This is a genomic window from Evansella vedderi, from assembly GCF_030813435.1.
Classification (GTDB): Bacteria; Bacillota; Bacilli; order Bacillales; family Salisediminibacteriaceae; genus Evansella; species Evansella vedderi.
In genome coordinates this window covers 1-57,671 of sequence record NZ_JAUSUG010000015.1, presented here as the reverse complement: position 1 = coordinate 57,671, position 57,671 = coordinate 1, and the positions used below count along the sequence as shown (strand labels likewise).

General features: G+C 38.1%; 54 protein-coding genes, 1 pseudogene and 1 riboswitch (1 of these 56 running past the window's edge). Of the genes and pseudogenes, 30 read left to right on the top strand and 25 right to left on the bottom strand.

What is annotated here, in order from left to right; all coding sequences use genetic code 11:
• The 4 genes from J2S74_RS17650 to J2S74_RS17635 form a co-directional block, all read left to right on the top strand.
• Window positions 1-1,622, top strand: the 3' portion of a protein-coding gene (locus J2S74_RS17650) for a heavy metal translocating P-type ATPase (protein ID WP_307327968.1). 796 nt of this gene lie to the left of the window's left edge; 1,622 of the gene's 2,418 nt are visible here — the last part of the coding sequence; the start codon falls outside the window, past its left edge; its stop codon occupies window positions 1,620-1,622.
• A gap of 13 nt (window positions 1,623-1,635) precedes the next feature.
• The gene (locus J2S74_RS17645) at window positions 1,636-2,457 is read left to right on the top strand and encodes a DUF8832 domain-containing protein (protein WP_307327965.1); all 822 of its coding nucleotides are present in this window, start codon (window positions 1,636-1,638) and stop codon (window positions 2,455-2,457) included.
• Window positions 2,458-2,586: 129 nt separating this feature from the next.
• On the top strand, window positions 2,587-3,495 hold the full coding sequence (locus tag J2S74_RS17640; protein ID WP_307327962.1) for a F510_1955 family glycosylhydrolase: 909 nt from the start codon (window positions 2,587-2,589) through the stop codon (window positions 3,493-3,495).
• 298 nt (window positions 3,496-3,793) lie between these two features.
• Window positions 3,794-6,256, top strand: a complete 2,463-nt coding sequence (locus J2S74_RS17635; RefSeq protein ID WP_307327959.1) for a heavy metal translocating P-type ATPase — start codon at window positions 3,794-3,796, stop codon at window positions 6,254-6,256.
• A 483-nt stretch (window positions 6,257-6,739) separates the two neighbouring features.
• Here the strand turns inward: J2S74_RS17635 and J2S74_RS17630 are convergent, their stop codons facing one another.
• The 8 genes from J2S74_RS17630 to J2S74_RS17595 form a co-directional block, all read right to left on the bottom strand.
• Window positions 6,740-7,012, bottom strand: a complete 273-nt coding sequence (locus J2S74_RS17630; RefSeq protein ID WP_307327957.1) for a CbiX/SirB N-terminal domain-containing protein — start codon at window positions 7,010-7,012, stop codon at window positions 6,740-6,742.
• A 111-nt stretch (window positions 7,013-7,123) separates the two neighbouring features.
• Complete coding sequence (locus tag J2S74_RS17625; protein ID WP_307327955.1) at window positions 7,124-7,324, bottom strand: hypothetical protein; 201 nt, start codon at window positions 7,322-7,324, stop codon at window positions 7,124-7,126.
• A 20-nt stretch (window positions 7,325-7,344) separates the two neighbouring features.
• Entirely contained in the window at window positions 7,345-8,127 is a 783-nt protein-coding gene (gene cobA / locus J2S74_RS17620) for a uroporphyrinogen-III C-methyltransferase (RefSeq protein ID WP_307327952.1), read from the bottom strand.
• 49 nt (window positions 8,128-8,176) lie between these two features.
• Window positions 8,177-9,262 (bottom strand): anthranilate phosphoribosyltransferase, encoded by a 1,086-nt coding sequence (locus tag J2S74_RS17615; RefSeq protein ID WP_307327949.1) that lies wholly within the window; start codon window positions 9,260-9,262, stop codon window positions 8,177-8,179.
• On the bottom strand, window positions 9,246-11,426 hold the full coding sequence (gene nasC, locus J2S74_RS17610) for an assimilatory nitrate reductase catalytic subunit NasC (RefSeq protein WP_442345769.1): 2,181 nt from the start codon (window positions 11,424-11,426) through the stop codon (window positions 9,246-9,248). Before nasC ends, J2S74_RS17615 begins: the two co-directional genes overlap by 17 nt.
• 34 nt (window positions 11,427-11,460) lie before the next feature.
• Window positions 11,461-11,784, bottom strand: coding sequence for a nitrite reductase small subunit NirD (gene nirD, locus J2S74_RS17605; RefSeq protein ID WP_307327946.1), 324 nt, complete (start codon window positions 11,782-11,784; stop codon window positions 11,461-11,463).
• A 17-nt stretch (window positions 11,785-11,801) separates the two neighbouring features.
• Complete coding sequence (nirB, locus tag J2S74_RS17600) at window positions 11,802-14,234, bottom strand: nitrite reductase large subunit NirB (protein WP_307327944.1); 2,433 nt, start codon at window positions 14,232-14,234, stop codon at window positions 11,802-11,804.
• Between the two features lie 47 nt (window positions 14,235-14,281).
• Window positions 14,282-15,799 carry a NarK family nitrate/nitrite MFS transporter gene (locus J2S74_RS17595; RefSeq protein WP_307327941.1) on the bottom strand — a complete coding sequence of 506 codons (1,518 nt, stop codon included), beginning with the start codon at window positions 15,797-15,799 and terminating at the stop codon, window positions 14,282-14,284.
• Window positions 15,800-16,174: 375 nt separating this feature from the next.
• On the opposite strand from J2S74_RS17595, the gene wrbA reads away from it, so the two are divergent.
• Both wrbA and rodA read left to right on the top strand, forming a co-directional pair.
• Entirely contained in the window at window positions 16,175-16,786 is a 612-nt protein-coding gene (gene wrbA, locus J2S74_RS17590) for an NAD(P)H:quinone oxidoreductase (RefSeq protein ID WP_307327938.1), read from the top strand.
• Between the two features lie 389 nt (window positions 16,787-17,175).
• Complete coding sequence (gene rodA / locus J2S74_RS17585) at window positions 17,176-18,369, top strand: rod shape-determining protein RodA (protein ID WP_307327936.1); 1,194 nt, start codon at window positions 17,176-17,178, stop codon at window positions 18,367-18,369.
• A 160-nt stretch (window positions 18,370-18,529) separates the two neighbouring features.
• Here the strand turns inward: rodA and J2S74_RS17580 are convergent, their stop codons facing one another.
• The 3 genes from J2S74_RS17580 to cbpB form a co-directional block, all read right to left on the bottom strand.
• A complete protein-coding gene (locus J2S74_RS17580) occupies window positions 18,530-19,783 on the bottom strand; it encodes a DUF4236 domain-containing protein (RefSeq protein WP_307327933.1) in 1,254 nt (417 codons plus the stop codon).
• A gap of 76 nt (window positions 19,784-19,859) precedes the next feature.
• Window positions 19,860-20,876, bottom strand: a complete 1,017-nt coding sequence (gene namA / locus J2S74_RS17575) for an NADPH dehydrogenase NamA (RefSeq protein ID WP_307328187.1) — start codon at window positions 20,874-20,876, stop codon at window positions 19,860-19,862.
• 156 nt (window positions 20,877-21,032) lie between these two features.
• Complete coding sequence (cbpB, locus tag J2S74_RS17570) at window positions 21,033-21,482, bottom strand: cyclic-di-AMP-binding protein CbpB (protein ID WP_307327930.1); 450 nt, start codon at window positions 21,480-21,482, stop codon at window positions 21,033-21,035.
• 219 nt (window positions 21,483-21,701) lie between these two features.
• Between cbpB and J2S74_RS17565 the strand changes: the two genes are divergently transcribed.
• On the top strand, window positions 21,702-21,938 hold the full coding sequence (locus J2S74_RS17565) for a hypothetical protein (protein WP_307327928.1): 237 nt from the start codon (window positions 21,702-21,704) through the stop codon (window positions 21,936-21,938).
• A 267-nt stretch (window positions 21,939-22,205) separates the two neighbouring features.
• Here J2S74_RS17565 and J2S74_RS17560 read toward each other — a convergent pair whose 3' ends face one another.
• From J2S74_RS17560 to proC, 6 genes are all read right to left on the bottom strand, one after another.
• The gene (locus tag J2S74_RS17560) at window positions 22,206-22,754 is read right to left on the bottom strand and encodes a GNAT family N-acetyltransferase (protein ID WP_307327926.1); all 549 of its coding nucleotides are present in this window, start codon (window positions 22,752-22,754) and stop codon (window positions 22,206-22,208) included.
• Window positions 22,747-23,598, bottom strand: a complete 852-nt coding sequence (locus J2S74_RS17555) for a divergent polysaccharide deacetylase family protein (RefSeq protein ID WP_307327922.1) — start codon at window positions 23,596-23,598, stop codon at window positions 22,747-22,749. Before J2S74_RS17555 ends, J2S74_RS17560 begins: the two co-directional genes overlap by 8 nt.
• A 110-nt stretch (window positions 23,599-23,708) precedes the next feature.
• Entirely contained in the window at window positions 23,709-24,002 is a 294-nt protein-coding gene (locus J2S74_RS17550; protein WP_307327920.1) for a MerR family transcriptional regulator, read from the bottom strand.
• Between the two features lie 160 nt (window positions 24,003-24,162).
• Window positions 24,163-24,957, bottom strand: coding sequence for an ion transporter (locus tag J2S74_RS17545; RefSeq protein WP_307327917.1), 795 nt, complete (start codon window positions 24,955-24,957; stop codon window positions 24,163-24,165).
• A 132-nt stretch (window positions 24,958-25,089) separates the two neighbouring features.
• Window positions 25,090-26,403 (bottom strand): phytoene desaturase family protein, encoded by a 1,314-nt coding sequence (locus tag J2S74_RS17540; RefSeq protein WP_307327914.1) that lies wholly within the window; start codon window positions 26,401-26,403, stop codon window positions 25,090-25,092.
• A 153-nt stretch (window positions 26,404-26,556) separates the two neighbouring features.
• A complete protein-coding gene (gene proC / locus J2S74_RS17535) occupies window positions 26,557-27,414 on the bottom strand; it encodes a pyrroline-5-carboxylate reductase (RefSeq protein WP_307327912.1) in 858 nt (285 codons plus the stop codon).
• A gap of 227 nt (window positions 27,415-27,641) precedes the next feature.
• Here proC and J2S74_RS17530 point away from each other — a divergent pair, with 227 nt between their 5' ends.
• Entirely contained in the window at window positions 27,642-28,418 is a 777-nt protein-coding gene (locus J2S74_RS17530) for an SDR family NAD(P)-dependent oxidoreductase (RefSeq protein ID WP_307327909.1), read from the top strand.
• Between the two features lie 137 nt (window positions 28,419-28,555).
• The gene (locus tag J2S74_RS17525; RefSeq protein WP_307327906.1) at window positions 28,556-29,830 is read left to right on the top strand and encodes a Y-family DNA polymerase; all 1,275 of its coding nucleotides are present in this window, start codon (window positions 28,556-28,558) and stop codon (window positions 29,828-29,830) included.
• A 151-nt stretch (window positions 29,831-29,981) separates the two neighbouring features.
• Here J2S74_RS17525 and J2S74_RS17520 read toward each other — a convergent pair whose 3' ends face one another.
• Window positions 29,982-30,329 (bottom strand): YolD-like family protein, encoded by a 348-nt coding sequence (locus J2S74_RS17520; RefSeq protein WP_307327905.1) that lies wholly within the window; start codon window positions 30,327-30,329, stop codon window positions 29,982-29,984.
• A 234-nt stretch (window positions 30,330-30,563) separates the two neighbouring features.
• On the opposite strand from J2S74_RS17520, the gene J2S74_RS17515 reads away from it, so the two are divergent.
• The 5 genes from J2S74_RS17515 (at window position 30,564) to J2S74_RS17495 (ending at window position 36,118) form a co-directional block, all read left to right on the top strand.
• Window positions 30,564-30,845, top strand: coding sequence for a hypothetical protein (locus J2S74_RS17515; protein WP_307327903.1), 282 nt, complete (start codon window positions 30,564-30,566; stop codon window positions 30,843-30,845).
• Window positions 30,846-31,099: 254 nt separating this feature from the next.
• Entirely contained in the window at window positions 31,100-31,570 is a 471-nt protein-coding gene (locus tag J2S74_RS17510) for a low molecular weight protein-tyrosine-phosphatase (RefSeq protein WP_307328185.1), read from the top strand.
• Window positions 31,571-31,778: 208 nt separating this feature from the next.
• On the top strand, window positions 31,779-33,626 hold the full coding sequence (gene asnB, locus J2S74_RS17505; RefSeq protein ID WP_307327901.1) for an asparagine synthase (glutamine-hydrolyzing): 1,848 nt from the start codon (window positions 31,779-31,781) through the stop codon (window positions 33,624-33,626).
• Between the two features lie 208 nt (window positions 33,627-33,834).
• The gene (locus J2S74_RS17500; RefSeq protein ID WP_307327898.1) at window positions 33,835-35,310 is read left to right on the top strand and encodes a phytoene desaturase family protein; all 1,476 of its coding nucleotides are present in this window, start codon (window positions 33,835-33,837) and stop codon (window positions 35,308-35,310) included.
• A 64-nt stretch (window positions 35,311-35,374) separates the two neighbouring features.
• Window positions 35,375-36,118, top strand: a complete 744-nt coding sequence (locus J2S74_RS17495; RefSeq protein ID WP_307327896.1) for an SDR family NAD(P)-dependent oxidoreductase — start codon at window positions 35,375-35,377, stop codon at window positions 36,116-36,118.
• 187 nt (window positions 36,119-36,305) lie between these two features.
• On the opposite strand, the gene J2S74_RS17490 is transcribed toward J2S74_RS17495, so the two are convergent.
• The 5 genes from J2S74_RS17490 to uppP all read right to left on the bottom strand — a co-directional run bounded on the left by J2S74_RS17490 (window position 36,306) and on the right by uppP (window position 42,119).
• Complete coding sequence (locus J2S74_RS17490; protein WP_307327893.1) at window positions 36,306-37,619, bottom strand: NCS2 family permease; 1,314 nt, start codon at window positions 37,617-37,619, stop codon at window positions 36,306-36,308.
• 290 nt (window positions 37,620-37,909) lie between these two features.
• On the bottom strand, window positions 37,910-38,509 hold the full coding sequence (locus J2S74_RS17485; protein ID WP_307327890.1) for a xanthine phosphoribosyltransferase: 600 nt from the start codon (window positions 38,507-38,509) through the stop codon (window positions 37,910-37,912).
• 156 nt (window positions 38,510-38,665) lie between these two features.
• Window positions 38,666-38,767: riboswitch (purine riboswitch) on the bottom strand.
• Between the two features lie 299 nt (window positions 38,768-39,066).
• Window positions 39,067-40,032 carry a TIGR03943 family putative permease subunit gene (locus J2S74_RS17480; protein ID WP_307327887.1) on the bottom strand — a complete coding sequence of 322 codons (966 nt, stop codon included), beginning with the start codon at window positions 40,030-40,032 and terminating at the stop codon, window positions 39,067-39,069.
• A 16-nt stretch (window positions 40,033-40,048) separates the two neighbouring features.
• Complete coding sequence (locus tag J2S74_RS17475) at window positions 40,049-41,077, bottom strand: permease (RefSeq protein ID WP_307327884.1); 1,029 nt, start codon at window positions 41,075-41,077, stop codon at window positions 40,049-40,051.
• Between the two features lie 208 nt (window positions 41,078-41,285).
• Window positions 41,286-42,119 (bottom strand): undecaprenyl-diphosphatase UppP, encoded by an 834-nt coding sequence (gene uppP, locus J2S74_RS17470; RefSeq protein WP_307328182.1) that lies wholly within the window; start codon window positions 42,117-42,119, stop codon window positions 41,286-41,288.
• Window positions 42,120-42,417: 298 nt separating this feature from the next.
• On the opposite strand from uppP, the gene J2S74_RS17465 reads away from it, so the two are divergent.
• On the top strand, window positions 42,418-43,035 hold the full coding sequence (locus J2S74_RS17465) for a TlpA disulfide reductase family protein (RefSeq protein ID WP_307327881.1): 618 nt from the start codon (window positions 42,418-42,420) through the stop codon (window positions 43,033-43,035).
• A 143-nt stretch (window positions 43,036-43,178) separates the two neighbouring features.
• Here the strand turns inward: J2S74_RS17465 and J2S74_RS17460 are convergent, their stop codons facing one another.
• Window positions 43,179-44,090, bottom strand: a complete 912-nt coding sequence (locus tag J2S74_RS17460) for an aldo/keto reductase (protein ID WP_307327877.1) — start codon at window positions 44,088-44,090, stop codon at window positions 43,179-43,181.
• A gap of 120 nt (window positions 44,091-44,210) precedes the next feature.
• On the opposite strand from J2S74_RS17460, the gene J2S74_RS17455 reads away from it, so the two are divergent.
• The gene (locus J2S74_RS17455; RefSeq protein ID WP_307327874.1) at window positions 44,211-45,308 is read left to right on the top strand and encodes a DUF3866 family protein; all 1,098 of its coding nucleotides are present in this window, start codon (window positions 44,211-44,213) and stop codon (window positions 45,306-45,308) included.
• A gap of 29 nt (window positions 45,309-45,337) precedes the next feature.
• Here J2S74_RS17455 and mciZ read toward each other — a convergent pair.
• A pseudogene (gene mciZ / locus J2S74_RS17450) lies at window positions 45,338-45,397 on the bottom strand (Z-ring formation inhibitor MciZ); the annotation flags it as partial.
• A gap of 88 nt (window positions 45,398-45,485) precedes the next feature.
• Between mciZ and J2S74_RS17445 the strand changes: the two are divergent.
• From J2S74_RS17445 to sigF, 14 genes are all read left to right on the top strand, one after another.
• Window positions 45,486-46,022, top strand: a complete 537-nt coding sequence (locus tag J2S74_RS17445) for an NUDIX hydrolase (protein WP_307327871.1) — start codon at window positions 45,486-45,488, stop codon at window positions 46,020-46,022.
• A gap of 32 nt (window positions 46,023-46,054) precedes the next feature.
• Complete coding sequence (locus J2S74_RS17440; RefSeq protein ID WP_307328180.1) at window positions 46,055-47,224, top strand: endonuclease Q family protein; 1,170 nt, start codon at window positions 46,055-46,057, stop codon at window positions 47,222-47,224.
• Window positions 47,225-47,315: 91 nt separating this feature from the next.
• On the top strand, window positions 47,316-47,954 hold the full coding sequence (gene spoIIM / locus J2S74_RS17435; protein ID WP_307327869.1) for a stage II sporulation protein M: 639 nt from the start codon (window positions 47,316-47,318) through the stop codon (window positions 47,952-47,954).
• 124 nt (window positions 47,955-48,078) lie between these two features.
• Complete coding sequence (fur, locus tag J2S74_RS17430; protein WP_307327866.1) at window positions 48,079-48,531, top strand: ferric iron uptake transcriptional regulator; 453 nt, start codon at window positions 48,079-48,081, stop codon at window positions 48,529-48,531.
• Window positions 48,532-48,737: 206 nt separating this feature from the next.
• Window positions 48,738-48,971: a YqzK family protein gene (locus J2S74_RS17425; protein ID WP_307327863.1), complete on the top strand. Its 234-nt coding sequence runs from the start codon at window positions 48,738-48,740 to the stop codon at window positions 48,969-48,971.
• 24 nt (window positions 48,972-48,995) lie between these two features.
• Window positions 48,996-49,880, top strand: a complete 885-nt coding sequence (gene xerD, locus J2S74_RS17420) for a site-specific tyrosine recombinase XerD (protein WP_307327861.1) — start codon at window positions 48,996-48,998, stop codon at window positions 49,878-49,880.
• A 179-nt stretch (window positions 49,881-50,059) separates the two neighbouring features.
• Complete coding sequence (deoB, locus tag J2S74_RS17415) at window positions 50,060-51,244, top strand: phosphopentomutase (RefSeq protein WP_307327858.1); 1,185 nt, start codon at window positions 50,060-50,062, stop codon at window positions 51,242-51,244.
• A 12-nt stretch (window positions 51,245-51,256) separates the two neighbouring features.
• On the top strand, window positions 51,257-52,114 hold the full coding sequence (locus tag J2S74_RS17410; protein ID WP_307327856.1) for a purine-nucleoside phosphorylase: 858 nt from the start codon (window positions 51,257-51,259) through the stop codon (window positions 52,112-52,114).
• Window positions 52,083-52,910, top strand: coding sequence for a purine-nucleoside phosphorylase (locus tag J2S74_RS17405; protein WP_307327854.1), 828 nt, complete (start codon window positions 52,083-52,085; stop codon window positions 52,908-52,910). Before J2S74_RS17410 ends, J2S74_RS17405 begins: the two co-directional genes overlap by 32 nt.
• A gap of 24 nt (window positions 52,911-52,934) precedes the next feature.
• A complete protein-coding gene (locus J2S74_RS17400) occupies window positions 52,935-54,242 on the top strand; it encodes a pyrimidine-nucleoside phosphorylase (RefSeq protein ID WP_307327852.1) in 1,308 nt (435 codons plus the stop codon).
• Between the two features lie 136 nt (window positions 54,243-54,378).
• Window positions 54,379-55,560: a D-alanyl-D-alanine carboxypeptidase family protein gene (locus tag J2S74_RS17395; protein WP_370876029.1), complete on the top strand. Its 1,182-nt coding sequence runs from the start codon at window positions 54,379-54,381 to the stop codon at window positions 55,558-55,560.
• Between the two features lie 342 nt (window positions 55,561-55,902).
• Entirely contained in the window at window positions 55,903-56,253 is a 351-nt protein-coding gene (gene spoIIAA, locus J2S74_RS17390; RefSeq protein WP_307327849.1) for an anti-sigma F factor antagonist, read from the top strand.
• Entirely contained in the window at window positions 56,254-56,694 is a 441-nt protein-coding gene (spoIIAB, locus tag J2S74_RS17385) for an anti-sigma F factor (RefSeq protein WP_307327847.1), read from the top strand.
• A gap of 14 nt (window positions 56,695-56,708) precedes the next feature.
• Window positions 56,709-57,467 (top strand): RNA polymerase sporulation sigma factor SigF, encoded by a 759-nt coding sequence (gene sigF / locus J2S74_RS17380; RefSeq protein WP_307327844.1) that lies wholly within the window; start codon window positions 56,709-56,711, stop codon window positions 57,465-57,467.
• Window positions 57,468-57,671 lie beyond the last annotated feature (204 nt).

Genomic DNA, 57,671 nt, shown 5'->3' with positions numbered 1-57,671 from the left:
CAGTTATTATAACATTGGTTGTATTAGGTAAGTTATTTGAAGTACGGGCAAAGAGCAGAACAAGTCAAGCTATTCAGAAGTTGTTAGGACTACAAGCAAAGACAGCAAGTGTTATTCGTAACGGAATAGAAATGATAGTTCCAATTGATGAAGTCATTGCTGGAGATGTTGTTATTGTTAAACCAGGAGAGAAAGTACCTGTGGATGGAGAGGTATTGGAAGGGCGTTCGGCAGTAGATGAATCCATGATTACTGGGGAAAGTATTCCAATTGATAAGTCCCAAGGGGACCATGTTATTGGTGCTACCATTAATAAAAACGGATTATTAAAAGTGAAGGCAACAAAGGTAGGTAAAGATACGGCTTTAGCACAAATTGTAAAAATTGTAGAAGAAGCTCAAGGATCCAAAGCGGATATTCAAAGAATGGTAGATAAAGTATCGGGGATCTTTGTTCCAGTGGTGGTTGTTTTTGCTATTTTAACTTTTGCAACCTGGTATTTTATTGTAACACCTGGAGACCTTCGTTCTGCATTAATTCCAATGATTTCGATTTTAGTAATTGCTTGTCCTTGTGCGTTAGGCTTGGCAACTCCAACTTCTATTATGGCAGGGTCAGGTAGAGCCGCAGAAATGGGCCTACTATTTAAAGGTGGGGAGCATTTAGAAAATACTCAATCCATTCAAACTGTTATTTTAGATAAGACTGGAACAGTAACGAAGGGCGAGCCAGAATTAACAGATGTTTCTGTTGCAGACACGTTCTCTGAAGGAGAAATACTTCACTTAGTTGGCTCTGCTGAAAAGAATTCAGAGCATCCGTTAGCCCAGGCTATTGTGGATGGAGTAAAGGCAAAAGGAATTGAACTCGAAGATCCTAGTGATTTTGAAGCAATTCCTGGACATGGTATTCGTGCTATTGTAGCTGGTAAAGAAATTTTGGTTGGTACAAGAAAGTTAATGCGGAAGTATTCTATTTCAATGGAAAATGCTGAGGCTTATATGGAGGATTTAGAAAATCAAGGAAAAACAGCCATGCTAATTGCTGTTGATAATAAATTTGCTGGTGTAGTGGCTGTTGCTGATACAGTAAAAGAGACGTCTAAAGATGCGATTCAGCGGATGCAACAGTTAGGATTAGAGGTAATCATGCTAACTGGAGATAATCAAAGAACTGCTGAAGCGATTGCTAAGGACGTTGGCTTAACAAAAGTGATTGCAGAGGTATTACCTGAGCAAAAAAGTGCAGAAGTGGAAAAACTTCAAAAGCAAGGAAAGAAAGTGGCTATGGTGGGGGATGGAATTAACGATGCTCCAGCATTAGCAGTAGCTGATATTGGAATGGCGATTGGAACAGGAACAGATGTGGCTATTGAAGCTGCTGATATTACTCTCATGCGTGGAGATTTAAATAGTGTGGCCGATGCTATCATCATGAGTCGTAAAACAATGAAAAATATTAAGCAAAACTTATTTTTCGCATTTGTTTATAATACGTCTGCCATCCCAATTGCTGCTATTGGATTATTAGCACCTTGGGTTGCCGGGGCAGCAATGGCCTTTAGCTCCGTTTCTGTTGTTCTAAACGCACTAAGGCTACAAAAAATAAAGCTTGTAAAATAAGGGGGAATAGAATATGACCGGTGTAAAGGCGTGGGTAATCTCTGGTTTTGTTTATCTAGCCCTCGTAATCGCAGGGTATAGTTTAATTACTGGAGCAAATCCACTAGCAAGTGGTGAAATGCATCACGTAGATCATCAAGAAGATAATCACGGTAAAGGTCACGGGCACAATGACCATTCTTATCATCCAAATGATTCCGAAGTATTAACAGAGGTATCTTATAAAGATGGAAAGCTAGTTGTCAGCGTTAAGGATATAGAAGGAACAGTACTTGAACTTCGTGAAACTCACGAGAGATTGATGCATATTATTGTTGTAAGTGACGATTTAGAGGAGTACTACCATTTTCACCCAGTTGAAGTTGGCGAAGGTATATTTGAAGTTGATGCTTCACTTGAAGGTGGCCATTACTTTGTATTCGTTGATATCGTACCTAAGGGGAAAGAATACGTTACTTATCCCATCACCTTAGAGATAGGTGATCACTCCCATGAAGATATGGTATCACCAAACCTAATGGCAGATGACAATTTGCTGCAAACAGTTAATGGAAAAGAAGTGGAGCTTGTTTACTCAAACTTAACTGCAGGAGAGCATGTGACACTTGCTTTTGATTTAAAAGATGATACCCCCCTTCCGTACTTAGGGGCATTAGGACATGTTGTTATCATCGATGAACGTATAGAGCAATTTATTCATGTACACCCAATATCACATGATGAAACCATTTTTGATGCACACTTTCCATCTCCTGGGAAATATAAACTATGGGCAGAATTTAAATTTGAAGAAACTGGTGTACTGGTATTCCCTTTTGTTATAGAAGTAGAATAAGACAATCGGATATTAGGTGAATGGGTGATAACTATTTCGCCCATTCTTTTATTTATGCTGTATTTAAATAGTGGAGATTGATAATAACTTTAAGTAGGGATTGTTTTTGGGAATTGGAGGTATAAACTAGTGGTGAGAAAATATAGTACAATGATTTTATTTATCATATTAATCACATTAAGTGCATGCTCACAAGGAAATAACGAGGTCGATTCGTTTACACATGTTCATGGTCTTTCCTATGACTTAAGTGAGCCTCACGATTTGTATTTAGGAACCCATTACGGTGTATTTTCCATAGATAGTGATTTAAATTGGGTATGGAAAGGAACCGAAGAAACGAGACATGACCTTATGGGCTTTACTTTTATAGAAGAAGGCAGGATGATATCCAGTGGTCACCCAAATGCTCAGTCAGACTTAATGGATCCTGTCGGTATAATAATAAGTGAAGACAAAGGTGAAACATGGGAACCTATTGCATTACATGGTGAAGTGGACTTCCATGTTTTAGAGGTAAATGCCAGTGAGTCGGGAATAATATATGGACTTGATGCTGGTGGAAAAGGGTTACATCTCTCTCAGGATTCTGGTTATAATTGGGATTTAGTAATCAGTGACATTCCAATAAATTATGGTAACACCTTTTCGATAGTATCTGATCCAATATCCCCTAATCGTTTATTAGCGGGGACTCAGTACGGAATATTCAAATCAGAGGACAGCGGAGAGACATGGGAATTAATTCAGGATAGTTCAACTATTTTCAGTGCAAAAGGTGCATATGGGCAATCTGGAACTGTTGTTGCCTATTTTTTAGGAGAAGATGAGGGATTAATGATTACAGAAGATTTTGGCCAATCTTGGCTACCTTTAAATCTTCAATTAATTGATGATGCCGTAGTGCATATAGCTATTCATCCTGTTAAAGAAGGGACTTTTTCTGTGGGGACAGTGGAAGAGGATATTTACCAAACGATAGACAATGGTGCAAACTGGATAAAGATCGCAGACTCCGGAGTGCCAATAACAGACTAAGCAATAATAGATTAAATAGAATAAAAGAGACTTATTTTACAAAACAGCTCCATTTGGAGCTGTTTTTTTAAACGACTAAGTTTTTAATTGAGTAAGTTTTATATAAAAATTATGGAAATAGTAACAAAAGGTTCACAATTATTTCTCTTAACCACATTATTTTTTAATTCAATTTTGTTAAAATATAAATATACCCCCTTGCGGTATGTGATTAGAATGCTTTTGATCCATTAATTTTTAAAGGGGAATTTAAAAATATCTTTTATACCCTATTTATTTATTTTAGGAGGAACAGGAAATGGATAAGCGGACGGAAGTGTTTTCGGTAAACGGCATGACATGTGCCTCTTGTGTAAGGAGAGTAGAAAAAGTAGTTCAAAAGCTTGATGGTATTTATTCTGTTAGTGTAAATTTAGCAACTAATCAAGCTCAAGTGCAATTTGATCCATCTTTAGTTAAGGATAAGGATATTATTGAAAAGATTAATAAAATTGGGTTTGAAGCGAAACTAAAAAGAGAAAGCCCAGCATCGAAATACTTTTTTTCTGTCAAGGGAATGACGTGTGCTTCCTGTGTCAACCGAGTGGAAAAGGTTATTCATAAAATAGATGGAGTTGAAAGTGCAACAGTAAATCTAGCATCTAACCAAGCGCAAGTAGAAACTGCGGATCCATCCTTCGATCCACAAAAAGTCATAGATAACGTTACTAAATTAGGATACGACACTGCATTATTAGAAGAAACTCAAGGGAATGACGAGGATGAACAGGAAAAGGAGACTTCCAAGCTAAAGAGAGATTTTACCTATGGGGCTATCGTTACAACAATCGTCTTAATCGGAAGCATCCCTCATATGATGCATGAATGGGGGACTTGGGTACCAGATTTTTTATCTAATCCATTATTACTATTAATTTTAACAAGTTATGTACAGCTAGTTCCAGGTTGGAGATTCTATAAAAACAGTTTTAAGGTGTTAAGAAATAAATCGGCAGATATGAATGTTTTAGTAGCGATGGGGACGACGTCTGCTTGGGTGTATAGTGGTGCTTTAACCCTTTTCCCTGAATCATTGACTGCCATGGGTTTCCCTAACCAGTTATATTACGATGTTACAACTGTAATTACAACGTTGATTCTTTTAGGTCGATATTTTGAGGCGAAGGCAAAGGGGAAATCTTCTAATGCTATTAAAAAACTAATGAGTTTACAGGCGAAAACAGCGCGAGTTATAAGAAATGGAGAAGAATTAGATATCCCTATGAAAAAAGTGATGGTAGGAGATGAGATCATCGTTCGCCCTGGTGAAAGAATACCTGTAGATGGTGTGGTAGTGAAAGGAAAATCATCCGTAGACGAATCCATGCTTACAGGTGAATCTATTCCAGTTGAAAAGGGAATAGACGATGAGGTTATCGGTGCAACTATCAATAAGTCAGGAAGCTTTACTTTCCGAGCTACGAAAGTTGGAAAGGAAACTGCGCTAGCGCAAATTATTCGACTTGTAAATGAAGCCCAAGGCTCTAAGGCGCCAATTCAACGAATTGTAGATGTTATTTCAGCCTATTTTGTTCCAACTGTCGTAATGATCGCCACCATTTCAGCTATCGTTTGGTACTTTATTGGTCCTGAACCAACTGTTATTTTTGCCTTAACAACCTTTATTGCTGTACTCATTATAGCTTGTCCTTGTGCCTTAGGCTTGGCTACACCTACAGCAATCATGGTGGGGACGGAAAAAGGGGCAGAAAACGGTGTTTTAATTAAGGATGCCTCGAGCCTAGAAAAAGCTCACAAAGTTACAACGGTTGTTTTAGATAAAACTGGAACAATTACGGAAGGTAAACCGAAATTAACAGATATTGTATTAACCTCTTCTATGTCTGAGGAGGAGGTATTGACATTTGCAGCGTCGGTGGAGACGGCTTCGGAGCATCCTTTAGGGGAGGCCATTGTCCATGCTGCTAAAGATAAAGGTTTACAATTAATTGAGCCAAAGAATTTCAGTTCTATTACAGGTCATGGAATCGAAGCTTCTATAGATAATAAAGTAATATTAATAGGAAACATGAAGTTAATGAAAGAAAGAAACATTGATTTAAACGAAGCAGTACCGAAAGTAGAAGGATTAGCAAACCAAGGGAAAACACCGATGTACGTAGCTGTAGATGGTATTTGTGCGGGTATTGTTGCAGTTGCAGATACACTAAAAAAAGATTCTGTCCGTGCCATTAAAGAAATGAAGAAAATGGGTCTTGAAGTGGTTATGATCACTGGAGACCACTTCAAGACCGCGGAGGCAATTGCCAAGGAAACTGGAGTTGATCGCTTTATTGCAGAGGTGTTACCGGAAGATAAGGCAAAAGAAGTGAAAAAGCTTCAAGGAGAAGATAAAGTTGTAGCAATGGTAGGGGATGGAATTAATGACGCTCCTGCCCTTGCCCAAGCAGATGTGGGAATCGCTATTGGTACGGGTACAGATGTAGCAATGGAAACGGCAAATATTACCCTTATGCGAGGGGATATTATGAGTGTTGTAACGGCATTACGTTTATCTAAGTCAACCATGAGGATGATTTGGCAGAACCTCGGTTGGGCATTTGGATATAATATTGTGTTAATTCCTGTTGCTGCAGGGATGCTTTATCCAATGTTTGGTTTATTATTAAATCCAATGCTTGCAGGTGCTGCAATGGCATTTAGTTCTGTATCTGTTGTTCTCAATACACTGCGCTTAAGAAAGTTTAAATCTATTTATTAAAATGCCTAACCTCTTTTTAGAGGGGAGCCCCCCATACAAATACAATTTGCACCATGAAGTATGAAAATATAAGTTTTTATTGCAGTTGGTGTGAGCGGAAGCCCACGAGAAGCCGACTGTCTCTTCCTCTGTAAGTCTATGCTTCGTAGCGGATCCGTCGAGACAACTCGTAGCTTACTCAAGTGGCATTACGCGTGATGCCTCTCTGAAGTAAACGCTTGTTCCTGTGGGATAATTGACCTAGCCGAGACCCCTCAGCGACGAGCATAGCATCATGAATTCGCTGCAAGTTGTCTCGACGGATGCTGCTACGAAGCGATACTAGCAAATATTTTTGCGACGAGTAATCGCAGGAGCAGAGGAAGAGACAGCAGAAGTCGCGAGGAGGCTTGGCAGGTCACCCACGGAAAGTGAGCGGACCGTAGCGAATGACAACCTGATTTGTATTTTTGCGGTAGGGATTTTATAATTCGATAAAGATTTTCATACGTATTGGTTGATCTGACTTTGTAGCCTTAAGGAAAGGAGCGAGTGTGGAAGATAGGCAGTTCCATCGTAAACATAATCCATTCCTTGTAACTTGGCAGGAATTTTCTTGGAAGTATAATAGCCTTCGCTTAAGAATATGGGAACAACAATTAGTTTTCTAAGGCCTTCCCCACTAACAACATTCGCCTTATCCAAAATGGAATCAGGAAGTATTGTACCGTAGTCAGCCTTTATAAACTCAAACCTCTTTTTAAAATAATCGCACATTTCCTGTAGCGTGTTTTGCTAAATTGCTTCATAGTCTGGTTTATCACTACCGTGTGCCACAAGGAGAAGTCCTTCCTCATCAGGTACTAGGGATAATGCTTTAATTCGGTTTTATTCAAGAATAAATGGATGAGAGTCCATTGCCTTTCCCCAGATGATTTGAGATTTAGGGAAGATTCGAGACAGCTTTGTATCTAAAAGAGAATCCTCTGAAAGCCCTAAAGCAAATCGGATATCCGCAAGATGTGTACTACCCGACGATACGAAGAATGGAATGGTAGTTATCTGTTGTTCAGAAGTTTGGCTTAACATATATCATCACCTTCACTTTATTATACTTGCATAAGATTCCACTCTTCAGATGCCTTTTCCGAATACCATGCAAGCTTTTCCCGTAAACGAACTACTTCACCAACGATGATAATGGCTGGAGATTTAAATTGGGCTACGGCTACCTTTTGAACGATATTACCTAAATTTCCGACCAGTGTCTCCTGTTTTTCCATTGTCCCCCAACGTACTAGAGCTACTGGTGTATGAACAGAACGACCATGGCGGATGAGATTCTCTTGAATCATCCCTAAGTTCCCTACACCCATATAAAAGACGAGGGTATCTACAGAAGTGGAAAGTTTCTCCCATTCAATGCCCTTATTGATCTTGTCTGTTCGTTTATGGCCAGTAATAAAAGCACAGGAAGAACTGAAGTCACGATGAGTTAAAGGAATACCAGCATAGGTTGCTGCACCAATTCCAGAGGTGATTCCAGGTACCATTTCAAATGGCACACCATATTCCACACAATATTCTGCTTCTTCACCAACCCTACCAAAAATACTAGGATCACCGCCTTTAAGGCGTACAACTATCTTACCTTTAAGGGCATACTCCACTAAGATTTCATTAATCTTCTCCTGTGGAATAATGTGCCGATCCGGTAATTTACCACAATAGATGAGCTTTGAATTCCGATCAGCATAGCCCAGCAACTCTTTACTTACAAGGCGGTCATATACAATTACATCGGCCTTCATAATGGCTTTCATCCCTTTAATCGTTATTAATTCAGGGTCTCCTGGACCTGCTCCAACTAGAATTACTTTTCCTATCTTCATCGTATAACTCCTTTCTATAATGGCGAACTTTCTATATGCAACTAAACTATTAATAGGCTGACTCTGCTAATTTGCTTGATGATGAGTTTTTTAACCCCTTTATAGATGTACGCCATTTCTCCAGATGGTCTGCTCCTTTACCCCTTCTAAGCTGTTCTAAAGTAAGGGCAACCCCATCCTCAATTGATGGGACGTTACTATATAAGAAATACCGGACGGCCGTATTGAAAATAACTTGGTTACGATAGTAATCTAATTCAGGAAAGGATTCGCCATGTAATATTGCGGAAATAATATAAGTTTGCTCCTGAATGTTAATTATCTCTTTAGCAGGGTCTTTGCGATAATGCAGTCTATACTGTGCAGGGTCTAAATCAAAGGGCCTTACTTCATCTGGGGTAACTTCATACATGAAGCTTTTCCTGTGAATGGGTAGATCTTCAGAACCTTCTGCACCTTGAACGATGTATGCCTTTTGAAAGTTTAATCTTCGTAAGTTGGCTACATTGGTGTCTAGTACGGTTTTGTGGAAAATACCTAACATTATTGCATAGGAATCAGCTAAGTTTAACAGCTTTTCAACGATATTAATAAAGGTTCGTACTTCCATTTCTTCACGAATAGAGCGAAGTAGAGCTAATGGGGGACAGAGATACTCTGTCCACGCAAATCCGATATTGTTGTCTTCAATGGACCTGGCTACCTGCTCCGCAGTTAAATCAACAGGTATTTGTAATTGCTCTATAATCTCCTTTAAGGATGATCCATATTTCGGTGGCAGTGTGTCACTCCCATGGAGGTAGACAGGTATACCACTTTCAGCGAGTAATATAGACACAGGAATGGTTGCAGCAAAGGTTTTCCTTCCGTCATATGGACCAGAAAAATCAATTAATTTATTTGAAACTTTTTTGGACAAAGTGATTTTCCTCGCTGATCCCCTAAAAGAATGGACGAATGCCGCCACCTCATCAGGAGATTCTGTTTTAAGTCGTTCTGCTATTAAAAAGGAGGCAACTTGAACGTCCGTTGCTTCTCCAGCGATAATAGACTTACACGCGAGGGTCGCTTCATCATAGGATAAATCTCTTGCTCTCTTTTTCCCTTTCGCCACTTCTTTAATCCATTGCTTCATATGCCATACCTCCTTGCCCCTGGTGCACTAGCTTTTTTTCCAATAAGGGGAGAATGTTTACTGCGCATACCTTAAATTCTGGCATTTTACAGAAAGGGTCTAGTGTAGGGTCCGTAACTCGATTAATAGATTGGGAATCACCCCAGTGAAAGGGGGCAAATATAGTGTCTCGACGGATTTTATCACTATATTTACTTCTAATAATCATGCTTCCCCTTTCTGACTGAAGCTGCAATAAAGTATTATCTTCTATACCGTATTTTGCAGCTGTTTCTGGGTGAATTTCTAAAAGTGGCTCACTGTACCGTTTCATTAAATCTGGACTTCTTCGGGTTTGTGTACCAGATAAATAATGCTCCATGATTCTCCCGGTTGTTAAATATAAAGGGTACTTATCCGTAACAATTTCCATTAATAATGGTTTCTTAAGTGGATAAAATAAAGCCTTACCATCTTCATGGGCAAAGGTATCATCAAACAAACGTGAAGTTCCAGGATGACTTACCTTTGGACAAGGCCAAAATATGCCCTCTTCTCTTAGGCGATTATAGGTAATACCAGAATAGTCGGCTCTTCCGCCTTTACTTGCAACACGTAACTCATTGAAGATATCTTCAGCCGATTTGTAAGTAAAACCAGTATCACAACCTAGGGCATTGGCCAATTCACATAGAATTTGCCAATCATGTTTAACCTCGTTTGGAGGCTTTCTCTTTGCCTCTCTTAAAATGACACGTCCTTCTAAGTTTGTCATTGTTCCTTCGTTCTCAAGATAGGTAGAGGAGGGGAGGATTAAATCCGCCATCCTAGCAGTCTCTGATACGAACATATCAGCAACTACTAAAAACTGAAGTTTCTGTAATGCTCGCTCAACAAAAATAGAGTTAGGGTTAGAAACAACAGGATTCGAAGCCATAACGAACAAGGAGCTTATTTCCCCAGCATCGATTTTTTCCATCATTTCATACGCAGAAACACCTTTACGAGGAAGTTCTGATTCTTCCATTCCCCAAACCTTGGCAATGTAACTACGATCCTTTTCGTTTTCAATGGAGCGATATCCAGGTAATTGATCGGCCTTTTGACCGTGTTCACGGCCACCTTGACCATTTCCTTGGCCTGTAATAGCCCCATATCCTGAAGCATATTTTCCGATTTTTCCAGTTGCCAAAACTAGATTGATAAATTGCCTAACATTTTCATACCCATGTGCATGTTGCTCCACACCACGGGCTGTAAATATAAATCCGGAAGCGGCTTTTCCATACTGGCGTGCTGCTTCTACGATTTGCTCTACGGAAACCCCAGATTCCTTTGCCGTTTCAAGAAGGTCGATAGAGTCTATTTGCTCCTTTATTTCTTCGAAGTAATTGGTTCGATTTTGAATAAATTCTTTATCTAAATAGCCTTCATCCATAATTACCTTGAGCATACCATTGGAAATATAAGCATCCATTCCTGGCTTTACTTGGAGGTGTAAGTCCGCCAACTTCGATGTGGCGGTTTCTCGTGGATCAATGACAATGATAAATGCTCCATTTTTTTTAGCTTTCCTAAAATAAGGGAGGATCGTTGGCTGGCATTCTGCAATATTCGTTCCAACCAAAATAATGCATTTGGAATCGGGAATTTCCGATAAACTATTGGACAGCCCTCGGTCTATACCGAATGCTGCATTCATTGCGGTGGCAGCAGCACTCATACAAAAACGTCCATTGTAATCAATATATTTTGTTTTTAGGGCTACACGGGCAAACTTCCCAAGCAAGTACGACTCTTCATTCGTTAAAGAGCCTCCACCATACACACCGACTGTATCCGTACCGTACTGTTCCTGTAGCGTTTTAAATTGATGAGCAATAAACTCTAAAGCCAGTTCCCAAGGGATTCTAACAAACTCTCCATCTATTTTTAGGAGGGGGTGAGTAATACGCTCACCATGAAACACATGCTGGTGAGCATTTGCACCCTTGATACACATAAGCCCTTGAGAAGTGGGGTCCTTTTTATTTGGTTTTGCTTTAAACCGTTTCCTTGTTACGATTTTTTCTTCTAATAAATCCATGGAGCATTGGACACTACAATACGGGCACTGTGTTTTCATTACCTTTTCTGTGCCTTCTCCAAGCTGCTTTGACCTAAAATGCTTTAGAAAATCACTCAATTTATCTCACCCTTTAGTAGTAGTACTATTAAAATTAGATTCGTATATAAATCATCTCGTCTACAATTTCAACATCAAAGGTACGAACACAGCCATCATCCGGTTTTTGTACTTGACCATTCTCAAGGTCAATTTTCCAATCGTGTAGAGGACAGAAAACATATTCACCACTAATGATTCCTTGTGACAATGGCCCTTGCTTATGGGGGCATTTATTTTCTACAGCCTTTACTTTTCCGTTTGTTAGCCGAAAAAGGGCAATTTCGTGTTCTCCAATAATTACTTCCTTACCAACTTGAGGGGGAAGATCAGTTATATGGGCAACCTGGACTAGTTTACTATCTAATGTTTTGCTCATCTTCTAATACTCCTTTCCTATTGGGTTACAACCGTTACATCTTTTTTGTTGAATAACTCATCCTTTTGTTTAGCGTTCTTAATTATTTCCTTCCATGGATCCTCCGGTAAGGCCTCTAAGGCAACCTCCATTCGGTTTACAAGTGCTTGCTTCATTTCCAAATCATCTACCACAACGGATTTGATATGATCTAAACCAACTCTCTCTATCCAGTGGGATGTACGCTCTAAATAGCGGGCATTTTCACGATAGTATTGTAGGTAAGCGGCAGTTACTTCAAGGACTTCAACCATTGTTTTTACTTTGCAAAGGAGGTCTGCTTTACGTAATTCCGTTCCACCGTTACCTCCAACGTAGACTTCCCAAGAGCCTTCCACGCCTACAATACCTACGTCTTTTATTCCTGATTCTGCACAGTTTCTTGGACAAGCAGATACACCCATTTTTATTTTATGTGGAGTATTTAACCGCTCAAATTTTTTCTCGAGGGCGATACCCATTCCAATGGCATCTTGTGTACCGAAGCGGCAGAAGTTTTCTCCTACACATGTTTTAACCGTCCGAACGGCCTTGCCATACGCATATCCAGATGGCATATCTAGGTCTTTCCATACATTTGGCAAATCTTCTTTTTTAATCCCTAATAGGTCAATACGTTGACCACCTGTAATTTTAAGTAGAGGTACGTTGTACTTATCTGCAACGTCAGCAATTTTTCGCAAGTCTTTAGCATTCGTAACGCCACCGTACATTCGAGGAACAACAGAATAGGTCCCATTATTTTGAATATTCGCATGCATTCTTTCATTAACAAACCTTGATTCTCTCTCATCCTCGTAATCGGATGGATGAATCATTCCAAGGTAATAGTTAATGGCAGGACGGCATTTTGAGCAACCCTCGTCAGATTTCCAACCCAATACATTCATTACTTCCCGGGTCATGGTTAATCCCTTTGCTCTAATTTCCGAAACCACTTCTTCATGGGATAAATCTGTACATGCACAAATGGTTTCCTTTTCATTTCCACCTTGATATTCATCACCTAGAGTGTGCTCTAATAATTCTGAGACTAACCCTTTACAAGTACCGCAAGATCTAGAGGCATTGGTACAGTTCTTTACTTCCTCCACAGAGCACAAGCCTTCGTTTTGAATGGCAGCAACAATATCCCCTTTGGAGACACCGTTACAACCACAAATCGTTTCACTGTCATCCATATTTGCAACGAGACTCGCAGACCCTTCGGTTGAAGATTGAAGGATACTAACTTTACCTAAATCAGAAATATCCGTTCCGTTGTTGATCATGCTTAGTAACCGAGAGCCTTCTGCTGTATCTCCAAATAACACTGCTCCAATAACTCGGTTGTCCCGGACAACAATTTTTTTGTAAATTCCCTCAAATTCGTCTTGGATCCTTATCGCTTTATTATTTGGGTTATCCATAAATTCCCCAGCGGAAAATACATCCACACCGCTAACCTTTAATTTAGTAGATAGTATAGAACCTTGATATCCTTCTTCGGCATCTTGTTTACATAGTTTTTTGGCTAATACTTTCCCTTGTTCGTAAAGGGGGGCAACAAGACCATATACCATTTCTCGATGCTCGGCACATTCTCCGAGGGCATAAATATTAGGATCACTCGTTTGCATATAATCATCAACAACGATACCCCGATTCGTCTCAATACCACTTGCCTTGGCCACATCCACATTTGGTTTAATACCAACAGCCATAACTACCAAATCTGCCTTTACTACCTTCCCGCCTTTAAATAAGACTTTTTCCACCCGTTTTTTTCCAAGGATTGCTTCCGTTTGGTGACTCATTAAGAAGTTCATTCCTTGCTTTTCCAGTTCTTCCTTTAGCATGGTGGAAGCAGTTGGATCTAGTTGTCTTTCCATTAAATGATCGATAATATGAACGACGTCTACCTCCATACCTAGGTTAAGTAATCCTCTTGCTGCTTCTAAACCTAATAAACCTCCACCAATGACAACTGCCCGTTTATAGTTATTTGAAGCATTAATCATAGATTCACAGTCTTCAATATTTCGAAAGGCGATAACACCTTCCTTTTCAGCTCCAGGTATTGGGAGCATAAAAGGGTGGGATCCTGTGGCGATTATTAAGTCATCATAAGGAACTGTACGATCTTTATTTGTAAAAATAAGTTTCTTTTCTTTGTCAATTTTTTTCACCGTTTCCCCTGTAAAAAGCTGAATATTATTCTTCTCATACCAGTCGTAGCTGTTAAGGACAATGTCATCAACAGTGGTATCACCTTGTAATACGGAAGACAGCATTATTCTGTTGTAGTTAGGGTGAGGTTCTGATCCGAAAACGGTAATTTCAAACCGTTCCGTATCCATCTTTAGTATTTCTTCGAGGCATCTTACACCTGCCATTCCATTACCTACTAGCACTAATTTTCTTTTTGTCATAAGTAGCCCTCCAGTTAAGTTATTGGTACGTAAACAATCTTGGAAAATTATTTGTTTACGGCAACCTTTTTTACAGGTAGTTCAATTTCTTGTGAGTCCAGAGCATTTGCTCTATCAACAGAGGATTCGTAATAATCCGCTGCAAAGGAATTCTCCGGTTCTTCTAACCAAAAGAAGCATATTACAAAGCTAATAAAGGCTCCCCCAGCTAAAATAAAGAAAAACTGCTGAGGAGTAACAAAAGTATATAAGGTTAAGTAAATAGTGGATCCAACATTTCCATAGGCACCTGCCATTCCAGCAACTTGACCGGTGATTCGCTTTTTAATCATTGGGATGATAGCAAATGTAGCCCCCTCAGAACCTTGAACAAAAATAGAAGTTAAAATAGTAAGGGCTACGGCTAAAATGAGCGGCCAACCGGAATCAATAAACCCCATTCCAATCATCCCTAACGTAATCCCAACCATATAAACAAGCATGACATTTTTTCTATTGCCCATTCGATCTGACAAAATACCACCTAGGGGCCTTGCAACTAAATTAATAAAGGCAAAGGAAGCTGCAATCATCCCGGCAGAAGCGGCACTCAAGGAAAAGGTAAGCTGAAAGAACATGGGCAGCATAGAAATGATGGCAAGTTCTGCACCGAAATTAGCAAAGTAAGTGCTATTTAATGCAGCCACATTTTTAAACTTGTATTGATCATCTTTAGGTACACCTTTACGTAAGATTGGAACGTTAACCTGTAATATTTTATAGATTTGATAAACCATAACGATGGCAATGCTAAAGTAGATAAGATAAAGGGTTATGGAAGAAATAAAGCCCATTCCTTCCAATCGCCATGCTAACACACCTAACGCTCCACCGAGAGGAAGTGTCCAGATAATTAATTGGATTAAATCCTTCCAGCTGCTAACTTCCATGGCACCGCTTCTTTTAGGAACTACAAACTCTTTTCCCTTTGGAGTATCCCTTACGGCAAAGTAGTAAATTACACCGTAAATAAGACAGATAACTCCAGTAAGGGCAACGGCGTACCTCCAACCATTGTCCCCACCAAACATCGTTAATGCGAACCAAGGTAATAACATTGCTCCTGCTGCGGAACCAAAATTACCCCATCCACCGTAAAGACCTTCTGCGAATCCAATATCCTTTGGGGGAAACCATTCAGAAACCATTCTGATACCAATTACGAAACTAGCGCCAATACTACTTAAGAGTAGCCTTGAAATCATCAGTTGAGTCCAAGTATCCCCAAAGGCAAACATAAACGTTGGAATAGACATAGTAACTAAAAGACCTGAATATACGACCCTTGGACCAAATCGATCAATTAACATCCCAATAACGATTCTTGCAGGTATGGTTAATGCAACGTTAATAATAGCTAAAGCTGCTATGTGATCATTCGTTAACCAATTACTAGATTCAAGCATCGTGGTAGCTAAAGGTGCCATATTGAACCAAGTAAAAAAAGATACAAAAAAAGCGATCCAAGTTAAGTGCAACACCTTCATTCGTTCATTCTTAAACTTAAAAATGTCCATTACTTTCATTTGCTCGTTACCTCCTTAAAATTCATACGGGTTAGATGTAATATTTCGGATATTTTATATTTTCAGATAATGAACACCGCAAAAATTGAAGTTAGTAGAAATTATTGCATAATATAAGGGAGAAAAAAGGATTCTTGATAGATTACCTTACACTCGTATAGTTTAGTGAAGAGGAGCGGAATGTGAAAAAAATCTGTAATAGAAAGCATGTAAGCGCTATAAAAAATACGCAAAAAAATTATTATTTTTTTGTTACTAATTTAAAAAATAAGGAAATAAATACTTAGGATAAGATCATGCAAATTGGAAACAATAACCTTTGTTAATAATGATGTATAGATATTAAGACAAACTATAACAAAGGAGACAAGCAATATGTCGAATATTAATTTAGCAATTATCTATTACAGTTCAACCGGTACAAACTATCAGTTAGCCCAATGGGCGAAGGAGGGAGGACAAGAAGTAGGGGCTCAATCAAAAATATTTAAGGTACCTGAACTTGCACCTCAAGAAGCGATAAATCAAAATCCCGCTTGGAAAGCACATATAGAAGACACAAAGGATGTTCCTACTGTTTCTTTAGAAGATCTGGAGTGGGCAGATGCCATTATCTTTAGTGTTCCAACGAGATTTGGAAACATGCCAGCACAAATGAAGCAATTTTTAGATCAAACTGGCGGCTTATGGTTTAACGGAAAATTAGTAAATAAAGCTGTCAGTGCAATGTCTTCTGCCTCCAATTTACATGGTGGGCAAGAAGCGACGATTCTTTCCATCTATACAACCATGTATCATTGGGGGGCAATTGTTGCTGCACCTGGGTATTCGGATCCACTTTTATTTGAAGCGGGGGGAAATCCTTATGGTGTAAGTGTGACAGTTGATCAGGATGGGAATATGAAGGAAGATGTGGAACAGGCAGTAAAGTTTCAAGCAAAGCGTACAATTGAAGTTGCTAGCTGGATTCAAAAGGGGATAAAATAAAAAGCTTGGACCAGCGAAAGGCGGTGACATTACGCCTGTAGCGTATCCAACCCACATGATACTCTCCTCAAAACAACATGGTCTTCATGTAACTAGTAGGTAATACGGTTATTAAATCATACCGTATTACCTTTTTTTATTGTTTCTCGAGGACTTCACTCATATTAAATTACCTGCTTATTTTTTTCTTCATTGTAGCTAAGTAATGTCAGAGGAATATCAGACTAAAAGTGAAAATAAAAATTAATTTAAATACAGGAAAATAATGCTAATATAGAAGAGGGGAGCTAAAGTAGGTGAAAACAATTTATACTGGTGCCTCGTCTAATTAAAAGGCTACCCAGAATTATTTGCAGGGTAGCTAATTAAAAAATTAGAAGGTGAGATTCTTGAAGGAGCGCAAAAGCGGATTAGAACAATTGGACGTTACATTGTTGTTTCTTTTATTCCTATTGATGTGCATCAGTTTATTAGCCGTTTACAGTGCAAGTTTACCCTATACTAATAGCAGACCTTGGATGGATTCCTTTTATTTTGTTCAAAGGCAAGTTATTTGGTTTGCTATCGGCACTATTTTAATGATTGGGGCAATGAGTGTCGATTATGAGGTTTTAAAGAAGCTCTCGATACCCCTTTATGTATTAGGTATGATTCTATTATTGTTAGTGCATTTCATAGGGATAGAAGCCAAAGGAGCACAAAGGTGGTTAGGTGTAGAGGGTGTTTTTCAGTTTCAACCTTCAGAATTCGTAAAAGTATTTGTATTAATTGCTCTTGCCCATCTTCTTTACTCCATTTCAATGAAAGGTAGAGTAAAATCCTTTAAAAATGATTGTATTGTTGTGGGAAAAATTCTTTTATTAGGGTTCCCGCCTTTTGCATTTATTCTGATACAGCCAGATTTAGGTACAGCACTTGTTATTGTCTCTATCATGTTTAGTATGATCATAATGTCTGGTATTACGTATCGAATGATAGGGTTACTTATCACGCTTGTTATCATGTCGGTAAGCTTTTTAGTATGGCTCCATAATAACTTTTTTGAACTTTTTGCAAAAATTATTAAGCCGCACCAATTAGATCGGATTTATGCTTGGTTAAATCCAACAGAAGATATTAGTGATGTGGGGTATCAGCTTCACCAAGCTATCCAAGCAATTGGGGTGGGGCAGTTATTTGGCAGTGGTCTGACACAAGGGATTCAATCACAATCGGGCAATATCCCCGAACTTCATACAGATTTCATCTTTGCTGTTATTGGAGAAGAGTTCGGGTTTATGGGAGCAACCACCCTAATTATCATCTATTTTCTTCTCTTATATAGGTTAATTATTATTGCATTAAATTGTAAAAACGTATTTGGTAGTTACTTAGTTGCAGGGGCAATCGGTTTATTTATGTTTCAAATCTTTCAAAATATCGGCATGACAATTGGCTTAATGCCCATCACCGGTCTGGCACTTCCATTTATCAGCTACGGAGGAAGTGCGCTGCTAACGAATATGATTGTGATTGGAATAATACTGAATGTTAACATTAGAACGAAACACTATATGTTCGGTGAAGAAGAATACATCGCTTAAGAAAATCTCCTATATGGAGATTTTTTACCTTAATTAAAATTTTTCTGACTTCTAACCGTTATAGGTATGGTTCAATAAACGGGAACTAGTTGTTGAAAGTAAAAATGCGTTCATAGAACGGATTAATGAACGCATTTATTTAGGTTGTCACCTTTACTTTTTAATTAAAATCCGGTGAGTAAGGTTTAATTTCCTTAAAGATAAATGTTTTAGTGGTATTTACTCTCGGCTCAAAATGTTCAAAGGCTTTAATTGGATGCACGTTTTTCATGTTAAGGGAATAAAGCTTATTTTTGTCTATTTCTAGACTGTAAATATACTGGTCTACATCGTGGCCTGTGGAGTTATCTAATATTTGGTTATAACCAGAAACGTAGACTACCTTTACTGTGGGTAAATATCGGAAGAAAAAGCTAGCCAAATAAAAGGCTGTACCTCCTACAAGTAAGGCATACTCCTCACGATGCTGTCGCTGTGTTTTATCTGCAATCTTAAGTCTGCCTGTTTTTAAAATAGATGCCTTTTTGATAGGGACTTCATCAATAGTTGGTAGATCAATATCAACATAAACTTTCTCTGATGAATAAACTTGAAAATCCACATCCGTTTCCAAAGGGAAATCTAATTCATCGAGAAATAAACTCACCCATTCCTCCATAGCCTCTGTATTCCCCGAGGCGGCCATAGTAGCTAGCCCTTTTCGGTGGGCTAACTCATCATCCAGTTCCTTTTTCTCTTCCTGATAGTTCCTTTGGAGCGCCTCCAGCTTTTTCTCTGTTTCTTTCAAAACCTTTTTGTTAAACTCTTTTTTATAGGGAGGTAGAAAAATTGTTAGCTGCTGAAAAAAATTCAGGTTTTTCTTTTGTTGTTTTGTAACTTCCTTTAATAAAGAATCTTTACTAGGAGGCGGATCAATTTCTTGAATGGAATCATTGGCAATCTCAATTAAATCAGCCTCGGGCTGAAACAGCTGATGGTGCATTTCTAGAAGTCGCTCTGTTTGCTCATTTATTTCCTTCGCTTTATCTTCATACATCCTCTTTAAATCTGTCTTATATGCCCTTCGAACCTGTTTTTCTTCATTATCATTTAATGGTCTCCCGTCCTTTGTCCTAAAGGTAAAGTCCTGTACGTCATCATTCCAATCAACTTGAATTGCGTCTTCATGTGGAGCAGAAGGTTGTACGGATGATATAGTGGAAGTAGTTGATTTTCTACTTCTTCCGGTAGGTTTATCCAATCGCGTACGGTAAGATAGACCAGTTCCAGGTATTCCTGCATTCCCATGAATTCCACGGCGTCCTACTGTAACAGAGGCGCCTCTAGGACCAGCAGAGGCGCTTATTCCCCGTTTACTAAAATTAATACGAACACCAGGTGCCACACGGACTCGTTTCTGAAAACGAAAGCTCATTTTTAAGTCTCCTTTCACTTAGGGGAAGTAGATTGGAGTTTCATATTAATATACGGTGCTTATGCTTTTTTCTTACTTACCATGCTGCGTTATATTGTTTTGCTCCTTCTATGTTTACATTCAATTCTTTTGCTGCTGTACGGGGCCAATAAGGGTCTCTGAGTAATTCGCGGGCTACAAAAATAAGGTCTGCCCGTTCATTTTGTAATATTTCCTCTGCTTGTACACCAGTTGTTATTAACCCTACAGCACCAGTAGCAATTTCAGCTTCTTTACGTAATGTTTCTGCATATTTAACCTGATATCCAGGATAGGGGTTAATTCCCACTGGAATAACACCGCCACTGCTACAGTCAATTAAATCAACCCCAAGTTTTTTCATTTCCTTGGAGTAGTATATAAAATCATCCATATTATTACCCTCTTCATGATATTCATCTGCTGAGATGCGAACAAAAAGCGGACCGTCCCACACCGTCTTCACATTGTCGATTATCTCTCCTAAGAAGCGAAAGCGATTTTCTCTTGAACCGCCATATTGATCTTCCCGCTTATTAGAAAGGGGGGAGAGAAATTCATTAATTAAATAACCATGGGCCCCATGAATTTCGATGATATCAAATCCTGCTTCTTTTGATCGACGTGCCCCCCTTTTAAAGGCTTCAATTGTATCTGAGATATCCCCTAGAGACATTTCTTTAGGTACTTTGCTACTTTCATTAAATGGAACAGCACTTGGGGCAATGATCTCCCCTTCGTGAGTAGATTTTCTACCTGCATGTGCTAACTGGATTGCAGTCTTCGAGCCATACATCTTCATTCCGTCAACTAGCTGTTTTAAACCATCAATATGTTCATCCTCCCAAATCCCTAAATCCTGTGGGGAGATTTGTCCTTGTCTAGTTACGGCTGTGGCTTCAATCATTATTAACCCAACTTGTCCAACAGCCCGACTTATGTAATGAGTTAGGTGCCAGTCGCATACTTTTCCATCTTCCGTATGGGAGGAATACATACACATAGGGGACATGACAATTCGATTTTTTAATGTTACGTCTTTAATTGTATAGGGGGAAAATAGCTTTGAGTTCATCATTACCTTCACTCCTCATTTAGTTTCATTATGTATAAATTAATATATGTAAACACAGCTATTTTAAATTTATCATAAATTGAAATCAATGTCAGAGGTTAGCACGTTCATTTATTGACATTAAAAAAGAAATAAAGGAATCCGTTACGGATTCCTTTATTTTGTCTTCTTATTTGCGTGTAAATATCCATTGACATGAGCTAGTAATTTACTGCGGGTAATTATTCCTAAAAATTCACCGTATTCATTTTCCACACAAATAAATGGATGGTTAATAGAGTAAGATAGAGCACGTTCAAAACGTTCATCGTTTTTCATACGGGCTAGTGAAGTCGTCATCACTTCGGAAACAGTTGTGGTCTGAAGTCTTTCAGGCTCAATTCGTTCAAGTCCCAAAATAGAATCTAATATTTGTGCCTTGCTTATTAGTCCGTGTAATTTAAAATCTGTGTCTAGCACTGGGATCGCAGTGTAACCGGATTTTATTAAAATTAACAGAGCGTGTTCTAATGTATTATTTGGTTGAACATGGGCCACTTTTTCTACAGAGATCAAAAAGGACTGAATAGGTGATTCTAAAATATTAAGGTAATCAAGTTTTTGCATGTAAATGCACACTTTCTTTGTGAGATTTTAAAATGTAAGCATATGGATTTACATTTTAAAGGAAAATACATCCACTATCTATGGTAGTGGGAAGTGGAAAAAATGTCAATGGGAATGATAACGCTTACAATATTGTGTATGTATGAAAATGATAAACAGTGTTTGTCCACTGTTTATCATTTTCATGGATCACCCATACTAGTGGTGAGGTGAGAAAGGATGCACAGCAAACAAACAGTAAAATATATATGTGAAAAATATTCGTCTGGAAATTGTTATTATTTTAAGCAAGAAATGATTACCTTTAATTCATGGGATGATATTAATTCTTTACAATGGGGAAGGAAAAGACCCATAACAAAAGCAACCTTTGAGAAAAGAAAGGAGGAAGGGTACCGTACGGTGGAAGAATACATCGAAAAGCCACCTGCTGTAGTCTTACCCTTTCATAAGTAGACCTCCATGGAAATGATAATTCCCACCATGGAAAATGAAAATTTTAGTCTGTATTGGAATGAGCGAAGGTCCACGACACTCCTGCGGAAGAACGAGCCTGGCAAGACCCCACAGGGCGTAAGCCCGAGGAGGCTTGCGGTTCGCCCGCGGAAAGGGAGTGGGCTGCAGCGAATACCAACACAGTATTTGTATTTTCAGGGTGGCACAAAGTAAATAGAGGCTGCTCCTTAACAGTGTGGGTTTTAAAACAGCCTTTTCAATTATGACCTAATTATAAAAATAGGCCATGAATATTTCGTTATCAAACTCTCCATCAATATAGACTTGCTCCTTCTGAATACCCTCTGTAACAAACCCGAATTTTTCGTACAATCGTTTGGCAACCTTATTGGATTCAAAAACTGTTAAACAAATCTTATGCAAACGATGAATCTTGCCCCACTGTAGTGTATAGTCCATGATGCTATTTCCAAGACCTTTCCCTTGGGCTTCCTTACCGAGCCATGTTCGGAAAAGGGCTGTGTGGCGTTTCATTTTTAATTCTCCCCTTACTAAACGGGCAATCCCCATAACCTGATTATCAATAACAACAGCTGTATACATATTATCCTGTTCAATCATCTCTTGAATAAAGGATTGCTCCTCTTCAATCGTTCTGACCTTTTCCTTTTGAATGTATTTTCCTTCTTGAATAATATCTTCTACATTTGTAATGATGTCAAAAGCATCATCCTTTTCTGCAGGACGAAGAGTTACCTTTGTACCATCTTTAGCATCCACTTCCATAATCAGCTTGCCTTGTTCTGTTTTAATCATCTAAATAGTCTCCTTCTTTATTTTGCCAAAAGGAATCTGGGTTCTCTTCTATTTTTGTTTTGATTAAGTGGGAAGCTGGAACAATCAGTACATTATTTTTTTCAAAATGTGGCAGTGCATCATTGATACCGTTAAAGGTATCCATTCCTTTTACTCCCACATGGCCAATGGCAATAGCTTGTCCCCGTTCCTTAGCTAGATCACAGAGGGCAAGCATTTGCTTATATACATGATCACGGGAAGAGTAACTATCGTCTAAAAAAGTATCCCTGACTGCAAAGGGAATATCTAATTCTTCTGCAATCTTACCTACAACGGAGTCACCGCTTGTGGCACTGTCGATAATGTACAAATTGTGTTCTTTAGCAACTTCTAAAATTGCTCGAACAATTCGCTCATTACCTACAATTTTCGAACCCATATGATTATTTAACCCACGAGCATGGGGGACATCCTCAATGGCTTTCCGCACTCTTCGTTTTACTTCCTCTGTGTCAAGGTCTGAAGTAATAGGTAAAGGACCTAACCAAGATCTTTTCCCTTTCTTTGGTTCTAAGGGCATGTGGATAATTATTTCAAATCCTAATTCGTGGGCAAGCTTTGCTTGCTCTGTTGACCCCTCTAGGAAGGGCATAATTGCTACGGTTATAGGAATATTTGAATGAAGAAATTTCTCCACTCCCCCTGTATAACCGCCGAAATCATCGATCACAATGGCAGCTTTTGATGGTTCCCTTTCATTCGCATTAGCGATAATGGAAGAAGGGATTAGCACAGTTAAAAATAAAATGTTAATGAATAAAAGGGGAAGGATACAAAGTGAAATTCTTTTAAAAAGAGACATAAGGATAGCACCTCCAACTGATCAAGTTTAGTTGCTCCTATTATGCCTCTAAATAAAAAGTAAATAAGTGAAAATAAAAAAAACACCATTATAACGAATGGTGAATTTTTTTACTTCCTCATTTTAAAGGCTGCGTTTAATTGACCACGGAGCATTTTGTTTCGAATATCAGCTTTTTTCATTTCTTCACGACGAATCTCAAATGTTTGCATCCCATCTTCAATTTTGTTTGCGATGTCGACAAGTTTTTCTACATCATGAAAAGAATACTTACGTGTACCACCTTTGCTTCTTTCTGGAAAAATCAATTTTCTCTCTTCATAGTATCGGATTTGCCGTTCAGATAAACCTGTTAATTCACTTATAACTCCTATACTAATTACTTTTTTTTCTTTATAAGACAAAGGAAATCCCTTCCTTCTATAAGTAATTGTTTTTTTATCTATGGATACTATAACATGCACGTTAAACTTTTATGGAGATATTGTAAGGAAATCTAACAAAACTATTTTTTGTTGTAAAAAATCGTCTGATATAAGTAATCAGACGATCAAAAAATAACCACTATTCCTTAAGTTGTTTTTCTAAAAGTGCTTTTAATTCCCGAACTTCTTCTCGCAGTTCTACAACCTCTTTATGGGTATCTTTAATCTCCTCCTCTGTGGCATCGGCTTTATCCACATTATTGACGATAACCCCAATAAACAAGTTGAAAATGACAAAGGTACCAACAAGTACGAAGGCGACAAAATATACCCACGCCCATGGCAGTTGTTCAAAAATAGGGCGCATTACTTCACTAGCCCAGGATTCTAACGTTACTACCTGAAAAAGTGTTAATAAAGAAAGTTGTAAGGAGCCAAAATATTCCGGTGCTGTCTCTCTAAATAGCATTGTACCTGTTACAGCAAATATATAAAAGATAATACTCATTAACAGTAAAATATTTCCTAATGAAGGGATCGTCATTACTAGAGCGTCCACCAATCGACGGAGAGAAGGAATAACAGAGATAGCTCTGAACACGCGAAGTACACGCAAGATACGTAGTACTGTTATGAAGTGGGCTCCCATGAAAATATGACCGGCAGAAACAATAATCACATCAAACCAATTCCAACCACTTTTAAAAAAATCCTTTAAACTTGGAGCAGCAATGATACGAAACACGATTTCTACAGTAAAAATCCAAAGTAGGGCTGCATCTATTTTAAAAAAAAGATTTTTGTTTTCGTAGTAAATATTTGGGTAAGTTTCTATTCCCACAACAATTGCGTTAAATAAAATTAAACTAATAATAATTCTTGAGAAATAACGGTGTTCGACAATTTTGCGTATATTTTTCTTCCAGTTTTTCATTATCCGATGCCTCCAACAGTCTCCATGCTTACAGTCTTCTATAATTCTACTAAAAAGAGAAGGAAGAATAAACAAAAACCCTCTGTCTAGATTTACCAGAATCTTGAAAGAGGGTTTTAAATATTCTTATCGTTAGGCGCTGTTTTGTGCAGCTTGTTCTTTTATGATCCGTTGACAAACGTCGTAAGCACTGGAAAAGGAAAGCTCCGAAAGTTGGCCAGCCCCTTGGCACCAGTCCCCAGCAAAGTAGGAATTAGTTAAATTAGAAAAATGTGTTGGTAATCCTCTTTGGTTCATTGTCCACTTGATGGCCTGAACCACTGCAACCTTTGATACACGGGGAACAACTAGTTCTTTTCTCCAGCCATCGTAATGTTTATCATAAAAGGCTTCAATCCGTTGCTTAATTTTTTCATGGGCATTCGGATCATTTACTTCGTTCTTTTTTAAGTAAGCAACAGCTTGCAGCAATTGACCTCCAGGAGGGGCTGCTTCCATATCATAATAAGAAATATCTGTAATAAATATTTGCCGGTCCCTATCAAAAATATAGGTATAAGATGAGTCAATACGCTTTTTCAGGCCAATATCGTAAAACATAACATAGGTCGGTTCAAAATTTTTATATCTTTCTAACTCAGATTCAATTGGTGAACCTTGAAATAATTCACGTAGTTCCTCTGGTGGAATGGCAAAAATAAAGTCTTTTGCCGTATAGGTGACTTTATTTGTATGAACTTCCGTAACCTTCTTTTGCTCCACCTTAATTCCGTTAGCCTTTGTCTTTGTAATGATTTCTCCACCGTTCTTTTCAATAATTCTAATAAATTCATTAATTAACTTAGCCCAGCCACCCTGGATGTAACTTACGGGAATGTTTGTTTTAAAAAGTCGGCGATAGTATCCAAAAAAGACATCAGACGGGATTCGTTCCGGTTCTCCTGTAAAAAAGTTGGAGGATGCGAGGTTTAACATCATCTCCTTAACAGCAGGACTAACCTTCTTGTTTTCTAACCAGTCGTGAATGGAAATATCAGGGTCACCCTTTTCAAACCCAAGCATCGTAAACATAATATGATAAGCAAAACGAAATTTATCCATTCCCTTAAGTAATTTTGTTTGGATTAATCCACCAATATTAGAAGGTACAACAGAGACCTCTTCACCTAAATCGTACTTTGCTTTCATTTGTGTAAAGTCAGACCAATAAAGCCTCAATCCCAGTTCTTTTTCTATTGTTGTTAGGAAAGATTGGTCTCTTCCATATATAGCATGGGCACCAAAATTAAACTGGAACCCCTTCATTTTGATAGTCATCGCTCGACCACCGAGCTTACCTCTTTCAATGACCGCTACCTTTTTCCCATGGTGGGAAAGTTTAGCGGCAGCGGATAATCCGGCCAAGCCACCACCGACGATTACGACGTCGTATTGGCTTTTTTTCATATTTATACCTCCTATTGGACAGAAAGGAATATACCTATAATTACTTTAATCTTTTTGCTGAAAACACTATGAAAATGTTGGTTTAATTATAGCCTATTATTCCTACATTGAAAAGGTATTATTATATGTCAAGGTAGATTGTGAATAGTGAGATTATTTATCTCTGTAGCCTGTTTTTTCCTTTGTTACTGCATTATGGGTTGATTCCCCTAGTTCGATAGAACGTTCCCAAGCTCTCAATATACAAGAAACGATGGCCTCTTGAACCTTGTTTTCCTTTAACACTTCAAACCCTGCTTCCGTTGTTCCACCTGGACTCATAATTTGTTTATATAATTGGGCGGGCTGCGCTTCACTTTCTTGTACCCTTTTACTTGCCCCAAGTAAAGTTTGGGATACTAGTATTTTTGCTAATTTACTATCGATCCCCATTTTTTCTGCAGCTAATTCCATTGCTTCCATTAAATAATATATATAGGCAGGGCCAGTTCCTGTTAAAGCTGTCATGGCGTCCATTTGCTCTTCGAGCACCTCTGCCGTTTCACCAACTCCTTGAAACAGTTGGTTTACCGACTTTCTTACGGAATCACTAACAGCTGTCCCGTAGCTTATAGTCGTCATGGAAGCTCCAACAGTTGCTGAAGTATTGGGCATTGTTCGAATAATGGGAACATTTATTTTATCAATGAATGCTTCAATAGAGGAAGTGGATACCCCTGCCATCACCGATACAACGGGGGTTTCTTTCCCTAGAAAGGGAATAAATTGACTCAATGCTGATGCCCAATCTTTTGGTTTACACGCTAAGATAACAATAGTACCTGGTGAAATAAGTTCTTCTCCCTTTCGGGTACTCTTTATGCCATAGTAATCTGTTAATTCCTTTAGTCGTCGATCATTAGCTCGGTTAGTTACGGTAATTTGATCTTCTTTTAAATATTGATTCTTTAACCACCCGCTTATAAGGGATTCTGCCATTGCACCTGCACCAATAAAACTAATTTTTTTCATCATGGTATCTTCCTTCCTTTTTTCACATTTGATTTAACCGTCTCATGAGTTATTGGCAGAGACGAACGCACAAGTATTAAATGTTACTAATTATGAAAGGCATCTGCTAATCTGTCAATATATTTTATAAAAAATAGTGAAAAGCCCATGTTCAGATGTTTTTTTTAGATTCTGTTATTATAATGAAAATAGGTAATTAGTTATGATCAGAAAGGACGAATGATGATATGACTTCCGTGGTTATTACTGGTGCTTCCAGTGGTATAGGAGAAAAAATGGCTTTTGAAACAGCGAACCGGGGCTGGACACCGATTATGCTTGCCCGTTCTTATGACAAGCTTATGAAAAGTGCAGATCAAATTAAAAAGGATACGGGTGTTTCTCCATATATCTTTCAGCTAGATGTAACGGATCAACAAGGGATAGAAACTACCTTTGCGGAGATTATAGAGACTATAGGTCCTATAGATGTACTGATTAATAATGCTGGATTTGCCGTTTTTGAACTAGCCCATGAATCATCAATGGAAATAGCTAAATCCATGTTTCAAGTTAATGTATTTGGGGCTGTGGCTTGCACCAAAGCAGTCCTGCCAAAAATGATGGAGAGAAATTCCGGCCACATTATATTTATTGCGTCACAAGCAGGAAAGCTAGCTACGCCTAAATCCAGTATCTATTCTGCCACAAAGCATGCACTATTAGGGTATGCCAATAGTCTTCGGATGGAATTAGGAGGGACAGGCATACAGGTGAGTACTGTTAATCCTGGTCCCATCCGAACACCTTTTTTTGATACTGCAGATGAGACGGGACAATATCGTAAAAATGTAGAAAGGTTTATGCTCGACCCAGAAATAGTTGCTGCCCGAACTATTGATTTAATTAAAAGGCCTAAAAGAGAATTAAACTTACCTAAATGGATGGGGATTGGCACAAAGATATATCAACTATTCCCAGGTGTTGTGGAGAGAATTGCAGGAAGTCAGTTGAGCAAAAAGTAGTAATGGAGTGGCTTAAGGTTGGAATAAACCCTCAAGTCACTCTTTTTTGTTTTAATTTCCAGTTGAATAATTATTGTTAGGTGCATATAATAAAATCACAATCGAACAAACGTTCTTTACGGAAGGGAGCTAGGCTTATGAATTTAGATTATGACTCTTTACCAAAGAGAACGATTCTTTGTGTAGATATGAAAAGCTTTTATGCAAGCTGTGCTGCAGTGGCCAGTGGTCTTGACCCACTTACTACTCATCTAGCTGTTGTGGGAGACACTACGAGGGAGGGGAGTGTCATTCTTGCCGCAACACCAGCCTTAAAAAAAGACTTTGGCATTAAGACAGGAAACAGGCTTTTTGAGGTTCCAAAGGATCCAAGGATCTATTTAGTAAATGCAACAATGGCGACCTATTTAAATATTTCTGTCCAAGTCACTGAGTTATTTCATCAATATGTACCTATGGAGGCAATCCATACATACAGCGTGGATGAAAGCTTCCTTGATATTCACGGAACAGAAAGGTTATGGGGGAGTGATTGGGAATTAGCTAAACGAATTAGTGATGATATGTATAAACGATTTGGCCTCTCCTGTGCCATCGGCATTGGCCCAAATATGTTAATGTCAAAAGTAGGTCTCGATATTGAAGCAAAGACCAGGAAAAGCGGTATCGCCAAATGGACTTATGATGATGTAAAAACAAAGCTATGGCCCATTACTCCCCTCCAAAAAATGTGGGGAATTGGATCACGAGTGGAGAAGCGCTTGCAACGTATGGGGATTTTTTCTATAGGCCAGCTTGCAAGTTATCCACTTGAGAAATTAGAAAAGGCTTTTGGAGTAATGGGCAACCAACTGTATTATCACGCTTGGGGAATTGATTTTTCCGAAGTGGGGGCACCCATTTTAAGCGGGCAAATCAGCTATGGTAAAAGTCAAATTTTATTAAGGGATTATGACGATGAAAAGGAAATTAAGCAAGTTATTTTAGAGATGTGTGAAGAGGTGGCAGGACGGGCAAGAAAGGTAAATAAAGCAGGGCAAACGATTTGCCTTGGAGTAGGCTATAGTAAAGAGGCTGGACATTCTGGTTTTCACCGTCAGCTTACTATTGAAGAACCAACCAACATTACATTGGAAATTTACGAAGCATGTTTGAAGTTAATGGAAAGGAATTACGATGGGAGTGTGGTCCGGAGAATTTCTGTTGCCCTAGCTAATATTTGTGATGATTCCTGTATGCAATTGAGTTTATTTGATAGAGGTCAAACTAGGCCGAAGCAGCGGACCCTTGGCTACGTAATGGATGATATTCGGCGAAAACACGGCTCCAATGCCATACTGCGGGCAGTTTCCTATGCAGCAGGTGGTACAGCAAGACATAGGAACACCCTTGTTGGGGGCCATAAAAAATAGAAGGATGTCAAGTTTACTTGTGTGAAATAAGAAATAAAGATTTGGGTAAGAAGAAAGCCCGCTAGTTACTCAAAGGGTCTGAAAACGAGACTTTGGTAATAACTACGGGCTTTGTTACATATATTACTCTTCGGAAAGGGTAGCTCCTTAATTAAACTGCCTCATCATCTACTGAAATTTGAATAATGTCTTGAAAAGGAATGCTTCTTCGTTGAAAACGAGAGTCTTTCAACTCTAAGGTGAGGGATCGCTGAAGCTGGTCAATTCGATAAACAAAGCCTTGCACAGTCTCCTCTTTTCCATGATCGATAATGGTAATGGAAAGGGCTAAATCATGGTAATAAGCCTCTCCTAAAAGCCGACTCCATTCCTCTAATACCTGCTCATCCAGTTGGGGAGGAGCCTTTTTCTTATGTTTAGCCGTCATTTCCTTTAGTTGTTGAACATGCTCTGGAAGCATCATGGATGTCCACTTAATTACACCCCGGTCACGATTCATTTTCTTCACCTCATAATTTTATAGAACGTGTGTTCGTCATTTATTGTACCCTGAAGTTAAAAAGTTAACAAGAAAAAATTTGTTAAACTTTTGGAACAGGAGTTTACGTAACTGTAAAATTATAGTCACAATTTCTTCACCAAAAGATACTTTAAAAGGTGTATAGTTAGTGATATATTTTGAGCATGGTTTGTTTCACAAAAACAAATTTCAAAAGAAGAAAGGGCGTTGGTCATGATAGTTAAAGACCTAGTGGAGTCAAAAGAACTAATGGTGGAGGAAACAAGTCAAAACGTAGTAGTTCTTTACGAACGATTTGATAATTTAGATTGTGTAGGAGAAGGCAGCAACCTGCAGGAAAAGGAATGTGACCCAGAGGAATTCGTACAAATCTTAGCTGGATGTTCAGGAGATTCCTTAACAAGTAAGAAAACATATCGTGTAGGGGAGAATTTTAATTCAGTAGAAGAAATCCTATTTGATATTAGAGAGAATTACAGCCATCTTTTAAAATAAATCTGAGACTTTAACACGAGAAGAGGCTAGGACATAACTAAAGTGTTTAATCGGAAATACGAACAATACACTACCTTAGGGAAGTATATTTCCGAAGCGGGTAGATTGCACCTACATCAAGTTTATTCGGATTTCTTATTAGTAAAATACTTTTGTCCCAGCCTCTTTATCATTTTGGATAGTGTAAGTTGTGCACACCATTTTCAAAGGCTATAATGAGTAAAGAATGACCGTGTGCAAAGGAGAGAGTAATGTTGATTAAGGTTTTGTTTGTTTGTCTAGGGAATATATGCCGCTCACCAATGGCGGAAGCTATTTTTCGCCAAAAGGTAAAGGAACAAGGGTTAGATCATAAAATTTCAGTAGATTCAGCAGGAACAGGGGATTGGCATGTGGGAAATCGTCCACATGAAGGTACTTTGAAAATTTTAGATGAAAATTATATAGAGCATGAAGGAATAACTGCTAGGCAGGTGGAAGCAAAAGACTTAAAAGACTATAACTATATTATTGCAATGGATGCTTCTAATATGGGAAACCTTCACAAATTAAAGGGACATGAACAAACGGGAGAAATGGCTCGCCTTTTAGATTTTATTCCTAATTCAACGATCGTAGATGTACCGGACCCTTATTTTACAGGGAATTTTAATGAAGTGTATGAACTTGTAGATGAGGGCTGTGAGAAACTCTTAGCTTACATAAAGGAAAAAGAAGAAATTTAGTGATCGGCAAATAGCCCTAAAAACATACTTTGGGAAAAGAACTGAAAAGTTGTACCGTAAAAGTCTGTCAGAAAATCTGACGGACTTTTTTTACTAAAAAACGCTATTAGTATAGGTATTAGGTACATTGGACAAAGGGGGGTGAATAGCATATTAAAGAGTGTAATTACCTATAAATGAATTCTAATTGAAAGAGGGAGATAATTTTATGTGTGGAATCACTGGTTGGGTTGATTTCCATCGCCCCTTACAGCATGAAGCAAGTACATTGAAAAGCATGGCAAAGACCCTTCAACTTAGGGGGCCGGACGACACAAATACTTGGGGAAATAACGACGTCGTATTCGGTCATACTCGACTTATTGTTGTGGATCCAAAAGGTGGAGCTCAGCCAATGGTTCGAAAGCATCAAGGAAGGACTTTTAGCATTTGCTATAACGGTGAGCTTTACAATACAGAGGATGTCCGTAAAGAATTAATACAAAAGGGATATACCTTTCAATCTCATTCCGATACGGAAGTATTATTAATTGCTTATATACATTGGCGGGAAGATTGTGTAAAAAGGTTAAACGGTATTTATGCTTTTGCTATTTGGGATGAAGAGAAGGACCAAGTATTTATTGGAAGAGATCGACTTGGAGTAAAGCCTATATTTTTTTACAAGCTTGGAGAAGGGCTGTTGTTTGGATCGGAAATGAAGTCTATCCTTTGCCATCCAGAAGTGGATACGATAATTAATGACAACGGATTAAGGGAGGTTCTCGGTCTAAGTCCATCAAGGACTCCGGGACATGGTGTTTACAAGGGGATGGAGGAGCTTCGCCCGGCTCATTGGATGACAATCTCTAAAGAGGGAGTCAAAATAAAACGTTATTGGCAGGTTAAAAGTCATGAACATAAGGACTCCCTTGAAGAGACTGCAGAGAAAGTACAATCGTTATTTGTGGATACCGTTCAAAGACAACTTGTTGCCGATGTACCTGTTTGTACGTTCCTTTCTGGAGGAGTAGACTCAAGTGCTATTACAGCAATTGCTTCTAACTATTTTCAGGAAAATGGGAGAGGGGCACTGAAAACCTATTCCATCGATTACGAGGAAAATGACCAATATTTTAAAGCCAGTAAGTTTCAACCTAACTCTGATGGACCTTGGATCGAAAAAATGCATAGAGCCTTTCACACAAAACATCATCCTTGTGTTATATCCAATGAGTACCTATATGATTATTTGGAAAATGCTGTGACAGCTAGAGATCTTCCTGGTATGGCTGATATTGATTCCTCATTACTATGGTTTTGCAAACAAATAAAGAAGGATGTAACCGTAGGCCTTTCAGGTGAATGTGCTGATGAGATTTTTGGTGGGTATCCATGGTTTCATGATGAGAAGATGATGAATCAATCTACATTTCCGTGGATGAGTTCAGTAATGGAACGGCAGGAGATGCTCAAACCAAGTTTGAGGAAACGTCTCCAATTAACCGATTATGTGGAAAATAGATACCAAGAAACATTAAAAGAGGTACCGCACTTAGAGGGAGAAAAGGGGACCGAGAAAAAACGGAGAGAACTGTTCTACGTCAATATGATTTGGTTTATGACAACATTGTTAGACAGAAAAGATAGAATGAGTATGGCTGCAAGCTTAGAGGTCCGTGTTCCATTTGCAGATCATCGTCTAGTGGAATATGTTTGGAATATCCCTTGGGAAATGAAAATGTATAATGGGAGAGAAAAGGGGATCCTTAGAAAGGCTTTAGAGGGAATATTACCAGATGAAGTCCTTTATCGTAAGAAGAGCCCTTATCCGAAAACGCATCACCCTGTCTATACAAGGCTGGTTACAGAAGGGTTAGAGAAAATAGTAAAAGAAGGGGAGTCGCCACTCTTTGATCTATTCGATCGTAATGCCTTACAGAGATTAGTGGAAACAAAAGGAGCATCCTTTAAGAGACCCTATTTTGGTCAATTGATGACAGGCCCCCAGCTAATGGCCCATCTAATTCAAGTGGATACATGGTTAAAGAAGTATAAAGTGAACATAAATAATTAAGAAAGTTTCGGTTGCAGACCCCGGTGAGCGGGAGCTAAGGTGGCAACATTAAAAAGAGTACATCATTTAGGAAGTAATTCACCGAGGGGGATACAAAGGTTAAGAAACATACCTTTGTATCCTTTTTTTTATGTTTAATAGTATTAATAAAGCATCTTGTTCATAATACTAATGCTACCTTTGATGGAGAAGGATGAGGTTCATGAAAATGCAGAAGATTATTATAGTTGGGGGAGGGCCAGGGGGGTTAGCTGCCGCAATGCTCCTTTCTGCACAAGGATATACAATCGAACTATATGAGAAACAGCCATATATCGGTGGGAGAACTTCTTCCCTTCAAATGGGGGATTTTTCCTTTGATTTAGGACCAACCATTTTCTGTTTGCCCCATATCTTAGAACGACTTTTTCAATTATCAGGTAGAAATTTGAAAGACTACGTAGATTTAAAGGAAATGGATCCCCTTTATACATTGATATTCGATGGATTTTGTTTTCGGCCAAAAAGGAATATAGAAGAATTGGAAAATCAAATTGAACGACTCTTTCCTGGAGAAGGAATTAATTGCCGGAGGTTTTTTGAACATACAAGGAAAAAGCTAGAAGCCCTATTACCAATCTTAGAAAACAAACATGATTCTGTGATAGATTATTTGAGATGTAGAAGTATTCGTGCACTGCCTGAAATAGAAATGGGAAAGACAATGTACGAAGTGGCTGCAAAATATTTTAAGGATGAACGATTACGACAAGCTTTTTCTTTTCAAGCAAAATATATCGGAATGTCTCCATGGGAGTGTCCCGGAGCTTTTAGTATTTTGCCGTTCATTGAGCACGAGTATGGAATCCATCACCCAATAGGAGGCTTAAACCAATTAACAAAAGCTATGGCTAGAGTGGTAAAAGAGTATGGTGGGAATATTTACACTAATTCCGGTGTTAACAAACTGATTATTAAGGATAAACAAGTTACTGGAGTACAGTTGGACAACGGTGAGATAGTTCATGGAGATGAGGTTATTTTAAATGCTGATTTTGCATACGCTATGACGACATTAGTGGATGATTCCAAACGGAGGAAGTATAAAAACAAGGTTTTGGAAAAGAAAAAATACACTTGCTCTACCTTTATGATTTATGCAGGAATTAATTATCCCTTATCATTAGATCATCATACCTTCATTTTTTCTAAGGACTTTAAGAAGTATATGCAGGATATTACAAAGTGTGGAAATGTCCCGAAAGATCCGTCTATTTATTTGCAACATGCAACTGCAACAGATAAAACGAGATCTCCGAAGGGGAAGTCGTCTTTATATATATTAGTACCAGTACCAAATAATTTTAGTAACATAGATTGGGAGGAAGAGAAGCTAACTTTTCGTCAACTCATTTGGTCAATAATAGAAAAGAAAACAGGAGTTCACAATATCCAAAGTCATATTGAAATGGAGAAAATCATAACACCTAACAACTGGGAGAAGGATCACTTCGTATTCCGAGGGGCTAATTTCAGCTTTAGTCACTATTTCTCTCAATTAATGTATTTTCGACCCCATAATGATTTTGAGGAGTTCCAAAATGTATGGTTAGTAGGTGGAGGGACGCATCCAGGAAGCGGTTTACCCACTATTTTTGAATCGGCAAGAATTACGGCAAAATTACTTATGGAATCACATCATTAATTATGACAGTCATAGTAGCGTAGAGTATAATTTCATTAATATAACAATGAAAGGTGGGGGTTAAGTGAATAATTGGAATAATAAAATAGTCCTTATTACAGGAGCAGCCAATGGTATTGGGAAAGCAATTGCTGCTAGCTATGCAAAAAGGGGAGCAAATGTCTACATAGTTGATGTAGACAGGAAAAATGGAGACAAATTAACAGAGAAACTGGAAAGGGGAGGTTATAAAGCAACATTTATTCCAGGGGATGTGTCACGGGAAAAGGACGTATTACAAGCCTTGGAAAAAGTTAAAGGGGAAACAAATAAACTTCATGTCATCATTAATAATGCTGGAATTTCCACTTTTCCCCCCCTTGAAGAGTTAGAGTTTTCCCAATGGGAAAGGATTTTACATACAAATTTAAGTAGTGCTTATATGTTTTCCAAGTATGGGTCAAAACTTATGGAAGAAGGGGGAGCAATTGTAAATATATCCTCCACGAGAGCTATAATGTCAGAGCCAAATTCAGAAGCTTATGCAGCCTCTAAAGGGGGAATTGTTGCTTTAACCCATGCATTGGCAGCGAGTTTAGCACCAAAGAAAATACGTGTTAATGCTATAAGCCCAGGATGGATTGAAACGGGGAATTATGATGAGCTTCGTCACGTAGATCATGAACAGCATTTGTCGGGCAGGGTAGGGAAGCCAGAGGATATTGTTAGGGCGTGTTTCTTTTTAAGTGATCCAGAAAATGATTTCATTACAGGGGAGAACCTTGTCGTTGATGGAGGTATGACTAGAAAAATGATTTACCATCACTAATAATGCTAAAAGAGGCTTGGACAAAAGTGTTTTATCAATAAGAAATCCGAACGAAATAGAGATTATAGTTGGTGCATATAAAAATCGCTTCGGAAATATACTTCGCTAAGGTAGTATATTGTTCGTATTTCCAGTTAAACACTTTAGTTATGTCCCAGCCTCATTACTCTTTATATTTCAAATTCCTTTACGCTGCTTCTGCTTTCGTCTTTGTTTTTTCTTCTGAAGCCACTCGAACATCCTTTAGCCAATATGCTCCAAAGAAAACACCGATTAACACATAACCAATGGCATATTCTGTAGCAGCTCCGAACTGCAGGGATGGTGCATGCATTAATCCGATGAAGCTTAATCCTGCAGCAATGAATGAGAAGATGGCTGCTTTATGGAACTCTTGATCAATAAGGAAAACCGTAATGGCCCCTAAAATAATTGCTGTAAACATGGCCCCTTGGCCTAATGGGACGATTCCAGAAGAAAGGTTAGCGATCATTTCCGGATTATTTCCATTAAAACGGGTCATTAAGTAGTTTGCAAAATATGGAAGCATAGCAATAGCTACGGCAATATAATATTTCTTTTCGTTAGTAGAGAAAGCAGAGGAAACCATAGAAACTCCCACATAAACAAGAATTGGCGCTACCACTGCCACAGGTATAATGGCCGATAATGCTGCAATAACTCCAAACATAGCTGCAAACAAAAATACTCCTGCATTTAAAATGCTGTAGCCTCGACCTGCACCCATCCATTTGGAACCAACGGAGGCAATATAAACAGTAGTTGGGAATAGACCTCCAAAAATAGCACCGATCATTGTTCCCACACCATCCACTGCTTGACATTCCCTAACGTCATAGGAGTCTCCTTCAGCGGACATGGCTTCTACATTATTCATAGTCTCTACTGCGTTATAAATGGTGATGGGAAGGATAACAGCTAATAGAGCAATCATTGCACCGAACAAATATTGGAACCCTTCAAAGACTGCTAGGGAAGGTAATATTGGGTAAAAGCCTAAATTACCTAAACCTTCACCAATTGCACCTACCTCTGCATACCCTAGCCCAAATGCTAAAATCGTACCAATAACAATGGCAAAAAGGGACGCAGGAATTTTGAATGGCAGAGACACCTTACCAACAATTCCGAGTAAGATTACCGCTAAAACAAATAAACCAACAACAGGCATTTCTAGCGTTTTAAATAACATTTCACCTGCTATAAATGCTAAAGCTACCCCAGCGAGAGCACCAAGCATGGCGGCACGTGGGAGATTCCGTTGAATCCACTTTCCTGAAAAACTAGCTAAAACTTCAATAAGCCCGCTAAGAAAAGCAGCAGCGACAGCTATTTTCCAAGCTAATTCAGGGTCACCTGTTAGGGCATTAGCCGGAACTAATACACCAAACAAGAAAATAAACATAACAGGGGTACTGATACCATAAGAAAGGGCAGTGACGTTTGTACGGTTTTCTTTCTTAGCTAATCGATTGGCCATATAGGCGTAATATAGATTTCCGAATATTACTGCTACAGCAGCACCAGGGATAACCTTGCCAAATACTAAACTAGCTGGAAAGCCGAGACCTAACTAACCGTAATAATAACAAAGTTTGCCAAGTTATTTTGAAAAAGAGCAAAAAATGCATCTGTATCTTCCTTTTTAAACCACGAATAATGAATTGTTTTTTCAGACATAATCTTATCTCCTTTAAATTTATTGGCTTTTTCTTGGAGTGGACCGCAGCGAATTACCGCCAGATTCGTATTTTCACATTAGCTAATTTATTAATAACTAACTAATGAACGATTACTTCCACGAACAAAAGATACTTTCCCATCCTTTAGTGCTGCAATACGAGCTAAGGATTCAACCCTGTATCCCGCTTCAAGAAGCTTTTCACGCCCTGGTTGGAAGGATTTTTCAATGACAATACCGATACCGGCAATGGTAGCACCGGCCTGATTTGCTAAGTCTGCTAACCCAAGGGCCGCCTGCCCATTTGCAAGAAAGTCATCTATGATTAAAACTCGGTCATCCTGGGAAAGGAAATCTTTCGAAATGGAAATTTCATTAGACTGCTCTTTCGTAAAGGAATAAACAGTTGTTGTATACAGTTGGTCGATCATCGTAAGGGACTTCCTTTTTCTAGCAAATATGATGTCACAATCAAGCTCTAAGGCTGTCATTAATGCAGGAGCAATTCCAGAGGACTCTAGTGTAATTATTTTTGTAATTTGTTCATCTTGAAATCTCTTTGCAAATTCCTTTCCAATTTCCTGCATTAGTTTTGGATCGATAACATGGTTTAGAAATGAATCCACCTTTAAAACGCCATCAGATATAACTGTACCGTGTTGTGTAATATAGTTTTCGAGAAGTTTCATTTTCAAAATCCTCCTGCTCATTCGATTGTTATAACAAAAAACTCGAGTTAATCGTACACGTATATGTCTCATACAAGTGAACGATTAACTCGAGTTCCATTATTGAGGGTGCCAAATATACAAAAAAGTAGTTCAAGCTTTTTTGCTAAAGTCACATTCGAGATATCATACACTCGTAGTCAAACTATTTATGGTAGTTTGGTAGAGACTTGTGAGCCATATTCCCACAGTTATACGAGTAAATTATTAAATTATAAGGACAGAATTGATTATAGCATAAAATATTGCATGTGTGAACTGATTTTCCGAACAAAATTTGCAAGGGGATTTCAAACGTTCGTATTTTCCGTGTTTAACAATTTGTATGTTGTGTTTTTTCCGTAAATTGTAAATAAAGGGGACCCCAAAAGGTTAAAAGCATACCTTTTGGGGTCCCCTTTTTATCGATTGGCTATGTTGAACGTTGTTGTTGATTTTCGCTAGCAGAGGAAGAGACAGCTCGTATCTTACGCTACAATCAACAGTGAATAAAAATCAACACTATTCTTTAATAGAGACTATCGGTTAAAGCTAGGATAAACATATGGTGTATCTGGTTGATCTACTTCAACTAGATAACTATCAACTATAATTGGTAAAACAAAGTCATGATATTGTCCTTTAGTTATGGTACCCTTCGCATAAAGCCAAGTATCGTCATCAAAATAATGGGCTTCGTCCGATTCTATTAATGTTCCATAAACGCCTACATCTGCTGTACAACAAGTCATGGCGAAGCGTGCTATAACGATTTGATGATCTTCAAAATCAGGTTCTCTAAAAGCAAACCCAATGATTTCTATTTCCTTTCCAACGAAACGATCTAAGTAGAGGTCTAATACAGTCATAACATCTAAATAATTCTCTTCTGTTACAGTAATAACGTCTTCCTGTTCTAGTTCATATGCAAATTCCTCGTAAAATTCATTAAACCAATCCTGGTCGTAAAAATCTTCAATTTGGAAATGTTCTATATCATCGTCGTCCTGTCCAAAATTATTATCGTAGTAAGATTCCGGGTCTTCTAAAAACGCATCTGCACGTGACGTACTCCCTTCTTCAGATGATATACCTTGAGTTCCATCTTGTGTGGTGTTGATATTTAAGCCGGAGCCGTACTGAATCCCCCTGTTAGCCGCTGCTTCACTGTTTAACATGCGGTCTGGTAGAACAAAACCAAAGATAATGGGGAAAATAAAAATGCTATAAATCAATACTTTAACCCAAGCTGGCCCCTTTATTTGATGATCGCTTTCACAGCTGCATTGATGCTCACCTTCACCATCTTTCGAGGTACTGCGAAAAATTTGCATAATCCCTAACACAAAAAAGGTAATCATTGCAAAGTAGATAAATGGCATCATCATAGGTGCAATATAAAATACAATATTTCCAGACAGTACCAACCAAAGCATCAGTAAGGCGAAACCAATTAAAATAATACCTTGAATATAGGCATGGAATGAGTGGTCATAAGACTTCATAAAAACGAACCTCCTACTATAAAATTAATCCGAAGAGAACTAACACGGCAGTGAATACAACGATAGTAACGGTAATCATAAAGATAATCACAAATCTAGCCTTAAAGAAAGCAAATAACATAAACGTATTCTTTAAATCTAACATTGGACCATAAACAAGAAATGCTACGATAGACATATCCGTAAATTGACTGCCAAACGATGATGCTACAAAGGCATCTGCCTCAGAGCATAAAGACAATAGATAGGCAAACACCATCATGACAATTGTGGAAGAGTAGTCATTTGAACCAATAGCTGTTAAGACGGAACGATCAAGGAAAGTTTGAAACAGCGCTGCAATAAAAGCACCCATGATCAAATATTTTCCCATTAAGAAAAATTCATCAACAGCATGATAGAAGGTTTGTTTTATTCGAGCAAAAAAACCAGTTTTGTTATGAGAGTGCTCATGAACATGAATATGTCCATGTGTATCACCACGCAATTGCTGGGCGTTGTTTTTAAAGAATCCGTAAAGTATTGCTCCGATAATTATTGCTAAAACAAATGCAAGTCCCATTCTTGAATACAATATTGTATTCGTAGGTTCACTTCGGAATGCATAAAATGTGGAGGCAAAAACGATAGGATTTAATATTGGTGCTGCAACCAAAAAGACCACTCCAACATGAAGGGGCATTCCTTTTTTAATTAAGCGCCTTACTACAGGAACAATAGCACATTCACAGAATGGAAGGATTGCCCCAAGCATAGCTGCAGGAAATAAAGCAGCTATGGCGTTTTTCGGTAAAAAGCGTTGAATTGTTTCCTCTGATACATATATTTGAATTAAAGAGGATACAAATACCCCCAATAATATAAAGGGAACAGCTTCCAATACAATACTTAAAAAGATCGTATTGACATTAATCCAATCGGCGGAAATGTTATTTAATTGCTCGTTTTCATTTAATTGATCACTTATAAGAAATAGTATTAAAAATACTAGTAATAGACCAAAACCAAGTAGATCTTTTCCAATAAATTTTCTAGTAGTTTGCATATTTTATCTCCCATTAATCATGTAATCTATTAAAATCCTAGAAAATAGACTATAAGTAATTTTTACATCGTTGATAATTTTATCAAAGAAAACGACGACAGTAAATTGCTGCAATAGAATTGTTACATGAATGAAAAAAAGATGAAGGGTGACTTAAAAGGTAGTTTTTTACCTTTGAGTCACCCTCTTCTACTCCATATTTACTACTTTATCCAACATCCATAACAGTGCTAGGATCGATGAAAGTATAAACTAGAATTGCCAAAATAAAGCAGTAAATGGCAAAGTAGATTAATTTACTTTGTTTCAAGAAGTTTATTAACCATATTATCCCTATTAAAGAAAAAACAAATGTAACAATAAAGGAAATGAATAAATTAAACGGCCCGATGTAATCAACCATTGTCATGGAGAAGTCATCCAATGCCAGGACAGTTGAACCAAGGATAACAGGGATAGCTAAAAGAAAGGAGTAGCGTACTGCTGTATCTCGGTTTAATCCAGCTAATAATGCTACAACTAATGTAGCACCTGAGCGGGAAATTCCAGGGATAACAGCTAATGTTTGGCCTAATCCAACAATGATAGAATCCCAGAATGTCATCGTATCTTCTGTTTTATTTCCTACACGATGAAAACGTTCAATAAAGATTAAAGATAGTCCGGTTACCACTAACGCTCCTGCAATAAAAGGTGGTGTTTTTATAGAATCTGCAGTCACGTCCGTTAATAATTTTCCTAAAACCCCGGTAATGGCAGTGGCAATTAAGATGTAAATTCCAAAAAAGAATTGGGTACGATCTTCTCTATTTCTCTTTGCAATATATTTAAAGAATCCAGTTATAACATTTAATAGATCACGCCAGAAATAAATCATTACAGCAAGGACTGAGGCAAGGTGTAGAAATATTTCAAATGATAAGCCTGGAAAGGTATATCCGAAAATAAGTTGGGTTATAACAATATGGGCTGTACTGGAGATGGGTAAAAATTCAGTAATACCTTGTACAATACCGAAAATGATTGCTTCAAACAAAGTCACAAAAATCTTCCTTTCTTCCGTATGTAATTTATTCAAGTAACTTCAGATCATATTTCCAATTGCTAGAAACGGTCTTTTCTATTCTATCAAAATTTATTTCCAGTGGAAATCTTTTTTAAAGAAGTTTAATCCTTACAAAGTATGTACAAAGAATTCAATCTAGACCAAGCTCTCTAAAAACATTCTATACTTAAATAAAGGACATGTTTAGAAAATCATGAACACATTGTGACATTTTATATATTCCATTTCCTTTCTGTCAAAACCCATTATACTAAGGAAGATGGGGGGATTTCATATGAAGGAGAATAAATTAACCACGTTTATTATTTTGCTTGGTGCTATAAGTATAGTGACCTATGTATTTTTCGATAAACTAAATAATGACCAGGTTGAAACAATGGGTTTAAATTTATTTTTAAGTCAAAACTACCTAACAACCGAAAAAAACAATACTAATGATTTAGATAAGAAAGGTATTCTACCTGGAGATCTTGCATTGGACTTTACCCTTCCTATATGGGGGGAGAATGAAAAGGTGAGTTTATCAGACCATAACGGTAACTTTGTAGTGGTAAATATGTGGGCTTCATGGTGTCCGCCGTGCAGGGATGAAATGCCCTATTTAATCCAATTTCATGAAGAGTACGAAGGGGAAAATGTACAAGTGCTCGGAGTTAATATGACTACACAAGAAAGAAATCTAGAAGTAGTTGCTCAATTCATTGAAGATTTTCAAATTCCTTTTCCTACCTTGTTAGATGAAAGGGGAGAAGTAGGCTTTGGCTATCAAGTAATGGCTATTCCTATGACGCTCATTATTGCCCCTGATGGAAGGATTGTGGAGCGACATCAAGGGTATGTCAATTATGAATTGCTAAAGAACTATTATATTAAAGCAAGAGAAAACTACTAAACAAATAGAGGCTGGGACATAACTAAAGTGTTTAGATGAAAATACGAACAATGTATTATTGTAGCGAAGTATATTTCCGAAGCGATTTATATGCTTTGTTCGGAATTCTCATTGACAAAACGCTTTTGTCCCAGCCTCTTTCCTTATCTATGATTTGAATATTTCGATTGTTTGGTTACTTTCCGTAATTTAGCAGTTAAATGTTCTGGAAGGGAAGGAATATTGGCAACATCTATATTCTCCATTAATTGATCTAGGCGGCTTGCTCCGGGAATGGCTGTTGCTACGATTGGGTTATCCATTACATATCTTAGGGCCACCTGCTGCAACGGGTGACCATTCTCACTTATGTAATGAAGGATCTCATCAACCGTTTCCCTTAGTTCAATTTCTGTATAATCCAAATAACCCTTTGACGTTATCTTCCGTTCATAATCATTGGAGAGTATGCCTTTCGCAACAGGCCCCCTTGCAATAACAGAAACATGGTGGTTACCAATAACATCAAACCATTCTTCTGGTCTCCGATCCAACAGGCTATACTGCATCATTATACTAGTGATATTAGATTTTTCTAAATAAGCTTTAATGACGTTTGGTCGAATAGAAGATATACCGTAATTGCGGATAACTCCTTCTTGGACTAAATCTTCAAATGCCTCAATCGTTTCATCAACAGGGTCTTCAATCGTACCACCGTGTAACTGATACAAATCAATATAATCTGTTCCTAAGCGTATTAATGATTGTTTCACTGCTCCCTTTAAATATTCCTTTGATGGGTTCCAACGCCACCCATCGATTCCTTCGCCCCATTCGTTTCCACCTTTGGTAGCGATGATCACATCCTTCCTTTTCTCCCTTAAAGCTAAGCCTAATGATTTTTCATTCATTCCTTTATCGTATAAATCAGCTGTATCGAAAAAATTGATACCATGGTCTATGGCTTCGTGAATCATCCGTTCATTTATTTGATGATTGTTACCTAATGACATACAGCCAAAACCCAGCTCTGAGACATACAATTCAGAATGACCTAATTTGTTTTTTTTCACAATAAACACCTCACTAAAGGACTATATATAGATAGTATCAATCAATATGTAATCCCACAAATACTTTAAGTTATTTCATTTGGTGTGGAAGAATAGATTGAGTGGTATAGGGGTGGTTTTATGCTTACAGAGGAGAAGGTACAGGTACTTAACATATTGGAGGTTACAGACGAAGTACTTCGAATAAAAACTAGCGGCGGTATCGGTAAGGCAATTCTTTATAGACGGCTCCATCCTGAAGTGAAGGTGGGGGATTGGGTTATTGTAAATACAACTGCAACAAAATTAAAGCTTGGTACTGGTGGTTGGGATGTTGTCCGAGCTGTAATTAAGAAAGGAAATTATAGTTTTAAAAATGTTGGGGATGCAGGTCACATTATGAAAGCGAGATATCTCAGTGATCAGCATAGTGTTTTAACAGTAGAATCACCGGAAAGTAAATCACATTTCTTGTTTAAAAAAAGGGTTAGCTTAAATGGTAAGCATATTTTTATTTGTGAGCTGCACAGTATGCTTCCAATCATCTGGTTTCTCCTGCAGCTAAAAAAAGAGAGTACCCCCCTTACGGTGATTTTTAGTGACGAAGCGTCTTTACCGTTAGTAATGAGCAGACACTTAACCTATTTAAAAAAGCAACCTTCTTTTTTTTCCATAACTGCGGGGCAGTCCTTCGGAGGCCAAAAAGAGGCTGTTAATTTAGTGACGGCACTTCAATATATCGTAGAACAGCAACTGCAAGGAATGGTGCTAATTACGTTAGGGCCAGGGGTTGTAGGTAGTAATACTCACTATGGTTTTAGTGGCCTTGCACAAGCCAATTGGGCAAATATTATAGGAGCATTAGGTGGAAAGCCGGTTTGGATTCCAAGACTTTCTGAAGCAGATCCAAGGGAAAGGCACAAAGGAGTAAGTCATCATACAATTACCCCCCTTACAGAGCTGACTTTAATGAATAGTATACTGCCTATTCCTATAGGTAACTATTCCAATTCCTTATTGGAAAGGGATTGGAAGCGTCTTACCTCATACGAGCATATAGAAGTTAAAGAGGTGGATGAAGAGCATCTTTTCCCACAACTAATAGATGTTCAAGAGTTAAGTCCCTTCCCGTTAACCTCTATGGGACGAACAATCGATAAGGATCCTTTGTTCTTTTTAGGGGTTGCTTGTGCAGTCCACTGGTTTTTGGAGGAAGAGCACCACTCTTCTAAAGTGTGAAATTGCCTTGCCTTTTGCTTTAAAAATTCTCGTATTTCCCATGCTTTTCCTGAAAGTACGATTCCCTTTTCTCGGTGATAAATTTGCATTCGTATTTCCTCCCGTGAAAATAATTGTTTACTTTGGTATGCTTATCCATATGATAAAAAGGTTAGGTAAAGAACTGGAGGATTAGAAATGGAGAAATTTGCGGAAAAAACAATAAGCAAAGAAACTATTTACGAGGGCAGGATTATAGACCTTTCCATACATGACGTAACCCTTCCAAATGGAGAAACTAGTAAGCGGGAAATCGTAACTCACCCAGGTGCTGTTGCAGTAATTGCTGTAACAGAAGACAATAAGCTGTTATTAGTTCGCCAATTTCGAAAACCACTAGAAAAGACGATTGCAGAAATACCAGCAGGAAAGCTTGAAAAGGGGGAAGATCCTTTACCTTGTGCTAAGAGAGAATTGGAGGAGGAAACGGGTTTTCTTGCAGGCAAGTGGACTTCACTCGGTTCCTTCTATACAAGTCCTGGATTTGCAGACGAATTAATCTACTTGTTTTTAGCAGAGGAACTATCGGATGGAACTGCTAATACTGATGAGGATGAATTTGTAGAATGCTTTGAGGTTACAATAGACGAAGCAAGAAAATTAATGGACAATCAGGAAATTCATGATGCCAAAACAATCATTGCCATTCAATACTTGCAACTTCTACATAGATAGGATAGGTGGTGGTGCAGTTGACTGACTCTTTAATGAATTTCTATATGGATCTGCATATACATATTGGAAGAACAAAGTCTGGACGACCAGTTAAAATAACAGCTTCAAATAAACTAACCTTACAGGCTGTAATTGAAGAATCCATTAATAGAAAAGGCTTAGATATTATTGGAATTATCGATGCCCATTCCCCAGAAGTGATAGAAGAAATAAGGGAACTTATTACCTCTGGATTAGCAGAAGAATTGGCAGAAGGAGGAATTAAGTACAAAGAACAATTAACGATTATCCTCGGAACAGAGTTAGAGGTCCTTGATGAAAATTGTCAAGGGCCTATTCATGTGTTATGTTTTTTCCCGACGTTGGATTTAATGGATCAGTTCTCTAAATGGTGTGAAAAACGGTTGAAAAACATACAATTAAGCTCACAGCGCATTTACGTTTCTGGAAGAGAATTGCAATATAAGGTAAAGGAATTGTCTGGCTTATTTATCCCTGCCCATGTTTTTACTCCTTTTAAAAGCCTTTACGGAAAAGGGGTATATGTTTCGTTAGAGGAGGTTTTTGATCCCAACTTAATTGATGCAATAGAACTGGGATTAAGCTCCGATACTACGATGGCAGAAAAGCTTCCAGAATTAAATAATTATACGTTTTTATCTAACTCTGATGCCCATTCTGTAACAAAAATTGCTAGGGAACACCAAATAATTGTACTTTTAAAACCAAGTTTTTTAGAGATAGATAAAGCCCTGAAGGAACAGGGAGGAAGAAGAATAAAAAGGAATGTCGGTTTACACCCTAAATTAGGAAAGTATTATCAAACCGTTTGTAGTATTTGCTTCGCACCGTTTCAAAATGGAATTTGTTCTAATGGCCATAAAGGAAAAAGCATTAAAGGAGTTGCAGAGAGGATAGAAGAGCTTTCCTTTAAACAGAGAAATGAGTTGACAACATACAAGAGGAAACGTCCCCCTTATTTACATCAAATACCATTAGAGTTTATTCCGGGTTGTGGGCCGAAAACGCTCGAACGGTTACTAGAGGAATTCCGTACTGAAATGGTCGTTCTTCATGAAGCTGCAGACGTGGCATTGTTTAATGTGGTACCTGAAAAGGTAGCTGTAAAGATTGTTGAAGCTAGAAAAGGGGATGTCAATATCCAAACAGGAGGTGGAGGAATATATGGAAAAATAAAATAAAATCAAATCTATTATTTCTGTCATAGATCTCTTTATAGATTCATAGGCTTTGGTAGAAGGAGAAATAGAAGGAAACGAGGCGAGTTTTTCTATGAAGCGTATGGGTATAAAGAGATTAATACTAGATCATATAGAAGAGCATCGAGCCATCTATATGTTTACAATTGTACTTCTTTGCATGGGGGTTATCTTTGGTGCAATCATTGTAAATAGCTTAAGCTTCTCTCAAAAAAATGATTTGTATGCTTATTTATCACTGTTTTTTGGACAAGTAGAACAAGGAGAGTTTGCCAGTTCATCAGCAATGTTTACCCAAAGCTTTTCCCATTATAGTAAATATATCGGATTAATGTGGGTCTTGGGTTTATCTGTAATTGGTTTACCTATCATTTTTATTCTCCTTTTTATTAAAGGGATTGTTGTGGGCTTTACTGTAGGGTTTTTAGTAAACCAGATGGGATTTGATGGATTTTTATTGTCGTTTGCAACCATTCTTCCACAAAATATCATATTAATTCCTATATTTATTACAGTAACAACCATTGCAACAGCTTTTTCCATTAAAATATGGCGCCAAATTACAAGACGGGGATTTGAACCTATTTTTCAATATTTCATTACTTATTTAATCTTTTTACTTGCAGTAGGGGTATTTATTGCATTTGTATCCGCTTATGAAGCTTATGTATCCCCAGCAGTAATGAAAATGGTATTTTCCTGGATAAATTAGTTTTGTTTATAATGAAAATAATTTGATAATAATTATAATAACTACTTTAAAACAATTCTCGTTTGACACTATTTTTTCCCAAAGAGTATAATAAATTTGTAGATGGCTTTTTGGGGGGATAAACATGGAACAGAGGATTGAACGCATAAAAAAGCAATTACATTCTCAAAGTTATAAATTAACACCACAACGGGAAGCAACGGTGAGGGTTTTATTAGAACATGAGGAAGATCATTTGAGTGCTGAAGATGTATATATGCTTGTGAAGGAAAAATCTCCTGAAATCGGGCTGGCTACTGTATATCGAACATTGGAATTATTAAATGAATTAAAGGTAGTAGATAAAATAAACTTCGGTGATGGTGTATCACGATATGATTTAAGACAAGAGGGAGCAGCCCATTTCCATCATCATCTAGTATGTATTGAATGTGGATCAGTGGATGAAATTCAAGAAGACTTACTGGAAGAGGTGGAAAAGGTGGTTGAAAAGGAATGGAACTTTTATATTAAAGATCACCGACTAACCTTTCATGGAATCTGTTATCGTTGTAGAGATGAGAAAACAAGCGAATAAGGGAAATAATACCTTGCTAAAATTAGTAAGGTTTTTTATTTTCCTGTAGTCCCTCCATGCAAGTGAAATTTTGCTCCATGGAGAATGAAAATAGGAGTTAATACAGCATTTTTTGTAAAACTTCCTTTATTTGTCCTGTTTGAGGTATAGAACTTGTCTTACCTGTCATATTCTTTTAGTGAAAGGATATGAAGGGGAGAATTAAGATGAAGAGGATTGGAACATTACTTGAAGCAATTTGGGTATTTATTTTATTCATGGGGTGCACGCTTGTTTTTTATTATGGTATTCTATGGGTGAGTGAAGAATATAACCAATATCATCGCTATGATGAGCCAAAGGGCCGTGCCGTAAAGGTTGTACAATTAGAGGATCATGATTTGACTGCTTTTGAGGCGTCGGTAGAGCGACTGCGCTTGTTTTTAAGACATGGGGAGTAAGAGTCTGGAAGGTGGTGGCCATGGATGCAGCAAGTTTTTGATGAATATATCTATTTTTTGTCAGAAGAAAAGGGGGCATCACCGAATACAATAGAGGCATACACTAGAGATTTATTAGGCTACATGAAATTTATGGAGGAAAGAGAAAGAATCAGCGACTGGAAGGAAATAACGGGGGTAAATGTTAGACAATATTTGTCTTATCAAAGGGAGCGAGGGAAGGCGGAGAGCTCTATCGCACGAACGCTTTCGTCTATTAGGTCGTTTCATCAATATCTCCTTCGGAAAGGCATTGCTGATCCAACTGTGCAAATTGATATCCCAAGGGTTGAAACTGTCCTCCCCAATTCACTTACTATTGATGAGGTGGAAGCACTGTTACGAACAACAGTGAAGAATCCTTATTTAAACTTAAGAAATAAAGCAATGATAGAGCTTCTTTATGGAACAGGAATCAGAGTTAGTGAACTCTGCCAATTAAGTCTTACTAATTTGAATTTACGAATGGGATATATCCAGTGCGGTGGAGAAGGTAAGAAAGAACGGATCATTCCTATTGGTAAAAAAGCTATAGAAGCATTGACTAATTACATAGAAAAAGGAAGACCAGCCCTAATCAAACAACAACCTTATGACAACTTGTTTCTTAACCATCATGGTAAAGCCTTATCTAGGCAAGGTTTTTGGAAAGTTATCAAACTATTAGCGAAAGTTGCGGGTATTGATAAAAACTTAACCCCTCATGTTTTAAGGCATTCATTTGCTATACATTTATTGGAAAATGGAGCGGATATTAAAGCTGTTCAAGAAATGCTCGGTCATGTAAATATTTCTACAACACAAATTTATTCAAAAGTAAATAAGACAAGAATAACAGAAATTTACTCTAGATTTCATCCAAGAGCCTAAATGAAAATAGAGTAAATTTTTTTCGGAAATAAGGTTGTCTGACCTCTGACTGCAGAGGTGATAATATACCAAAAAAATAAAAAGTGACATTTTTCCATAAGTTTTTGAACAACCTTTAAATGTAAAAAAGATTCAATTGTGTTTTATTCTTCTTAATCATATCAATAGGAGGTTGTATTGTGAGCAATTATAAATATGAGCGTATTTTCTTGGTAGTAATGGATTCAGTAGGTATTGGTGAAGCCCCGGATGCAAAGGATTTCAATGATGAAGGTGCGGATACTTTAGGCAATATTGCTGAGAAAATGAATGGGCTTAATATGCCAAATTTAGATCGATTAGGGTTAACGAAAGTGAAAAGCTATAAAGGGGGAAAAGAAACGGAATCCCCTCTAGCATACTATGGTAAAATGGCAGAGGCCTCTGTAGGGAAAGATACGATGACAGGCCATTGGGAATTAATGGGGCTATACATAGATCAGCCATTTCGAACATTTCCAAAAGGTTTTCCTAAAGAATTAATAGGAGCATTGGAAGAGAAAACAGGAAGAAAAGTAATTGGAAATAAGCCAGCATCGGGGACAGAAATTTTGGAGGAACTAGGGAAACAGCATGTGGATTCAGGTGACTTAATTGTTTATACATCTGCAGATTCCGTCCTGCAAATAGCAGCTCATGAAGAGATCATCCCAATAGAAGAGTTATACAATATTTGCAAAATTGCCAGAGAGCTTACCCTTGATGAGAAGTATATGGTTGGAAGAGTGATAGCTCGACCGTTTATAGGGGGGCCTGGAAAGTGGGAACGTACAGCAAATCGACATGACTACGCACTAAAGCCATTTGGCAGAACGGTAATGAATGAACTTAAGGATAATGGATTGGATTCTATAGCAATTGGCAAAATATCGGATATTTATGATGGAGAAGGAATTACCGATTCACTTCGAACCATTTCCAATGTAGATGGAATGGATAAGTTAAATGAATCGTTGGATATGAATTTTAAAGGGTTAAGTTTCTTAAATTTAGTTGATTTTGATGCAAAATATGGTCATCGCCGTGATCCAATCGGATATGGAAAGGCATTAGAGGAATTTGATGAGAGACTTGGGGAAGCTCTACCAAAACTTAGGGAAAATGATTTGTTAATTATTACAGCCGACCATGGAAATGACCCAACCCATCACGGGACTGACCATACAAGGGAGTATGTGCCATTACTTGTTTATAATAAAAACATGAAAGAGACGAATTCATTAGGCATTCGTAGTACCTTCGCAGACGTTGGGGCAACCATTGCAGATAATTTCAAAGTACCTCTTCCTCAACATGGTGAAAGCTTTCTAAAAGAATTGGAGTAGGAGGATATCTTTATGATAGAAGGAAAAATGAAACAAGCACAAGACTATATTTTACAAAGAATAAAGAATAAACCAACAATTGGTTTAATTTTAGGATCGGGATTAGGAGTTCTTGCGGAGGAGATAAAGGATCCCATAAAGATTCCTTACCATGAAATTCCTGGATTTCCCACTTCTACCGTTGCCGGTCATAAAGGTCAACTGGTTATTGGAGATCTAGAAGGAAAACAAGTCGTTGCAATGCAGGGAAGATTTCATTTCTACGAAGGGTATTCCATGGAGCTCGTGACACTACCAGTAAGGGTGATGAAAGGCATTGGTGTGGAAACGGTAATTGTTACAAATGCTGCCGGTGGAGTAAATGAGTCATTCCAGCCAGGAGACTTAATGATAATAAGGGATCATATTAATTTATTTGGGACTAACCCTTTAATTGGACCAAACGATGAAGCAATAGGTGTACGTTTTCCAGATATGTCACAAGCCTATTCTTCAAAGTTTATTGAATTAGCAAAAAGTACAGCTAGTGATTTAGGGGTAAACATTCAAGAAGGGGTTTATGCCGGAAATACCGGGCCAACCTATGAAACGCCAGCTGAGGTTAGAATGTTAAGGACAATGGGTGCTGATGCTGTGGGAATGTCGACTGTTCCTGAAGTAATTGTGGCAAGGCATAGCAATTTGTCTGTATTGGGCGTTTCTTGTATTTCTAATATGGCAGCAGGAATTCTTGATCAACCCCTTACACACGAGGAAGTAATGGAAACAACAGAACAAGTGAAAGAGAACTTTTTAGCATTGATAAAAGAAATTGTAAAACGAATGGATGGTGGAAATAATGACCATGGAAAAAATGAAGGAAGCTGTTGATTTTATTCAGTCAAAGATCAACGGTAATCCATTAATTGGATTAATTCTAGGATCTGGTCTAGGAGATTTAGGGGAAGAAATAGAAAATGCAGTAATTATTTCTTATGATCAAATCCCTCACTTTCCCACATCCACTGTTGCAGGTCATAAAGGTCAGCTTGTTGTTGGAACTTTAGAAGGTAAATCTGTAATAGCAATGCAAGGAAGGTTCCATTATTACGAGGGATATTCCATGGAAGAAGTGACCTTTCCTGTCCGTGTGATGAAGCTGTTAGGCTGTGAAAGTCTCATTGTTACTAACGCCTGTGGCGGAATGAATGAAGCATTTAAACCTGGGGATTTAATGCTAATTGATGATCATATAAACTTTACGGGTGCAAATCCGTTAATTGGTCCCAACATAGAGGAGCTAGGCCCACGCTTTCCAGATATGAGTCATGCATATTCGCCCCATTTGAAGGAGTATGCAATGAAGGTAGTTCAGAAGCTAGGTTTTACATTACAGAGGGGAGTCTATGCCGGAGTCAGTGGTCCTACTTATATGTCTGCTGCTGAGCTGATTATGCTTCGTAAATTAGGCGGAGACGTTGTAGGAATGTCAACCATACCAGAAGTAATTATCGCCCGTCACATGGGGATGAATATTTTGGGCATTTCGTGTATTACAGATATGGCAATAGGAGAGACCATTGAAGGGATTACCCATGAAGAGGTAATGAAAGTTGCTGCTAGGGCGAAACCGCAATTCAAAGCATTCATTCGTGCTCTCCTAAAGGATAGGGATAAAAGTATTTAGCTACTGAAAAAGGGGGAGTAACCTATGAGAATGGTTGATTTAATTGAAAAGAAAAGAAATGGTTTGTCCCATACAAAGGCGGAAATAGATTTTATTATTCAAGGATACACAAGGAATGAAATACCGGACTATCAAATGAGTGCTTGGGCAATGGCAGTTTTTTTTCAGGAGATGAACGAAGAAGAAAGGGCAAACTTAACAGACGCTATTGTACAATCAGGAGACGTCATTGATTTAAGGGCTATAGCAGGAATAAAGGTAGATAAGCACAGTACTGGTGGGGTAGGAGATACAACTACATTAGTGTTAGCCCCCTTAGTAGCAAGCGTTGGTGTCCCAGTAGCAAAAATGAGTGGAAGGGGCTTAGGACATACTGGGGGGACCATCGATAAGTTAGAGGCAATCCCAGGATTTAGTGTGGAAATTACAAATAAGGAATTTATTGATCTCGTTAATAAAAACAAAGTGGCTGTAATAGGACAAACAGAAAATTTAACACCAGCTGATAAAAAGCTATACGGACTACGGGATGTAACTGCAACCGTCAATTCAATTCCCCTTATCGCTAGCTCCATAATGAGTAAAAAAATAGCTTCTGGTGCAGATGCTATTGTATTAGATGTGAAAACTGGTGCTGGTGCATTTATGAAGGAATTTGATAAAGCGAAGGAATTGGCAGAATCGATGGTAAAGATTGGAAGGGATCTTGGAAGGGAAACAACAGCCATTATTTCCGACATGAGTCAACCTCTTGGATTTGCTATTGGAAATTCACTAGAAATAGCAGAGGCTATCGACACATTAAAAGGGAAAGGTCCTGAGGATTTAACAGAACTCTGCCTTACATTAGGAAGTCATATGGTTGTTCTTGCCAAAAAGGCAAACAACTTAGCGGAAGCCCGGGAAATGTTAGAAGGTGCTATTGGTTCAGGGAAAGCCTTACAGCAGTTCAAAGTCTTCGTAGAGGCACAAAAAGGAGACCCATCTATTGTAGATAATCTCAATCATTTACCTCAGGCAAAATATAAGGTGAAGGTTGAAGCTGATGTTTCCGGTTATGTATCAAGTATTGTTGCCGATAAAATTGGAACAGGAGCAATGATGCTTGGGGCAGGACGTGCAACAAAAACTTCTACAATTGATTTGGCGGTGGGGATTGTTCTCCATAAAAAAATAGGTGATGCTGTGGAAAAAGGGGAAGCACTTGCAACCCTCCATGCAAATAATGAAAACATCAATGAAATAATAGAAAGGGTAAAAGAATCCTACTCTATTACGAATAAGGCAGAGGCTCCTAGACTTATATATGATGTTATTGGTGGGGGAGTATAGAAAGTAACTATGGGGAAATGGCTTTGCTCATTTCTTTGAGGGTGCAGGAAAAGGTAAAGAACGACCTTTTCCTGCACCCTCTTGTTAAATCATGGTATATTCCCCTTTGTTTCGGGAAGAATGGTAAAGAAAAAGAATGGAGGGATTAAATTTGAGAAAATCATTCATTGTTTTTTTAATTAGTTTATATATTTTCGGGGGAGGGATGACCGCCTTTGCGGAAGAAAGTCCAGTAGAGCTTGCAGACCAAGCAACATCTGCAATTCTTATCGAAAGGGATACTGGACAAGTGCTCTATGAGAAAAACAGTGATGAACAATTACCACCTGCTAGTATGACAAAAGTAATGACGATGCTTTTAATCATGGAGGCCATTGATTCAGGAAAAATAAAATGGGATGACAAAGTGAGAACGAGTGAACGTGCCGCATCTATGGGTGGCTCTCAAATTTTCTTAGAACCTGGTGAAGAGATGACCGTGGAAGAGATGATGAAGGGTATTGCTATTGCCTCTGGTAATGATGCCTCTGTGGCTATGGCAGAGCATCTTGCAGGGTCTGAAGAGCAATTTGTTAAACAAATGAATGAGAAGGCAAAGAAATTGGGATTACAAGGAACACACTTCGTAAATTCTAATGGTCTTCCAGCTGAAAACCATTACTCAACTGCTGCTGATCTAGCGAAAATGGCTCAAGAATTATTAAAATACGAAGAAATTACCCAATACACAAGTCTTTATGAAGATTATTTAAGAGAAGGTACAGACGAAAAATTTTGGCTTGTTAATACGAATAAATTAGTGAAATTCTATCCTGGGGTAGATGGATTAAAAACAGGTTTTACTCAAGAAGCGAAGTATTGCTTGACGGCAAGTGCTAATAAAAATGGTATGCGCATTATTGCTGTTGTTATGGGTGCACCCACACCGAAAGAACGTAATCGACAAGTTACGGAAATGCTTGATTATGCTTATAGTCAATATGAGCTGCAAAAACGTTACGAACGTGGGGATTTACTAGGTGAAGTAAAGATTAGTAAAGGATCCCTACCTACTGTCCCGGTTTTAGTAAAGGAAAATGTATCCCTCCTTATGAAAAAAGGGGACTCTGTAGAAGGGATTACGGAACGTTTAGAACTAGAACAATCTATAGCAGCACCTGTTAAAAAAGGAGACCCAGTCGGGAAACTATATGTGGAAAAAGATGGGGAAGTCCTTACCGAAGCAGTAGTTGTGGCAGAAGAAGATGTTCATGAAGCTTCATTATGGACATTAATCAAGCGAACAACCTCCGTATTAGTAGGGAAAAATGTATTTTAAAGGCTCTTTTTGTATAAATTGTTGTCCTTGGGAGTGAAAGGCGGCGACTCCAGCGGGAATAGCAACGGCTGAAGCGTTGCCCGCGGAAAGCGTCCGCCTGTAACGTATTCGAATTACAATCTAATCTTTTTTTAAAAGCAATATTTATTTAAAACAGTTCTTTATAATTGAAAAAAGAATAATTTTTACGAAAAGGTTCTAGTTTTGACGAATAAACACTAGTTTTGTTTTTAAGAAGGAGACAAGCTTCCTAACCAAGAATTGAGAGGGGAAAGGAAAACCAATTTTCCTCAGGGAGAGGGGAACTGGTGGAACAAGAACTTAACTTAAGGGGTGAATGTAATGAGTTTACTCATTGATTTGGAAAAAAGAGACAAGGTTCTCTGTGTAAGATTAGAAGGAGAATTGGATCATCATACGGCAATGAAGCTCCGTGAACGTGTGGATTCCGCATTGAAGGAACACCACTTAACCCATATTCTTTTGAATTTAGAACATTTAACATTTATGGATAGTTCTGGCCTTGGGGTAATTTTAGGGCGCTATAAGCTAGTCCAAACCTTAGGTGGGGAAATGGTTGTTTGCTCCATCTCTCCTCAAATTAAACGTCTTTTTGAGATGTCTGGGTTGTTCAAGATTGTAAGATTAGCCTCCAATGAAATGGATGCATTATTAGAATTGGGGGTGGCATAAATGAAAAATCGAATGGAATTATCTTTTTCCGCATTAAGTCAGAATGAATCCTTTGCCCGTGTAACAGTCGGAGCCTTTGTAACTCAATTGGATCCTACTATGGATGAACTTACAGAGATTAAAACAGTAGTTAGTGAAGCGGTTACGAACGCAATTATTCATGGATATAACGAAGATGCCAAAGGTGAAGTATATATAGAAGTAGAATTAGAGGCTGACACTGTTAGGTTAGTCATTCGTGATAAAGGGATCGGTATTCATAATGTAGATGAGGCACGCCAACCCCTTTTTACATCTAAACCAGAACTAGAGCGTAGTGGCATGGGCTTTACTATTATGGAAAACTTTATGGATGAAGTTGCTATTCATTCCGAACCTATGGTTGGGACCACAGTAACTCTAGTAAAAACACTCTCAAAGCAACGCGCTCTTTGCAATTGAGAGGGCGGGCTGCTATGGACGTAGAAGTAAAACAAACAAAACAAAGCCAAACGTTTCTAGATGATAAAGAAATAAAACGCCTTATTAAAGAAGCACAAGATGGTGATCAAGATGCAAGAAATCGTATTGTAAATGTCAACACAAGATTAGTTTGGTCTGTTGTACAACGCTTCTTAAACAGGGGTTATGAAGCAGATGACCTCTTTCAGATTGGTTGCATAGGGCTTATTAAATCTGTAGATAAATTTGATCTAAGTTACGACGTCAAATTCTCTACCTACGCAGTACCTATGATCATTGGGGAGATTCAGCGCTTTCTAAGGGATGATGGAACAGTTAAGGTCAGCCGTTCCATAAAGGAAAGTGCAAACAAGATCCGCAAAATGAAAGAGGAGTTGTCTAAGACATTAGGTCGTACCCCCACTGTCAATGAGATAGCTGAAAAGCTAGACTTGACACCTGAAGAAGTGGTTTTTGCACAAGAAGCCAGCAGACAACTCACATCCATCCATGAAACAGTATATGAAAATGATGGGGATCCTATAACTTTATTAGACCAAATTTCTGATGATGGAGATTTAAAATGGTTTGATAAGATAGCATTAAGGGATGAAATTGATAAACTAGATGAACGGGAAAGACTTATTGTTTATTTAAGATATTATAAGGATCAAACCCAATCACAAGTGGCAGAACGTTTAGGGATCTCACAGGTACAAGTATCAAGACTAGAAAAGAAAATATTAAAACAATTAAAGGACCAACTAGGCTAGTACTAGTTGGTTTTTTTATGGTTTAGCGTACAATGTCAAATACTTTTTTCAAGATTTAGAGTAACTCAAACACACCTACTTTAATTTCCTTTTTTTACAAGTAGCAATCAACCAAGTTATTTATAAATAGGCACCATTTTCTTGATTCAGAAATGGGTAAACACTCGCTTCTTGGTCTGCATTGATACAATCTGGCATAGAGTA

What these genes read in the sequence shown, in the direction of transcription:
- J2S74_RS17500 (WP_307327898.1), top strand. Translation starts at nt 33,835, where the DNA reads ATGCAGAAGATTATTATAGTTGGGGGAGGGCCAGGGGGGTTAGCTGCC.
- J2S74_RS17635 (WP_307327959.1), top strand. Translation starts at nt 3,794, where the DNA reads ATGGATAAGCGGACGGAAGTGTTTTCGGTAAACGGCATGACATGTGCC.
- fur (WP_307327866.1), top strand. Translation starts at nt 48,079, where the DNA reads ATGGAACAGAGGATTGAACGCATAAAAAAGCAATTACATTCTCAAAGT.
- J2S74_RS17530 (WP_307327909.1), top strand. Translation starts at nt 27,642, where the DNA reads ATGACTTCCGTGGTTATTACTGGTGCTTCCAGTGGTATAGGAGAAAAA.
- asnB (WP_307327901.1), top strand. Translation starts at nt 31,779, where the DNA reads ATGTGTGGAATCACTGGTTGGGTTGATTTCCATCGCCCCTTACAGCAT.
- J2S74_RS17560 (WP_307327926.1), bottom strand. Translation starts at nt 22,754, where the DNA reads ATGATTAAAACAGAACAAGGCAAGCTGATTATGGAAGTGGATGCTAAA.
- J2S74_RS17615 (WP_307327949.1), bottom strand. Translation starts at nt 9,262, where the DNA reads ATGAAGCAATGGATTAAAGAAGTGGCGAAAGGGAAAAAGAGAGCAAGA.
- J2S74_RS17445 (WP_307327871.1), top strand. Translation starts at nt 45,486, where the DNA reads ATGGAGAAATTTGCGGAAAAAACAATAAGCAAAGAAACTATTTACGAG.
- J2S74_RS17400 (WP_307327852.1), top strand. Translation starts at nt 52,935, where the DNA reads ATGAGAATGGTTGATTTAATTGAAAAGAAAAGAAATGGTTTGTCCCAT.
- sigF (WP_307327844.1), top strand. Translation starts at nt 56,709, where the DNA reads ATGGACGTAGAAGTAAAACAAACAAAACAAAGCCAAACGTTTCTAGAT.
- xerD (WP_307327861.1), top strand. Translation starts at nt 48,996, where the DNA reads ATGCAGCAAGTTTTTGATGAATATATCTATTTTTTGTCAGAAGAAAAG.
- J2S74_RS17625 (WP_307327955.1), bottom strand. Translation starts at nt 7,324, where the DNA reads ATGTTAAGCCAAACTTCTGAACAACAGATAACTACCATTCCATTCTTC.
- wrbA (WP_307327938.1), top strand. Translation starts at nt 16,175, where the DNA reads ATGTCGAATATTAATTTAGCAATTATCTATTACAGTTCAACCGGTACA.
- J2S74_RS17395 (WP_370876029.1), top strand. Translation starts at nt 54,379, where the DNA reads ATGGAGGGATTAAATTTGAGAAAATCATTCATTGTTTTTTTAATTAGT.
- J2S74_RS17515 (WP_307327903.1), top strand. Translation starts at nt 30,564, where the DNA reads ATGATAGTTAAAGACCTAGTGGAGTCAAAAGAACTAATGGTGGAGGAA.
- J2S74_RS17565 (WP_307327928.1), top strand. Translation starts at nt 21,702, where the DNA reads ATGCACAGCAAACAAACAGTAAAATATATATGTGAAAAATATTCGTCT.
- J2S74_RS17545 (WP_307327917.1), bottom strand. Translation starts at nt 24,957, where the DNA reads ATGAAAAACTGGAAGAAAAATATACGCAAAATTGTCGAACACCGTTAT.
- proC (WP_307327912.1), bottom strand. Translation starts at nt 27,414, where the DNA reads ATGAAAAAAATTAGTTTTATTGGTGCAGGTGCAATGGCAGAATCCCTT.
- J2S74_RS17440 (WP_307328180.1), top strand. Translation starts at nt 46,055, where the DNA reads ATGAATTTCTATATGGATCTGCATATACATATTGGAAGAACAAAGTCT.
- cbpB (WP_307327930.1), bottom strand. Translation starts at nt 21,482, where the DNA reads ATGCAAAAACTTGATTACCTTAATATTTTAGAATCACCTATTCAGTCC.
- J2S74_RS17580 (WP_307327933.1), bottom strand. Translation starts at nt 19,783, where the DNA reads ATGAGCTTTCGTTTTCAGAAACGAGTCCGTGTGGCACCTGGTGTTCGT.
- J2S74_RS17485 (WP_307327890.1), bottom strand. Translation starts at nt 38,509, where the DNA reads ATGAAACTTCTCGAAAACTATATTACACAACACGGTACAGTTATATCT.
- J2S74_RS17540 (WP_307327914.1), bottom strand. Translation starts at nt 26,403, where the DNA reads ATGAAAAAAAGCCAATACGACGTCGTAATCGTCGGTGGTGGCTTGGCC.
- spoIIAB (WP_307327847.1), top strand. Translation starts at nt 56,254, where the DNA reads ATGAAAAATCGAATGGAATTATCTTTTTCCGCATTAAGTCAGAATGAA.
- J2S74_RS17630 (WP_307327957.1), bottom strand. Translation starts at nt 7,012, where the DNA reads ATGTGCGATTATTTTAAAAAGAGGTTTGAGTTTATAAAGGCTGACTAC.
- cobA (WP_307327952.1), bottom strand. Translation starts at nt 8,127, where the DNA reads ATGAAGATAGGAAAAGTAATTCTAGTTGGAGCAGGTCCAGGAGACCCT.
- J2S74_RS17480 (WP_307327887.1), bottom strand. Translation starts at nt 40,032, where the DNA reads ATGAAGTCTTATGACCACTCATTCCATGCCTATATTCAAGGTATTATT.
- spoIIM (WP_307327869.1), top strand. Translation starts at nt 47,316, where the DNA reads ATGAAGCGTATGGGTATAAAGAGATTAATACTAGATCATATAGAAGAG.
- J2S74_RS17490 (WP_307327893.1), bottom strand. Translation starts at nt 37,619, where the DNA reads ATGGCCAATCGATTAGCTAAGAAAGAAAACCGTACAAACGTCACTGCC.
- J2S74_RS17455 (WP_307327874.1), top strand. Translation starts at nt 44,211, where the DNA reads ATGCTTACAGAGGAGAAGGTACAGGTACTTAACATATTGGAGGTTACA.
- J2S74_RS17465 (WP_307327881.1), top strand. Translation starts at nt 42,418, where the DNA reads ATGAAGGAGAATAAATTAACCACGTTTATTATTTTGCTTGGTGCTATA.
- J2S74_RS17425 (WP_307327863.1), top strand. Translation starts at nt 48,738, where the DNA reads ATGAAGAGGATTGGAACATTACTTGAAGCAATTTGGGTATTTATTTTA.
- J2S74_RS17555 (WP_307327922.1), bottom strand. Translation starts at nt 23,598, where the DNA reads ATGTCTCTTTTTAAAAGAATTTCACTTTGTATCCTTCCCCTTTTATTC.
- J2S74_RS17405 (WP_307327854.1), top strand. Translation starts at nt 52,083, where the DNA reads ATGACCATGGAAAAAATGAAGGAAGCTGTTGATTTTATTCAGTCAAAG.
- spoIIAA (WP_307327849.1), top strand. Translation starts at nt 55,903, where the DNA reads ATGAGTTTACTCATTGATTTGGAAAAAAGAGACAAGGTTCTCTGTGTA.
- J2S74_RS17595 (WP_307327941.1), bottom strand. Translation starts at nt 15,799, where the DNA reads ATGAAAGTAATGGACATTTTTAAGTTTAAGAATGAACGAATGAAGGTG.
- nirB (WP_307327944.1), bottom strand. Translation starts at nt 14,234, where the DNA reads ATGACAAAAAGAAAATTAGTGCTAGTAGGTAATGGAATGGCAGGTGTA.
- namA (WP_307328187.1), bottom strand. Translation starts at nt 20,876, where the DNA reads ATGAACTCAAAGCTATTTTCCCCCTATACAATTAAAGACGTAACATTA.
- J2S74_RS17645 (WP_307327965.1), top strand. Translation starts at nt 1,636, where the DNA reads ATGACCGGTGTAAAGGCGTGGGTAATCTCTGGTTTTGTTTATCTAGCC.
- J2S74_RS17410 (WP_307327856.1), top strand. Translation starts at nt 51,257, where the DNA reads ATGATAGAAGGAAAAATGAAACAAGCACAAGACTATATTTTACAAAGA.
- nirD (WP_307327946.1), bottom strand. Translation starts at nt 11,784, where the DNA reads ATGAGCAAAACATTAGATAGTAAACTAGTCCAGGTTGCCCATATAACT.
- J2S74_RS17520 (WP_307327905.1), bottom strand. Translation starts at nt 30,329, where the DNA reads ATGAATCGTGACCGGGGTGTAATTAAGTGGACATCCATGATGCTTCCA.
- J2S74_RS17475 (WP_307327884.1), bottom strand. Translation starts at nt 41,077, where the DNA reads ATGCAAACTACTAGAAAATTTATTGGAAAAGATCTACTTGGTTTTGGT.
- J2S74_RS17525 (WP_307327906.1), top strand. Translation starts at nt 28,556, where the DNA reads ATGAATTTAGATTATGACTCTTTACCAAAGAGAACGATTCTTTGTGTA.